The organism is Cohaesibacter sp. CAU 1516, assembly GCF_005771485.1.
Classification (GTDB): domain Bacteria; phylum Pseudomonadota; class Alphaproteobacteria; order Rhizobiales; family Cohaesibacteraceae; genus Cohaesibacter; species Cohaesibacter intestini.
On sequence record NZ_VANT01000010.1, the window covers coordinates 1 to 57,671 of the forward strand.

Annotated in this window: 52 protein-coding genes and 1 other RNA gene (1 of these 53 running past the window's edge); 29 read left to right on the forward strand and 24 right to left on the reverse strand. The window is 56.2% G+C overall.

Features of this window, described 5'->3' with window-relative positions:
* Nucleotides 1-256 precede the first annotated feature (256 nt).
* The gene (locus tag FDK21_RS18405; RefSeq protein WP_114010835.1) at nt 257-391 is read left to right on the forward strand and encodes an aa3-type cytochrome c oxidase subunit IV; all 135 of its coding nucleotides are present in this window, start codon (nt 257-259) and stop codon (nt 389-391) included.
* An 87-nt stretch (nt 392-478) separates the two neighbouring features.
* Here FDK21_RS18405 and FDK21_RS18410 read toward each other — a convergent pair whose 3' ends face one another.
* The 5 genes from FDK21_RS18410 to FDK21_RS18430 form a co-directional block, all read right to left on the reverse strand.
* A complete protein-coding gene (locus tag FDK21_RS18410; protein WP_138150395.1) occupies nt 479-1,321 on the reverse strand; it encodes a tetratricopeptide repeat protein in 843 nt (280 codons plus the stop codon).
* 456 nt (nt 1,322-1,777) lie between these two features.
* The gene (gene rpsU / locus FDK21_RS18415; protein ID WP_114010526.1) at nt 1,778-2,005 is read right to left on the reverse strand and encodes a 30S ribosomal protein S21; all 228 of its coding nucleotides are present in this window, start codon (nt 2,003-2,005) and stop codon (nt 1,778-1,780) included.
* Nucleotides 2,006-2,161: 156 nt separating this feature from the next.
* Nucleotides 2,162-3,244 (reverse strand): 5-(carboxyamino)imidazole ribonucleotide synthase, encoded by a 1,083-nt coding sequence (locus FDK21_RS18420; RefSeq protein WP_138150396.1) that lies wholly within the window; start codon nt 3,242-3,244, stop codon nt 2,162-2,164.
* 44 nt (nt 3,245-3,288) lie between these two features.
* Complete coding sequence (gene purE, locus FDK21_RS18425; RefSeq protein WP_114010528.1) at nt 3,289-3,801, reverse strand: 5-(carboxyamino)imidazole ribonucleotide mutase; 513 nt, start codon at nt 3,799-3,801, stop codon at nt 3,289-3,291.
* A 201-nt stretch (nt 3,802-4,002) separates the two neighbouring features.
* Nucleotides 4,003-4,209: a DUF465 domain-containing protein gene (locus FDK21_RS18430; protein WP_138150397.1), complete on the reverse strand. Its 207-nt coding sequence runs from the start codon at nt 4,207-4,209 to the stop codon at nt 4,003-4,005.
* Between the two features lie 215 nt (nt 4,210-4,424).
* On the opposite strand from FDK21_RS18430, the gene FDK21_RS18435 reads away from it, so the two are divergent.
* The gene (locus FDK21_RS18435; RefSeq protein WP_138150398.1) at nt 4,425-4,595 is read left to right on the forward strand and encodes a DUF465 domain-containing protein; all 171 of its coding nucleotides are present in this window, start codon (nt 4,425-4,427) and stop codon (nt 4,593-4,595) included.
* Nucleotides 4,596-4,715: 120 nt separating this feature from the next.
* On the opposite strand, the gene FDK21_RS18440 is transcribed toward FDK21_RS18435, so the two are convergent.
* Together FDK21_RS18440 and FDK21_RS18445 are read right to left on the reverse strand one after the other, a co-directional pair.
* Complete coding sequence (locus tag FDK21_RS18440; RefSeq protein WP_114010531.1) at nt 4,716-6,344, reverse strand: acyl-CoA synthetase; 1,629 nt, start codon at nt 6,342-6,344, stop codon at nt 4,716-4,718.
* Between the two features lie 250 nt (nt 6,345-6,594).
* Complete coding sequence (locus FDK21_RS18445; protein WP_138150399.1) at nt 6,595-7,350, reverse strand: sulfite exporter TauE/SafE family protein; 756 nt, start codon at nt 7,348-7,350, stop codon at nt 6,595-6,597.
* Between the two features lie 292 nt (nt 7,351-7,642).
* On the opposite strand from FDK21_RS18445, the gene FDK21_RS18450 reads away from it, so the two are divergent.
* A complete protein-coding gene (locus FDK21_RS18450) occupies nt 7,643-9,544 on the forward strand; it encodes a propionyl-CoA synthetase (protein WP_138150400.1) in 1,902 nt (633 codons plus the stop codon).
* A gap of 108 nt (nt 9,545-9,652) precedes the next feature.
* Here the strand turns inward: FDK21_RS18450 and FDK21_RS18455 are convergent, their stop codons facing one another.
* From FDK21_RS18455 to FDK21_RS18465, 3 genes are all read right to left on the reverse strand, one after another.
* Nucleotides 9,653-10,372: a cell cycle transcriptional regulator TrcR gene (locus FDK21_RS18455; RefSeq protein WP_114010534.1), complete on the reverse strand. Its 720-nt coding sequence runs from the start codon at nt 10,370-10,372 to the stop codon at nt 9,653-9,655.
* A 368-nt stretch (nt 10,373-10,740) separates the two neighbouring features.
* Complete coding sequence (locus FDK21_RS18460) at nt 10,741-12,279, reverse strand: VWA domain-containing protein (RefSeq protein WP_138150401.1); 1,539 nt, start codon at nt 12,277-12,279, stop codon at nt 10,741-10,743.
* A 337-nt stretch (nt 12,280-12,616) separates the two neighbouring features.
* The gene (locus FDK21_RS18465) at nt 12,617-13,621 is read right to left on the reverse strand and encodes an NAD(P)H-quinone oxidoreductase (protein ID WP_138150402.1); all 1,005 of its coding nucleotides are present in this window, start codon (nt 13,619-13,621) and stop codon (nt 12,617-12,619) included.
* Nucleotides 13,622-14,490: 869 nt separating this feature from the next.
* On the opposite strand from FDK21_RS18465, the gene FDK21_RS18470 reads away from it, so the two are divergent.
* Nucleotides 14,491-15,039 (forward strand): DUF1465 family protein, encoded by a 549-nt coding sequence (locus FDK21_RS18470; RefSeq protein ID WP_114010537.1) that lies wholly within the window; start codon nt 14,491-14,493, stop codon nt 15,037-15,039.
* Between the two features lie 294 nt (nt 15,040-15,333).
* Here the strand turns inward: FDK21_RS18470 and rpmE are convergent, their stop codons facing one another.
* Nucleotides 15,334-15,558 carry a 50S ribosomal protein L31 gene (gene rpmE / locus FDK21_RS18475; RefSeq protein WP_114010836.1) on the reverse strand — a complete coding sequence of 75 codons (225 nt, stop codon included), beginning with the start codon at nt 15,556-15,558 and terminating at the stop codon, nt 15,334-15,336.
* Nucleotides 15,559-15,805: 247 nt separating this feature from the next.
* Between rpmE and FDK21_RS18480 the strand changes: the two genes are divergently transcribed.
* Nucleotides 15,806-17,581, forward strand: coding sequence for an ABC transporter transmembrane domain-containing protein (locus FDK21_RS18480; RefSeq protein WP_138150403.1), 1,776 nt, complete (start codon nt 15,806-15,808; stop codon nt 17,579-17,581).
* A gap of 26 nt (nt 17,582-17,607) precedes the next feature.
* On the opposite strand, the gene FDK21_RS18485 is transcribed toward FDK21_RS18480, so the two are convergent.
* From FDK21_RS18485 to tkt, 9 genes are all read right to left on the reverse strand, one after another.
* Complete coding sequence (locus tag FDK21_RS18485) at nt 17,608-18,636, reverse strand: peptidoglycan -binding protein (RefSeq protein ID WP_114010539.1); 1,029 nt, start codon at nt 18,634-18,636, stop codon at nt 17,608-17,610.
* An 84-nt stretch (nt 18,637-18,720) separates the two neighbouring features.
* A complete protein-coding gene (locus tag FDK21_RS18490) occupies nt 18,721-19,746 on the reverse strand; it encodes a flagellar motor protein MotA (RefSeq protein WP_114010540.1) in 1,026 nt (341 codons plus the stop codon).
* Nucleotides 19,747-20,111: 365 nt separating this feature from the next.
* Entirely contained in the window at nt 20,112-20,915 is an 804-nt protein-coding gene (locus FDK21_RS18495) for an inositol monophosphatase family protein (RefSeq protein ID WP_114010837.1), read from the reverse strand.
* Nucleotides 20,916-21,084: 169 nt separating this feature from the next.
* Nucleotides 21,085-21,648 (reverse strand): elongation factor P, encoded by a 564-nt coding sequence (gene efp / locus FDK21_RS18500; RefSeq protein WP_114010541.1) that lies wholly within the window; start codon nt 21,646-21,648, stop codon nt 21,085-21,087.
* A 248-nt stretch (nt 21,649-21,896) separates the two neighbouring features.
* A complete protein-coding gene (locus FDK21_RS18505) occupies nt 21,897-23,051 on the reverse strand; it encodes a tetratricopeptide repeat protein (RefSeq protein ID WP_171022152.1) in 1,155 nt (384 codons plus the stop codon).
* Nucleotides 23,052-23,173: 122 nt separating this feature from the next.
* Entirely contained in the window at nt 23,174-23,812 is a 639-nt protein-coding gene (locus FDK21_RS18510) for a thiamine phosphate synthase (RefSeq protein ID WP_138150405.1), read from the reverse strand.
* Nucleotides 23,813-23,966: 154 nt separating this feature from the next.
* The gene (locus FDK21_RS18515; protein ID WP_138150406.1) at nt 23,967-25,166 is read right to left on the reverse strand and encodes a phosphoglycerate kinase; all 1,200 of its coding nucleotides are present in this window, start codon (nt 25,164-25,166) and stop codon (nt 23,967-23,969) included.
* A 185-nt stretch (nt 25,167-25,351) separates the two neighbouring features.
* A complete protein-coding gene (gene gap, locus FDK21_RS18520) occupies nt 25,352-26,359 on the reverse strand; it encodes a type I glyceraldehyde-3-phosphate dehydrogenase (protein WP_138150407.1) in 1,008 nt (335 codons plus the stop codon).
* 366 nt (nt 26,360-26,725) lie between these two features.
* Entirely contained in the window at nt 26,726-28,717 is a 1,992-nt protein-coding gene (tkt, locus tag FDK21_RS18525; RefSeq protein ID WP_138150408.1) for a transketolase, read from the reverse strand.
* A gap of 695 nt (nt 28,718-29,412) precedes the next feature.
* Here tkt and FDK21_RS18530 point away from each other — a divergent pair.
* From FDK21_RS18530 to FDK21_RS18555, 6 genes are all read left to right on the forward strand, one after another.
* Nucleotides 29,413-29,694 (forward strand): DUF4164 family protein, encoded by a 282-nt coding sequence (locus tag FDK21_RS18530; protein ID WP_114010546.1) that lies wholly within the window; start codon nt 29,413-29,415, stop codon nt 29,692-29,694.
* Between the two features lie 27 nt (nt 29,695-29,721).
* On the forward strand, nt 29,722-30,081 hold the full coding sequence (locus FDK21_RS18535) for a cell division protein ZapA (RefSeq protein ID WP_114010547.1): 360 nt from the start codon (nt 29,722-29,724) through the stop codon (nt 30,079-30,081).
* Between the two features lie 52 nt (nt 30,082-30,133).
* Nucleotides 30,134-30,294, forward strand: a non-coding RNA gene (ssrS, locus tag FDK21_RS18540) — 6S RNA.
* Nucleotides 30,295-30,472: 178 nt separating this feature from the next.
* A complete protein-coding gene (locus FDK21_RS18545) occupies nt 30,473-31,063 on the forward strand; it encodes a 5-formyltetrahydrofolate cyclo-ligase (RefSeq protein WP_246657622.1) in 591 nt (196 codons plus the stop codon).
* 133 nt (nt 31,064-31,196) lie between these two features.
* Entirely contained in the window at nt 31,197-32,024 is an 828-nt protein-coding gene (locus FDK21_RS18550; protein WP_138150410.1) for a TIGR00282 family metallophosphoesterase, read from the forward strand.
* A gap of 128 nt (nt 32,025-32,152) precedes the next feature.
* Nucleotides 32,153-32,902 (forward strand): YebC/PmpR family DNA-binding transcriptional regulator, encoded by a 750-nt coding sequence (locus FDK21_RS18555; RefSeq protein WP_138150411.1) that lies wholly within the window; start codon nt 32,153-32,155, stop codon nt 32,900-32,902.
* 82 nt (nt 32,903-32,984) lie between these two features.
* Here FDK21_RS18555 and FDK21_RS18560 read toward each other — a convergent pair whose 3' ends face one another.
* A complete protein-coding gene (locus FDK21_RS18560) occupies nt 32,985-33,617 on the reverse strand; it encodes a LysE family translocator (protein WP_138150412.1) in 633 nt (210 codons plus the stop codon).
* Nucleotides 33,618-33,762: 145 nt separating this feature from the next.
* Between FDK21_RS18560 and ruvC the strand changes: the two genes are divergently transcribed.
* From ruvC to glmM, 13 genes are all read left to right on the forward strand, one after another.
* Nucleotides 33,763-34,266: a crossover junction endodeoxyribonuclease RuvC gene (ruvC, locus tag FDK21_RS18565; RefSeq protein WP_114010551.1), complete on the forward strand. Its 504-nt coding sequence runs from the start codon at nt 33,763-33,765 to the stop codon at nt 34,264-34,266.
* Between the two features lie 35 nt (nt 34,267-34,301).
* Nucleotides 34,302-34,919 (forward strand): Holliday junction branch migration protein RuvA, encoded by a 618-nt coding sequence (gene ruvA, locus FDK21_RS18570; RefSeq protein WP_114010552.1) that lies wholly within the window; start codon nt 34,302-34,304, stop codon nt 34,917-34,919.
* Entirely contained in the window at nt 34,919-35,977 is a 1,059-nt protein-coding gene (gene ruvB, locus FDK21_RS18575; protein WP_114010840.1) for a Holliday junction branch migration DNA helicase RuvB, read from the forward strand. Before ruvA ends, ruvB begins: the two co-directional genes overlap by 1 nt.
* A complete protein-coding gene (ybgC, locus tag FDK21_RS18580) occupies nt 35,961-36,419 on the forward strand; it encodes a tol-pal system-associated acyl-CoA thioesterase (RefSeq protein ID WP_114010841.1) in 459 nt (152 codons plus the stop codon). Before ruvB ends, ybgC begins: the two co-directional genes overlap by 17 nt.
* A gap of 331 nt (nt 36,420-36,750) precedes the next feature.
* Nucleotides 36,751-37,461, forward strand: a complete 711-nt coding sequence (gene tolQ / locus FDK21_RS18585) for a protein TolQ (RefSeq protein WP_114010553.1) — start codon at nt 36,751-36,753, stop codon at nt 37,459-37,461.
* 3 nt (nt 37,462-37,464) lie between these two features.
* Nucleotides 37,465-37,917 carry a protein TolR gene (gene tolR / locus FDK21_RS18590; protein WP_114010554.1) on the forward strand — a complete coding sequence of 151 codons (453 nt, stop codon included), beginning with the start codon at nt 37,465-37,467 and terminating at the stop codon, nt 37,915-37,917.
* Entirely contained in the window at nt 37,918-38,853 is a 936-nt protein-coding gene (locus tag FDK21_RS18595) for a cell envelope biogenesis protein TolA (protein ID WP_138150413.1), read from the forward strand.
* Nucleotides 38,854-39,027: 174 nt separating this feature from the next.
* Complete coding sequence (tolB, locus tag FDK21_RS18600) at nt 39,028-40,320, forward strand: Tol-Pal system beta propeller repeat protein TolB (protein WP_138150432.1); 1,293 nt, start codon at nt 39,028-39,030, stop codon at nt 40,318-40,320.
* Between the two features lie 216 nt (nt 40,321-40,536).
* Nucleotides 40,537-41,016: a peptidoglycan-associated lipoprotein Pal gene (gene pal, locus FDK21_RS18605; protein WP_114010556.1), complete on the forward strand. Its 480-nt coding sequence runs from the start codon at nt 40,537-40,539 to the stop codon at nt 41,014-41,016.
* A gap of 272 nt (nt 41,017-41,288) precedes the next feature.
* Nucleotides 41,289-42,329 carry a tol-pal system protein YbgF gene (gene ybgF / locus FDK21_RS18610; protein ID WP_138150414.1) on the forward strand — a complete coding sequence of 347 codons (1,041 nt, stop codon included), beginning with the start codon at nt 41,289-41,291 and terminating at the stop codon, nt 42,327-42,329.
* On the forward strand, nt 42,316-43,653 hold the full coding sequence (gene tilS / locus FDK21_RS18615) for a tRNA lysidine(34) synthetase TilS (protein WP_171022153.1): 1,338 nt from the start codon (nt 42,316-42,318) through the stop codon (nt 43,651-43,653). The genes ybgF and tilS overlap by 14 nt, the downstream gene beginning before the upstream one ends.
* A 192-nt stretch (nt 43,654-43,845) precedes the next feature.
* The gene (ftsH, locus tag FDK21_RS18620; RefSeq protein ID WP_114010559.1) at nt 43,846-45,765 is read left to right on the forward strand and encodes an ATP-dependent zinc metalloprotease FtsH; all 1,920 of its coding nucleotides are present in this window, start codon (nt 43,846-43,848) and stop codon (nt 45,763-45,765) included.
* 282 nt (nt 45,766-46,047) lie between these two features.
* Nucleotides 46,048-47,397, forward strand: a complete 1,350-nt coding sequence (gene glmM / locus FDK21_RS18625; protein ID WP_138150416.1) for a phosphoglucosamine mutase — start codon at nt 46,048-46,050, stop codon at nt 47,395-47,397.
* Between the two features lie 79 nt (nt 47,398-47,476).
* Here glmM and FDK21_RS18630 read toward each other — a convergent pair whose 3' ends face one another.
* Nucleotides 47,477-48,397 (reverse strand): DMT family transporter, encoded by a 921-nt coding sequence (locus tag FDK21_RS18630; RefSeq protein ID WP_138150417.1) that lies wholly within the window; start codon nt 48,395-48,397, stop codon nt 47,477-47,479.
* 380 nt (nt 48,398-48,777) lie between these two features.
* Between FDK21_RS18630 and FDK21_RS18635 the strand changes: the two genes are divergently transcribed.
* The 5 genes from FDK21_RS18635 to FDK21_RS18655 all read left to right on the forward strand — a co-directional run bounded on the left by FDK21_RS18635 (nt 48,778) and on the right by FDK21_RS18655 (nt 56,354).
* Nucleotides 48,778-49,548: an outer membrane protein gene (locus tag FDK21_RS18635; protein ID WP_157967728.1), complete on the forward strand. Its 771-nt coding sequence runs from the start codon at nt 48,778-48,780 to the stop codon at nt 49,546-49,548.
* 377 nt (nt 49,549-49,925) lie between these two features.
* Nucleotides 49,926-51,089, forward strand: coding sequence for a phosphoserine transaminase (locus FDK21_RS18640; protein ID WP_114010574.1), 1,164 nt, complete (start codon nt 49,926-49,928; stop codon nt 51,087-51,089).
* Nucleotides 51,090-51,194: 105 nt separating this feature from the next.
* Nucleotides 51,195-52,781 (forward strand): phosphoglycerate dehydrogenase, encoded by a 1,587-nt coding sequence (gene serA / locus FDK21_RS18645; RefSeq protein ID WP_138150418.1) that lies wholly within the window; start codon nt 51,195-51,197, stop codon nt 52,779-52,781.
* Nucleotides 52,782-53,197: 416 nt separating this feature from the next.
* Entirely contained in the window at nt 53,198-54,493 is a 1,296-nt protein-coding gene (locus tag FDK21_RS18650) for an adenylosuccinate synthase (RefSeq protein ID WP_114010576.1), read from the forward strand.
* A 79-nt stretch (nt 54,494-54,572) separates the two neighbouring features.
* A complete protein-coding gene (locus FDK21_RS18655) occupies nt 54,573-56,354 on the forward strand; it encodes a hypothetical protein (protein WP_138150419.1) in 1,782 nt (593 codons plus the stop codon).
* A 167-nt stretch (nt 56,355-56,521) separates the two neighbouring features.
* On the opposite strand, the gene FDK21_RS18660 is transcribed toward FDK21_RS18655, so the two are convergent.
* A complete protein-coding gene (locus FDK21_RS18660; protein WP_138150420.1) occupies nt 56,522-57,157 on the reverse strand; it encodes a TetR/AcrR family transcriptional regulator in 636 nt (211 codons plus the stop codon).
* 157 nt (nt 57,158-57,314) lie between these two features.
* On the reverse strand, nt 57,315-57,671 hold the 3' end of the coding sequence (gene rpoH, locus FDK21_RS18665; protein WP_114010579.1) for an RNA polymerase sigma factor RpoH. It continues 546 nt past the right edge of the window; 357 of the gene's 903 nt are visible here — the last part of the coding sequence; its start codon lies beyond the right edge, outside the window — the gene reads right to left on this strand; its stop codon occupies nt 57,315-57,317.

Consider the following 57,671-nt stretch of genomic DNA (forward strand, 5'->3'; position numbering starts at 1 on the left):
CAACCAAAATCCCAAGCCATACAAATGGGTCAAATCAGCAAGCGAAATTCTCGAATCCGTAAAACGCTTCTGCCAAAAGACCCAGCGACAATTATGACAAGGACTTTCGATTCACATGACTAGCTTTGGCGCTGAGGCATGAGCCTTTCGACTTCTGGCGGGGATGGCGGGAGGACGGATTGCCATTCCTTTTCTGCTGCGCTATGTTGTCGCAGAGAAAATGCTTAGCCGCCCCGGGCGGTATGAGGAGGGACCCATGAGCAAAGAACTCAATCCGGTTATGGATTATGAAGAGCATGAAAAGACCTATGATCTGTTCATTGCCCTTTTCCAGTATGGCACCATTGGCTGTCTTCTGGTGGTCGCTTTTATGGCCATTTTCCTGCTGTAAGCCAGCAGGTTTTCAGTCAAGCCAAAACAAAAAGCGCGCCCGAAAGGCGCGCTTTTTTTGTCTCTGTTCTGTTTCCTGTCCGCGTGATCAAGCTTTGCTTTGGGACCGTAGCTTGCGGGTGCGATTCATGCCGTTGGTTGCCGGGCTGTAATTGGGATTGATGATCCGGGCACGGGAATAGGAATCAAACGCTTTGGAATAGTTGCCGACCTTTTCCAGCGCGATGCCCTGATTGGTCCAGGCGCGATAATTGTTCCGGTCGATCTTCACGGCATTCGAGAAATCCCCCAACGCGCCCTTGATGTCATTTTGCACCAGATAGGAAATGCCACGGGAGTTGAAGGCTTCCGGGTTGGAGGCATCCAGGCTGAGGGCAAAGGTAAAGTCTTCGATGGCCTGGGAATGGTTGCGCTGCTGCTGGAAGATCAGGCCGCGATGATAATAGGCACGCGGGTCACGGGTCTGGGCAGCGATTGCCTGATTGTAATCGGAAATCGAGCGGTTGGCGTCGCCATTCTGGCGATAGATATCACCGCGCCCAATGAGGGCCACGTCATAGGTCGGGACCAGTGCGATGGCGCGGTTATAGTCGGCCAGTGCAGAGGATAGATCGCCCATCTTCTTGTAGACCAGCGCACGGTTGGCATAGGCCTGATGGAAGTTGGGATTGAGCGAAATGGCACGACTGTAATCCTGCAAGGCCAAATCAAACTGACGCGAGCGTCCATAGGCGGTGCCGCGAATATTGTAGGCATTGGCGTCGGACGGATTTTCGGCAATCACCTGATTGAGGGAGGCGATGTTGTCGGCTGCCCCTGCATTGCGGTCAAAATCCTGACCCGTCTCCAAGCCGGTGGTCTGGCATGCTGCCAAACCCAATGAAAGACCTGCGATCAGGAAAAGCTGCTTGAAGTGGCAGATGCGAACCATATTGACAAACCCCGTCGGACGTTCCGGCGCGCCATTCGGGCGCTTTTGACTGTGAATTTCACCTTTTGACAGAATAAACTGGCCAAAATTTGTCAGCCGGATATGTGTGGCATGGTGCGACGCATAAATGCGTGCATATCCATTCCTATGTCAAACGGCTTCGCTTTCAATGCGGCCATTTGCACGGATGTGTCAAGACATAAGTGAACGCAAATGTTATCAGGCCCCGGATTCGGGACCTGACCAACATCAGCGAACTTTGACACAGAGTCACATTGTCTAGCCTTGGAGAAAGGCTGTCTCTGCGCCCGAGCCGACATGCATCGCTCAAAGCAATGCATCATCCCGAAGCGGGACGGAGTCGTGCTGTGAAGGGCGCAAAGTGGTATGGTCTAGCTATCGGAGGGTCAGCCTGTTACGGGCCGCATTTAAAGGCGGCCTGAGGCGACACGATCCTTAGCGACCACGGCCTTTGGAAGGAATCAGACCTTCGCGCTGAAGACGCTTGCGAGCCAGCTTACGGGCACGACGAATGGCTTCAGCCTTTTCTCTGGCCTTCTTCTCAGAAGGTTTTTCATAGAAGTTCCGCATTTTCATTTCACGGAACACGCCTTCGCGCTGGAGTTTCTTTTTCAGCGCCTTCAAGGCTTGATCAACATTGTTATCGCGGACGAGTACCTGCACGCGTCAATCCTTAAGTTCGTGATGTCTGGATTTTCGAAAAAAAATCGGCCACCGCCTTGGCAGCGACCGAAACTTTGGGGCGTTCTATCAGACCGGCAGTGGCTTGTCTATATCCAAGGGGTCGGTTTTGACGAAAAACTGCTAAAAAGTTGCCTTTCAAGCGGCATCAATCGGGGAAATCACGTTGATATGACCCATCTTGCGGCCATCCCGGGTCTCCGATTTGCCGTAGGAATGGAAGGCGGTCGAAGGTTCGGAAAGATGGCTTTGTTGTGCATGGATATCGTCACCAATCAGATTGGTCATGACGCAGTTGCTGTGGCGTTTGGTGGTGCCAAGAGGCCAGCCCGCAACGGCGCGGATATGCTGTTCAAACTGCGAAACAAGACAGGCACTTTCGGTCCAGTGGCCGGAATTGTGAACCCGTGGTGCCATTTCATTGGCGACGAGCCGCTGGTCATGCCCTTCAGGCAGCAAAAACAGCTCCACCGCTAGCACGCCAACATAATTCAGCTTGTCGGCAACCTTCTCACCAATGGCTCTGGCCTCAGCTGCGATAGAATCGCTGATGGCAGCTGGCACCGTGGTGGTGTGGAGGATCTGATTCTGATGGACATTCTCGGCAATATCGTAGGAGACAATCTGGCCCTGCTCATTGCGGGCGGCAATAACCGAGATTTCCCGCTCGAATGGCACGAAGGCTTCAAGAATCGCCGGTTGGTTGCCGATAATATCAAGAGCCGTTCTGACATCCTCTTCGCTCTTGAGGAAAACCTGTCCCTTGCCATCATAGCCGAAGCGGCGGGTTTTCAAGAGTGCTGGCAGGCCAAGGGCCTTTACGCCCGCTTCCAGATCCTGCTGGCTGGCCACATCGTGGTAACCGGCGGTCGGAATGCCTATGTCATTAAAGAAGGTTTTCTCAATCAAACGGTCTTGAGAGGTGCGCAGCACATTGTCGCCGGGCAGGACGGGGAGGCGGGACTTGAGGAACTCGACGGTCGGTGCCGGGATGTTTTCGAATTCGTAGGTCACCCGTTTGACCGACTTGGCGAAGGCCTCAAGGGCGGCTTCGTTCTCATAATCGGCACAGGTGTGAAAGGCAGTCACGTCAAAGGCCGGGCTGTTGGGGTCCGGGCAATAGATGTGGGTCTTGAGGCCAATTTTGCTGGCGGCAAGCGCCATCATGCGGCCAAGCTGACCGCCCCCCAGAATGCCGATTGTATCACCCGGTTGCAGCATATGTGCCTCTTATTGTTTATTGCCGTTTCGGTTTGGTTTGAATCTCATGCGTCTTCGTCGACAGGTTCCAGTGCGATGGCGTCGGACTGGGCCTGACGCCAGGCGTCAAGGCGCTCGGCCAGTGCATCGTCGGTGGTCGCCAGAATGGCGGCGGCCATCAGGCCCGCATTGACTGCGCCCGCCCGGCCAATGGCCAGCGTACCAACCGGAATGCCCGCTGGCATCTGAACGATGGAGAGCAGGGAATCCTGTCCGCTCAAAGCGCGAGACTGGACCGGTACGCCAAGGACTGGCAGGGGCGTCATGGACGCCGTCATGCCGGGCAAATGGGCTGCGCCACCAGCCCCTGCGATGATGACCTTGAAGCCGTCTTTCTTGGCTGACTTGGCAAAGTCGGCCATGCGGTCGGGCGTGCGGTGGGCCGAAATGATCTTGGCCTCATAGCCCACACCGAGGGCGTCGAGAATCTCAGCGGCGTTGCGCATAGTGGGCCAATCGGATTGACTGCCCATGATGATGGCGACAGGGGATGCGGCGTTGGTTCCGGCGTTCGACATGGTCAGATCCTTCTTGCAGACCTCAATAATGTGTCTGCCCGACTTCTGTGGGCCTTAGAAAGCGCGGAGTATAGCCAACTTGGCGTGTGGGACAAGCTGCAAGTTGTGCGCGATCAGGCTGGCATTGCTGCCGAAATGGCGTCACAGGGTATGGTTCTGGGTAGGGCTCTGGGCATCGTTCTGGACATGGTTGTGTCCGGATCAGGCGATAATATCGGGAAACAGCATATTCTCAAGGCGCTGGATGTCGTCCTTCAAAGACAGCTTTTTCTTTTTCATGCGCTGGATGGGCAGGGCGTTGCCGCCGGGGCGCTCCTCCAATGCCTGAATGGCAAGATCTAGATCGGAATGTTCTGTTTTCAGCAGCGCGAGCGTGGTGCGAATTTCTTGTTCTTTTTCAGGGGTCATAATAGTTGGGCCGATCTAATAAATGGTTGTAAATTCAATACATTATCGGGACCTTTTTTGCAAGGCCTTGATTCTGTTCAGAGTGTTTTAACTGTCCAATTGCAAGCCCTTCAAAAGATGCAAAAAGACAGCCTATTCAGACCCGATTTCAGTCGACAGGCTGTAACATCTATGTCACAATTACCATGTCTCAATCGAACCTATGGAGGACTTATATGTCGTTAGATGCACGTATCCAGGAGCTGCAACGCAAGCATGACGAACTGGATAAGGAAATTGAACAAGCATTTACCCATCCTTCCACTGACGACCTAGACCTCGCCGATATGAAGCGCAAAAAGCTGCAAATGCGCGATGAAATCGAACAGTTGAAAGCTGCTAGCTGACCCTGTCGCTCAGTTTGAATGTTGAAGCCGCGGAAAGTGCCCGCGGCTTTTTTGTTGCCTGATTTCCTTGCTGGCTGATTTCGGGGCAAAGCCCACAGATGTGGGCCATGCCATACCGCATCATAGATGTTTGGCCTTGCTGCGCAGGCGGAATTTCTGGATTTTACCGGTTGAGGTGCGCGGCAGTTCCTCGAAAATGATGGTTTTCGGCGCTTTGAAGTGGGCCAGATGTTCCCGACACCACTCGATCAACTCGCCCTCGCTCGCCTCATGCCCTTCGCTCAGCTCGACAAAGGCGCACGGCGTTTCGCCCCATTTGTCATCGGGACGAGCCACGACTGCGGCGGCTTCCACTGCGGGATGTTTATAGAGGGCATCTTCCACCTCGATGGATGAAATATTTTCGCCACCGGAAATGATGATGTCTTTGGAGCGGTCGCGCAGCTGGATATAGCCGTCCGGGTGCATCACTGCGAGATCGCCGGAATGGAACCAGTCATCATAGAAAGCCTGATTGGTGGCACCCTCATTCTTGAAATAGCCCTTCATGACGATGTTGCCGCGGAACATCACCTCACCGATGGTTTCGCCGTCCGAGGGGACAGGCTCCATCGTGTTGGGATTGAGGACCGCAAGGCCTTCTAGGGCCGGATAGCGCACCCCCTGTCGGGCTTTCTTTCTGGCCTGATCTGCCGGGTTCATATCGTCCCACTCCGGCTTCCATTCATTGACCACCGAAGGGCCGTAGGTTTCGGTCAGGCCGTAGACATGGGTGACCGCAAAGCCAGCCTCGGCCATGCCCGCCAGCACGGACTCCGGCGGTGGCGCAGCGGCTGTGATGAAGTCCACCTTGTGCGGCAGGTCGCGCTTTTCATGGGCCGGAGCGTTCAACAAAGTCGACATGACGATCGGCGCACCACACAGATGGGTGACGCCTTCCTCGGCGATGGCATCATAGATCGGTTTGGCGCGCACCGAGCGGAGGCAAATATGGGTGCCTGCAACCACTGAAATGGACCATGGGAAGCACCAGCCGTTGCAGTGGAACATCGGCAGGGTCCAGAGATAGACCGGATGTTTGGCGAGACCGGCGGAGATGATGTTGGCATAGCCCATCAGATAGGCGCCGCGATGGTGATAGACCACGCCCTTGGGGTCACCGGTGGTGCCAGAGGTGTAATTCAGTGCAATCGCGTCCCATTCATCCTGAACACCGGGCCATTTGAAATTGGGATTGCCTTCGGTGATCAGATTTTCATATTCCAACTCGCCCAGATAGAGGCCCTGCTGGGGATGCTGTGGATCTTCATATTGAACGATGATCGGGTCAACACCTGCCAGTTCAATCGCTTCCTTCATTACATCGGCAAATTCGGTGTCGATCACCACCACCTTGCTCTGGGCATGTTCGAGCTGGAAGGCGATGATGGCTGCATCAAGACGGGTGTTGATGGTGTGAATGACACCGCCAAACATCGGCACCGCATAATGCAGCTCGAGCATTGAGGGGACGTTGGGCAGCATGATTGAAACAACATCACCAGCGCGCAGACCACGGTGCATCAAGGCCGAACCGAGCTGGCGGCAGCGGCGATAAAAATCGGCATAATTTGTGCGGTCGCTGCCATAGACCCAGGCCGTATGATCGGGGTGGGTGGTTGCGGCGCGTTCGAGGAAGGTGATCGGGGAGAGCGGCACATAATTGGCAGGCATCTTGTCCAGATGCTGCGAGAATGGATTGTTGGTCATGATCGCCTCCCTGTTTGTCGTCCTGATATGCAGGCCAATGTGAGCTGCTATGTTTGTGACTGAACGCCGAACGGGTGGTGGACTTGGCCCTCCCATTGTCGCTTCAGTCGAACAGGGGTCGACTCCTGTCCTCGCATGTTACGTGCTTTCCTTTATCAAAGCGAAGGATACGGTTTTATTCAATTGGAAATTCGACTTGAAAGCGGGCCTGTTGATGGAATCGGGGCTTTGGCACAAGGGCGTCCGGCGCCTAGAACAGGGACAGGACCCCATCATAGCAAAGCTTGATCGAGACAAGCAGCATCGCGCCATAGGCCAGCTTGTAGAAGAGATTCTGATCGAGGGCGCGGACCAGCAGGACGCCGATTCCCACCCCGATAGGAGCCAGTGGCAGCAAGGTGAGTGTGGTCGTGAGATTTTCGCGGCTGAACTGACCAAGGGCGAAATAGGGGATCAGTTTGACCAGATTGGTGATGGCGAAAAAATAGACCATGGTCGCGGCGAACTGGATCGGCGGCAGACGCATCGGCAAGGCATAGATCTGATAGGGCGGATTGCCCGCATGGGCAATGAAACTGGTAAAGCCCGTCAGCGTGCCCCAAATGGCAGCGGACACAGTGCCGCCCGGTTTGCCGTCTTTCGGTCGGCGCGCCAAAAAGAAATAGTTCAGCACAAAGCCAAGAGCGACAAGCCCCAGTGCAAGGCGGATCACCTCTTCATTCATTTTGTCCGCCAGCAGCCAGCCAAGCCCGACACCGCAAATGGCAAAGGGCAGCATATGAGTCAGGATATGCCGGTTGGCCTTGCCACGATAAACCACCAATCCGATCAGATCCATGCTGACCAGAATCGGCAGCATGATCGCCGCTGCCGTCACCGGATCAATCACCAGAGCGGCGATCGGCACGCTGAGCATGCCAAGTGGGCTGCAAAAGCCCCCCTTGGCGATGCCGGTGATGAGAATGGCTGGCACGGCGAGATAATAGAAGGTTGGATCGGCAATCATTGCTTGGTTTCTTTGGTGTATAAGTGGTTGTACTTATTCGAAAAGAACAAGATGACGGAAAGTGCAGGGCGTGAGGGAGGCATGCATCGGCAGGCAGGTGGATTTGCGCTAAAGCTTTAGTCTAAATTTTCTGGTCTTATGGACCCTTTTTTCTTCGGAATACAGCGAAAATTTCAAGAAATCGCCCGAAAAGGTCAAGAAAAACAGACGCTATCCCTACTTTTGCCCGATAGACCGTCGCAAAGGCGGACGTTATTCATAGCGCCAAAGGTTCAATCGCTGGGAGGCTTTGATGAGCGTGAAATATAGCGACGTGTATAAAGGGTGGAAGCAGGACCCGGAAGGGTTCTGGGCCAAGGCTGCGGAGAAGATCGACTGGTTCAAGCCAGCGGAAAAGATCTTTGATCCCGACAGTGGTGTATATGGACGCTGGTTTGCCGGAGCGGAATGCAACACCTGCTACAATGCGGTGGATCGTCATGTGGAAGCCGGGCGCGGGGCGGACACTGCGATCATCTATGACAGCCCAATCACCGGCACCAAGGCAAGCTACAGCTTCGCCGAGGTCAAAGATCAGGTGCAGGCGCTGGCCGCCGTGCTGAAGGATCGCGGCGTTGCCAAAGGCGACCGGGTCATCATCTATATGCCAATGATCCCGCAAGCCGCGTTTGCCATGCTGGCCTGCGCCCGCATCGGGGCTATTCATTCGGTGGTGTTTGGCGGCTTTGCCGCTAATGAGCTGGCAACCCGCCTGAATGACGCCAAGCCCACGGCAATCATTTCAGCCTCTTGCGGCATTGAGCCGAACCGGACCATCGCCTATAAGCCTCTGCTTGATGAAGCGATTGAACTGGCCGAACATAAGCCTGATAGCGTCATTGTCTTCCAGCGTGAACAGTTGGTTTGTGATCTGATTGACGGGCGCGATGTGGATTATGCCAGTGCCGTGGCAGCTGCGATTGCAGCCGGGACAGAAGTGTCCTGCATGCCGGTGGCAGCGACCGATCCGCTTTATATTCTCTATACCTCCGGCACCACCGGCCAGCCGAAAGGCGTCGTACGCGACAATGGCGGTCATATGGTGGCCTTGGCCTGGAGCATGGAAAATCTCTATGGCATTAAGCCGGGTGAGGTTTATTGGGCCGCGTCGGATGTGGGCTGGGTCGTGGGCCATTCCTACATTGTCTATGGGCCGCTGGTTTATGGTGCGACCACTTTGCTGTTCGAAGGCAAGCCGGTTGGCACCCCTGATGCAGGCACCTTCTGGCGGGTGATTGAAGAGCATGATGTGGTGGCTCTCTTCACTGCGCCGACGGCTTTTCGGGCGATCAAGAAGGAAGATCCGAAGGGCGACTTCATCAAGAAATATGATCTTTCCAAGCTCCGCACCTTGTTCCTTGCCGGGGAGCGTGCCGATCCAGATACGGTGCAGTGGGCCGAGGATATGCTCAAGGTGCCGGTGATCGACCATTGGTGGCAGACCGAAACCGGTTGGGCGATTGCCGCCAATCCGGTTGGCATTGAGCTGCTGCCGGTGGTGCATGGATCTCCGACGGTTTCCATGCCGGGCTATGATGTGCAGATTGTCGGGGCTGACGGCCATCCGGTTGCGGCCAACGAGATGGGCAACATCGTCATCAAGCTACCGATGCCGCCGGGCAACCTGCCGGGGTTGTGGCAGAATGACACGCGGTTCCAGTCCAGCTACCTCGATGAATTTCCGGGCTACTATCAGACCGGGGATGCGGGCTATATGGACGACAATGGCTATCTCTATATCATGTCGCGCACCGATGACATTATCAACGTGGCCGGTCACCGTCTGTCGACCGGGGCAATGGAAGAAGTGTTGGCAGCCCATCCGGATGTCGCCGAATGTGCGGTGATTGGCATTGCCGACAAGCTGAAAGGCCAGTTGCCTGCAGGCTTCGTGGTGTTGAAGTCAGGTGTTGATCGCGCACCGATGGACATCGAGAAAGAGCTGATCGGGCTGGTGCGCGAGAAAATCGGCCCGGTTGCTGCCTTCAAGATCGCTGTCACCGTTGATCGTTTGCCCAAGACCCGTTCGGGCAAGATCCTGCGTGGCACCATGCGCGCCATTGCGGATCATGAAGAATATAAAATGCCTGCGACCATTGACGATCCCGCCATTCTGAACGAGATCGAGGCGGCGTTGCGTGAGCATGGCATTTAACCTCTGTGTGAGAGGTGAAACCAAAAAGGCCGGACTGATGTCCGGCCTTTTTTATATCTTGATGATGGTTGCCCCGGCGCATGGCGCTTGCCTCGGGCAGGCCATATCCTAGTAATCGTCGTCTTCGTCGTCCTTCTTCTCGGACGGCTGGAAATTGGCAAAGACGGAAGCAGCATCCGGGATCTTGTCTTCCTCTTCGGGCTTGCTTTCTGTTGCCTTGAAGTTGCCGAATGGATCGGCTGGATTGACCGTTTCCTCGGTGGACAACAGGGTCTGCTCTTCAAGGCTTTCCGGACGGGCTGGCGCATCAGCGGCGGACTTGCGCACTTCCATATCAAGGTCGAGCTGTTTGCAGATGCCCAAAGTGACCGGATCCATCGGAGTCAGCTGGGCGCTGTTCCAGTGGGTACGGCTGCGGATCGCCTCAATGGTTGGCTTGGTGGTGCCAACGAGACGAACGATCTGGGCGTCCTTGAGCTCAGGATGGTTGCGCACGAGCCAGAGAATGGCGTTCGGACGGTCCTGACGCTTGGAGACTGGTGTATAGCGTGGGCCACGGCGCTTTGGTTCTGGCACGACAACTTTTGGCGCGGCCAGTTTGATCCGGTAGGTCGGGTTGTTCTGGGCGCGCTCGATTTCTTCACGGGTCAGCTGGCCGGAAATTACCGGATCCATACCCTTGATGCCCTGTGCGGCTTCGCCATCGGCAATCGCTTTGACTTCCAGCGGGTGCAGCTTGCAGAAAGCAGCGATCTGATCGAAAGACAGGGCTGTGTTATCGACCAGCCAAACTGCGGTTGCTTTCGGCATCAGTGGTGCATTCGACATGGTACATCCTCATTGTTGCTGGACCTGAATTCTCTTCAGATCAGCCTCTCAAGATTCTTTGAAATTGACAGGGAATGGCGCGACTATACTTGGATTGTCCTCCCGGCGCAAACAAGAAAAGGTCCAGAGCAGGCTTTTGCGCTGGTTTTTCTTCGGAAATCGTCCCGATTCTCTCCCTGTAAGCGCCATTATAGCACCGATATGCGGCGGCGTTGAAGCCGATTGTGTTGGGGGGCAGGCACGGCAGATGAACGGTGGATGGATCAGATATGACAACGGCCGGATGTGGGGCAGTCCCACTCCGGCCATTTTTTGTTATCTTTTTGAAATCGTGACCGAAATTTATGTGTTTCGGTGCAGGGGTCCAATCAGTCGGTCAGACGGATGACGTTCAGAGCCGCTGCGATCTCCTTGAAGACGTTGATCATATCGGAGGTGCTTTGTGGCGTGAAGGCATTTTCCGGCAAGGTGGCGCAGTCGCGCAGCATCTTGGTTGTGGACGAGCCGATATTGCCATAGGCAATGGTATAGACAATGACCTCTTTGTCCTTGGCTGCGGTGCAGGCTTCCAGCGTCCGTTTGTTCATCTCGCTGGTGGTGCTGCCCGAGCCGGAAATACGCCCATCTGCTGCCCAGCCATAGGCCTGATAGCCACCGTAGGTGTTGGCCCCGTCCGACATGACGATCATGAATTTGACATTCTCGTCATCGTCATAGCTTTTGCCCTGAGTGTAAGGCGCTTGCTGGGACAGAAGGCGCAGACCCCAGATGGTGCCCAGATGGATGTTGGTGTTGCCGTTGGCGCTCAGGGAATTGATGTGAGAGCGCACGGTGTTCATGTTGGTTGTCAACGGCAGAATGCGCTGGACATAGCAGCTATAGTTGGGGCCACGGCCCTTGGAGAATTTTTGCTTGTAATACCAGCCATATTTTTTCTTCTCGGTCCATGTCATGCCGCTTGGATAGTCATTCTTTGGCAGATAGTCGTTATAGCTGTTGTCATAACGGTTGTTCGGCTCGCGGGTGTCTGGATAGAAGAAGGGCTGGAAAAAGGTTTCCGGATTGCCGCTTGAGGCTGCGGTGTCCTTGATGTCCTGCGGATGCTTGCGCGCTTCAACACAGCCTTCCCATTCTTCCGCTTTGTAGGTGTATGGGTCTTTGAGGATGCTAAACAGATCAAAGCGTTTCGATTTTGGCGGCAAGTTGTTGCGATGGATCGACGCCGAGGCGTCCTTGTCCAGCCAGCTGCGGCTGGTGTCGTTGGAATCCAGTCGCACGAGATGGTTGAACGGCACGATGCCAATGCTCAGATCTTCGCTATTCTGCTGATTTTCCTCAAGGATCGTGACCAATTCCTTGGCCGCATTCTTGAGTGCCCACAGGCGCGAACCACCCATCGAGCCCGAATTATCAAGCACGAGGGACACTTCGATGCTCTTGTCCGAGGCCACAGCGCTGCTGTCAGCCTTGAAATCGGCTTTTTCCACGTCCGCAAGCAGCATGAAGGTGGTTTTGGTCTCGCCGCTTGCCTGAACGCGCAAGGCATTGGGGTTGCGCTTGATCTCGACGACATCAATGTTGGTCTTGATGCTGTTTGGTGTGTTGGCGGCAACATAGGCGCCGATCATGCTGCGGATTTCGGAATCATTCAGGATCCCGACTTTTTTCACCGCCGCCAGCGTCGCCGCATCGAGGGCCGTCTGAACTTCGGATCGATCCAGAGCGATCCGGGAATAGTCAATCGCCACACCGATCAGCAACAGGATCGGGATGAGCGTCAGGGCAAAAATAATGGCAATGGCACCGCTTTCGTCTTTGGCGAAAGAGCGGCCGGTTTGAAACGGTGCAGAGCGCTGAAGGCGTCTGGCTTTGTTTCTGGCTAAGCGCAGCAAAGATGAAGCAAGCATGGTTCTGGCAGTCCCCTGTTCAAGCAGCAATGCGTGGCGTCTGATGTGCGGCGCTAGAGGAGCGGGCACAAAGGCGCGACAACGGCCAAGCGCCGGGCCCCTGCATCAGGTGGTCCGGACATTGGTCGTCTTTGGCCAATTGAACCGCGGCAGCGTTACCAATTCCTTTCACAAAGCCACTTGTGGTCGCAGAATAGGCCGCTTCCTGTCATTGAGGTGAACAGAGATTTAAGGGAAAGGACGAATAGTCGTCTATTTGCAATCCCGCCGCGGATGAACCTGAAAAATCGGGGCGCGGCGGGCGCATTTGTTTCTGGCTGTTAAGGATCAGCCGGGTCTATTCGCCGGACAGATCGAGCATGATTTTGCCGATATGGGCGGAGCTTTCCATCAGGTGATGGGCGGCTGCGGCTTCCTTCATCGGGAAGGTCTTGTAGATGACAGGCTTGATGTCGCCGCTTGCCAGCAAAGGCCAGACCTTGGCTTTCAACTCACTGACGATGGCAGCCTTAATGGCGTCGGAGCGGGCGCGCAGAGTGGAGCCGGTATGGGTCAGGCGCTTCATCATCAGGCGACGGAAGTCGGCCTCGGCGATGCCCCCTTGCAGGAAGGCGATGGAAACGATGCGTCCATCTTCTGCAGCAATGACATAGTTTTTCGAGATATAGTCACCGCCCACCATGTCGAGGATGACATTGACGCCTTTCTTCTCGGTCCAGTCCTTGATCTCTTTGACAAAGTCCTGATCACGGTAATTGATGGCGAAGTCAGCTCCCTGCTCCAGACAGGCGTCGCATTTTTCCTTGTTGCCGGCAGTCACGGCCACCTTGGCACCGAAAGCCTTGGCAAGCTGGATGGCGGTGATGCCGATGCCTGATGACCCGCCATGCACCAGAAGGCTTTCGCCAGGCTGTAGGTCGCCACGCTGGAACACATTGTGCCAGACCGTGATAAAGGTTTCCGGCAGGGCGGCTGCCTCAAGATAGCTCCAGCCTTCAGGCACAGGGAAGACGCTGCCTTGATGGGCGAGGCAATAGTCCGCATAGCCACCACCGGAGACCAGTGCTGTTACCTTGTCGCCAACGGACCATTCAGAGACATCCTTGCCAACGGCAACAATGTCGCCGGAAACTTCCAGCCCGAGAATGTCGGACGCCCCTTTGGGCGGCGGGTAATTGCCGGCGCGCTGGATGCAGTCGGGGCGGTTGACGCCTGCGGCTTTCACCTTGATCAGAACCTGATCATCCTTCGGGGTTGGGACGGGGCGTTGAACCATTTGCAGATTGTCAGGGCCACCGGGCTCTGGCGCATAGATGGCATTCATCTCGGATGGGTGTGGCATGGGTCACCTCTCTTGTCATGTCTGAACTGGTTCTAACGCAATTGACCGATCAGGGGAAATCCGATCAATGACCTATTGGGTGCAAAAACACAAAAAGAGCGAGCAGGTCTGGGTGAGAAAGGCGGGATTTGAATGGGGTGTGCTGTTTTGCTTGGGCTTCCGTCTGGTTGTTTTCGTTCTTTTGAGCAATTTTTAAGATACGATGTCGTGAAGTCTTGGGTTCATTGCTTTTGTACTGAAGTAATCAAATGAGTTCCTTTGCGTCATGTGTCGAATTTATTCGCATTTTGCTGCATATTAACGCGTTGTTAATCTATTTTTGAGTTAATAAAGGGTGTCCATACTATATGGATGACGAGTGGCTCCTGTCACTCTGTTTGACGCCTCCCTGTTAACTCCTGAGAGCCGCTATGCGGCTCTTTTTTTTGTCTTGGTGGTCTCAACTGGCCTGTTTCCCTCTCGCATCGGTCTGGCGCGGGGATGGGGCTGATTCGTCGCTGCTCGGCAATCAGGTGCCTTTGTCTGGACTGAAACTGTGTTGGTGAAGTTGTGGGATGTGCCAACGGGCAGGTCCGATAGCCACTTTGTTGCCCAATTTTTGCCCCTTATGGGGATACGGTTTTGCAATCACGGGGGTGAGGGGCAGGGTCGGGCAGGAAAAGTTAGGCCGCGCTCATCGTTTCTGCTAGACTGACGGCGGCTCCCGACATGCACCGGTTTCCCATCGCGATGCCCTGGTTTCTGTCAAGGACAAAAGCGGGTTTGGCACGGTTTGTGCTTTGTATTTACGCAAATCACATTCTGCTGCATTGCCTGTTTGAATATGACACAGCGATCATGCTAGGCAAGGCCAGACATTTGGAGGTCACATGAGCGACAAGCGTAGGCAACAAAAAAACACAAGCCCGGTCTCTTTCGGGGCCAAACTGGCGGATTCCGATAGCTTCAAAACCTTGTTCCGGGATGGCATGGCCCTTGTCGAAGAGGCCGCCGACTATCTCGATGGTGAAGGCCGCGCCGAGGCGAAAAGCCTGCCCCGCGTTGCATCGCTTGCCTATGCGACCGAATCCATGCGCCTGACCACCCGCCTGATGCAGATGGCCTCTTGGCTGTTGCTCCAGCGTGCTGTGAATGAAGGCGAAATGAGCGCCGAACAGGCCGGTCAGGAAAAGAATAAAGTGCGTCTGCACGGGCTGACTTCTGCCAAAGACGGTCCGGGCTGGGACGAATTACCGTCGCGTTTGCGTGATTTGATCGAACGCTCCCTGCATCTGCAAAAGCGCATCCGTCATCTCGATGATCTGATCTATTCCAAGAAGGCAGTCGAGCCGGAAGTGGATTCCGAACAGAGCAATCCGGTCGGTGACCAGATTGGCATGATTGCCAATGCCTTTGCGGCCCGGTCCATGGCGGACTGATCGCCACTGCCAGACCGCTCCAGTCGTTCGACCATCCAAAGCGAGTGTCCCGAATGTCGGGCCTCGCTTTTTTCTTGCGCGGGGTTTCTTGCTCGGTTTCTGGTCTGATCTGTGGCCAGACTCTCTGGTTCGTCACTGTCTCACAATCGGAATGGCCCGGTGTGATGGTTGGGAGGAAAGTGATCCAGATTGGAACAGATGGCCAAAGTGGACGACGTCGGTCGCTGGCGTCCGGGCAATAAAAAAACCCGGCGCCAGGCACCGGGTTTGAAAATCGTCCGTGACGACCGGGTCTTACGAGCCCAGGAAGCCGGAGAATTTGTCTTTGAAGCGAGACACGCGGCCGCCTTTGGTCAGCAGCTGGGTGTTGCCACCGGTCCATGCCGGATGCGTAGACGGATCAATGTCGAGATTGATCACAGCACCTTCGGAGCCGTAGGTGGAGCGGGTTTCGAACTCGGTGCCATCGGTCATGACAACCTTGATCATATGGTATTCTGGATGAATGTCTTTTTTCATTTTCAGCGTCCTTAGCCAGGGACCGCGATGGCGCCCGCTCTGAGGCTTGCCGATCTGCCAGATCCAATAAATTAGGCTGCGGGCAGGCGAGGCCACACAGCCGTCATGATATTTTGAAGCACCGTATAGCGTAGTGTGTTGCGATATACAAGCCTGTTGCTTATCTAGAGAGAGAAAAAGACACCTTTCAGGGCAATTTTTTCTTTCCAACCCGTTGCCCACAGCCTTTCCCCCGACAGGAGCAGTCATGGCCAGAGAAGACGTCGCGTCTAAACCCCGCTTGCAGCCGCTTACGCGCCTCTTGCCTTATGCCTTGCGGTACCGAAGCACGGTGCTGATGGCCATTCTGGCTTTGCTGGTCGCATCGCTTGCGACATTGTCGCTGCCGATTCTCGTGCGCGGGCTGGTGGATAAGGGATTGTCGCAGGACAATGTCTCCTCCGTCGATGGCTATACCGGCTGGCTGATTCTTGCGGTGCTGTTGTTGGCGCTGGCCAGTGCGAGCCGCTATTACTTCGTCATCATTCTCGGAGAGCGGGTGGTCAATGACCTCAGGCGGGATGTATTTGCCAAATTGACCCATTTGTCGCCAGCCTTCTTTGACCGGGTGCGCAGCGGCGAGATCGTGTCGCGGCTGACGGCGGATGCGACGCAGATCAAGTCGGCGGTCGGAGCCAGCGCCTCGATGGCCTTGCGCAATATGCTGCTGTTTCTCGGGGCTGCGGTGATGATGGTGGTGACCAGCCCGCATATGTCGCTCATCGTGTTGGGGGCAATCCCCTTTATCGTGTTGCCGATTGTTTTTCTGGGGCGCTGGGTGCGGCAGAAGCAGCGCTTTGCACAGGACAGGTTGGCCGACAGTTCGGCCTTTGCGACCGAGGCCATTGGTGCAATGCGTATCTTGCAGGCCTTTACACAAGAAGAGCGGGCCAATGCCTTCTTTGGCGATGCCATCGAGAAAGCCTTTGGTGCAGCGCGCCTGTCTGTGCGGGCGCGGGCGGTCCTGACCGCCTTTGCGATGTTCGTGATCTTTGCCTCGGTGGTCGGGGTGCTGTGGTATGCGGCACAGGATGTGACCGCCGGACGGATTTCTGCCGGGCTGTTGAGCCAGTTCCTGATCTATTCGATCATGGCTGCCGGTGGTCTGGGGGGCTTGAGCGAGGTGTGGGGTGAGATCTCACAGGCCTCCGGCTCGGCGGAGCGGCTGTTTGAACTGCTCGATGAGGAGGTTTCGATCCAGTCGGTCGCCATTCCGGCGGCTTTGGATGCGAAGGACGCACTGTCTGTCAGCTTCGATCAAGTGGGCTTCCATTACCCACAGGCCGACAAGAGCCCTGTTTTGCATGATCTGTCCTTCGCCATTGGCGAAGGGGAAACCGTGGCGATTGTCGGGCCATCCGGGGCGGGCAAAACCACGATTTTCCAGCTTTTGATGCGATTCTATGATCCGGAACAGGGACAGATCAGGCTTGGCTCAGCGCCAATTGACCAGCTTTCCTTGCAGGATTTGCGCAATCATATCGCTCTTGTGCCGCAGGAGCCGGTGATTTTCGCCATGTCAATTGCCGACAACATCGCCATGGGCCGCTCGGACGCCTCACCAGATCAGATTGTCGCTGCAGCCAAAGCAGCCCACGCCGATGACTTCATCGCCGCGCTGCCCGATGGCTATGAGACGCTGGTGGGGGAACGCGGGGTCACCCTGTCTGGCGGGCAGCGGCAGCGTTTGGCCATTGCCCGGGCGATCCTGAAGGATGCGCCGATCCTGCTGTTGGATGAAGCAACCAGCGCGCTTGATGCGGAAAGCGAGCGCTATGTGCAGGCGGCGCTTGATGGGATGATGGTCGACCGGACGACCATTGTCATTGCCCATCGACTGGCAACGGTCAAGAAAGCCGACCGGATCTTGGTGCTTGAGGATGGGCGTCTGGTTGAGCAGGGCGATCACGACAGCCTGATCCGCGAAGGCGGGCTGTATGCCCGTCTGGCGAAACTGCAGTTTGGTTCAGGGCGGGGCGATTAGTCCCGTCTGCGGCCGGTGGTGATCCGTTAGCGCTGGGTCAGCTTCAGCTCGATGCGGCGGTTTTTGCGCAGGGCTTCGTCATCATCCCCTTCTTCCAACGGCTGAAACTCGCCAAAACCTGCTGCGACAAGGCGGTTGGGTGGGACGCCCTTGGTGATCAGATATTTGACCACCGAGATGGCACGGGCGGCTGACAATTCCCAGTTGGAAGGGAAGCGGGCGCTGTTGATGGGGCGATTGTCGGTATGGCCATCGATGCGCAACACCCAGTCGATCTCCGGCGGGATGTCGGCGCTCAGCTCCAATATGGCCTCTGCCAAACGGTCCAGCTCCTGCTCGCCTTCGGTTTTCATCCGCTCGCCACCGGACGGAAACAGCACTTCGGACTGGAAGACAAAGCGGTCACCGACAACGCGAATGTCAGAGCGTTGGGACAGGATTTCACGCAGACGGCCAAAGAAGTCTGAGCGATAGCGGTTCAGCTCCTGCACCCGCTGGGCCAAGGCGACATTGAGGCGCTTGCCAAGGCTGGCAATCTTGGTCTGGCTTTCCCGATCACGCTTCTCTGAGGCTTCCAACGCGTCCTCCAGTGCGCCGATCTGGCGGCGCAGGGCAGAGATTTGCTGGTTGAGCAGTTCCACTTGGGCCAAGGCGCGCTGGGAGATGACTTTCTCGCCTTCCAGTTCCTTGGTCAGGGTGGCGATCTGGCCACCCGCCGTGTCTTTGTCACCAGCCTGATTTTCCAGTTGCAACAGCAACCGGTCACGGGAGGCCTCGGCGCTGGTCAGGCTGGCCTGCATGCTCAGCAAGGAGCTTTCAAGGTCGCGGGTGCCTGCACGCTCAAGGGCCAGCAGTTCCGTCAGTTCGGCAATCTGGCTGTTCAGCCGGTTCAAGACCGTGTCCTTGCCGGAAATCTCCTGACTGAGAAAGAATTGCGCCACCATGAAGACGGTGAGCAGGAAGATCAGCACCAGCAACAGGGTCGCCATGGCATCGACGAAGCCGGGCCAATAGTCGGCTCTTGTTTCGGTGCGGCGATTTCGGGACAAACCCATGTCAGTGCCTCATTGCTTGGCTTGCATTTGCTTGTTGCTGAATGGCCCGAAGCTCTGGGCCTTTCGCCTGTATCAGGCGCGGTGTTATGAGCTGGGCGGGGTCGACAGGACCGTGTTGAGCTTGGCCAGCAGCTGCTTGATTTCTTCTTGTTGGGTGGCTTGCTGATCAGCCCATTCACGCATCAGTTCCTGCTCGGACCGTAAATGGCCGACCAGACCCTGAATGCCTTCAGCCAGATTGGCCATGGCGCTGGTTGCGTTTCGATCTGACCCTGCGCTCGCTTCGCGTCCAACCTTGTCCATCTTGGCGGACAATTGCTCGAGCACGGACACCAACTGGGCGTTGTCGCCGTTATCAAGGGCGTCTGCATAGCCGTTTTCCAGATCCTCGATGCGAATGTCGGTGACCGTGGACAGCCAGTCTTCAAGATTGGTGAAGAAACGGGTCTGGGCCTGGCTGGCCTGAAGATCCAGAAAGCCGAGGACGAGGGAGCCTGAAAGACCGAACAGAGAGGAGGAGAAAGCGGTGCCCATGCCCTGCAACGGGGCTTCGAGGCCTGCTTTGAGATCTTCGAAAATAACACCGACATCGGACGAGGCAACCGAGAGAGAGCGAATGACATCGCCGACCGAGCTCACGGTTTGCAGCAGACCCCAGAAGGTGCCGAGCAGGCCGAGAAACACCAGAAGGCCGGTCAGATAGCGCGAAATGTCGCGGGCTTCATCCAGACGCATGCCAACGGAATCAAGGATGGATCGCATGGTCGAGGTGTTGATTGCCATTCGGCCAATGCGGTCGCCCAACAGGGTGGCCATCGGGGCCAGCAGGATTGGTGGGCGGGAGACCTCGAGCCCCGGATCGCCGAGGCGGAAATTATTCACCCATTTCACTTCGCGGAACAGGCGGACCACTTGTCGCAATGCTAGGAAAATCCCCACCGCCAACACCACAAAGATCATTGCGTTGAGAAGCGGGTTGCTCCAGAAGGCGTCCAGAATCTGCCGATAGAGAATCAGGGGTACAAAGGCGGCTGCGCCGATGAAGATGAGCATGCGCCACAAATAACGCTGTGGACTTGCGAGCTTGTAAGGATCCATTTCGCTGGTCATCATCCGTCTGTTCTGGTTGCACAAAGAATGGCCCGCAACGTCATGATGGGTCGACCAACTAGGACGGTTCAACTCTTCCCCAGAAACAGGCGCTCCCTGGAAATAGTCACGCTCCGCCATGCCGCTTGGCGCGAAACCCACTCTTCGCGAAACCACTTACCGCGAAACCATGTCGGAATGGTGATGAAGACCCGTTTCCTTCATGGTCCTTACGGACATTGCCCAATTTCACCGCCAAGGGGAAGGGCTTTTATGATTTATTTACCATGCGGGCGTGCAAAAGAAAGGGCGCGATGCATTTCGTTGCACCGCGCCCGGATCATCTGGTCAGTATGTTCGCAGCAGGTCCATAACCGGCTTTGGGGTCAGGCCTGGTCTTGACGGGGCTTGTCGAGCAGCTTTTTCAGGCGCTGACGGATCAATTCGTTGCCAGCCACCACCGAGCCATTTTCCAGCATGGCATCGCCGCCGTGAATGTCGGTGACAAAGCCACCTGCCTCACGGATCAGCAGGATGCCTGCGGCAATGTCCCAGGCGTTGAGATATTCTTCGAAATGGCCATCAAGGCGCCCAGCAGCCACATAGGCCAGCTGAAGGGCTGCAGACCCCATGCTGCGGACCCCTGACACTTCACCCATCACGGTTTCCATCTTGCCCAGATAGGCTCTGTGCTTGCCACGACCCAGATGAGGGATCCCGGTGCCAATGACGCAATCATGAATGTCATCGCGGGCCGCAACGCGCATGCGGCGGTCATTGTAGAAGGCGCCACGGCCGCGTTCGGCGGTGAACAGGTCATCGGTGGCCGGATTGTAGATTACGGCCGCAACGATGCGCCCTTCATGTTCCAGCGCAATGGAAATGGCAAAGAATGGAATGCTGTGCAGGAAGTTGGTGGTGCCATCGAGCGGATCGATGATCCAGCGGTGGCTCTTGTCAACGCCCTCGATGGTGCCGCCTTCTTCCATGAGGAAACCGAAATTCGGGCGCGCTTTCTGCAGTTCCATGCGAATGGTCTTCTCTGCCTGCATATCTGCGTTGGATACGAAATCACCCGGTCCTTTGCGGGAGACCTGCAGATTTTCCAGTTCGCCAAAGTCGCGGGCGAGGCGGCGGCCTGCCTTGAGGGCGGCCTGGGTCATGACATTGAGAAGGGCTGAGCGGGCCATGGGTCGTGTGTCCTGGGTGACTGGCATCCCGATATGGACCTTGCCTCGGTCTGGTCGGGTGCGGATAAAATGAAAGGACGTGCAGGTGATCTTTCGAACGCCAACACGTCGCTAAAGGCTGTCAGGCCGCCAGACAGGATGCCTGTGGCCAGAAAAGATCTGCGGCTGATCAGTCGGCGCGCTTGATGTAGGTGATTTCGTTGGTGTCGACCACAATCTTCTCGCCAATGGAGATGAAGGGAGGCACCATGCAGCGCACGCCATTGTCCATCATCGCAGGCTTGTAGGAAGAGGACTGGGTCTGGCCCTTGATATGCGGCTCGGTCTCGGTGACTTCGAGAACCACCTGATCGGGCAACTGAATGCCAATCGGGCGCTCTTCGTGCAACTCGACAACCACTGCCATGCCGTCCTGAAGGAATGCGGAGCGCTCGCCGACGAAATCCTTGTTCAGTTCAAGCTGCTCGTAGCTTTCGGTATCCATGAAGACCAGATTGTCGCCTTCTTCATAGAGGAACGTGAAGTCCTTTTGCTCAAGACGCACGCGCTCGATTGTTTCGGTGGCGCGGAAGCGTTCGTTGAGTTTGCGGCCATCAATCAGGTTTTTCAGTTCAACCTGCGCGAAGGCACCGCCTTTGCCGGGTTTCACGGCATTGATTTTAACTGCAACCCAGATCGTGCCCTGATGCTCGATCACATTGCCAGGACGGATTTCGTTACCATTGATCTTCATAACTAGCCATCTTGCTGACAGGATGCGGGCACAAATGGTTGCTGCGATCCTGTGTCATTTGAAAGGATGATAGGCGCCCGGCCAAGACGGAAAGATCTCAGCACGCGGACAGGTGCCTTCTAGGACCATATTCACGGGCGATTTGCAAGGCTTTTGGCAGATTTTTTGGCGTGAAACTGCCAGATTTCGGCTTTCTGACGTCTCGTCCATGGACTGGTCTTGCTTGCGAAAGGCTCTGGTAACCAGTCTCAGGGCTGCCGTTTGCCTGTCTGGGGTGCTGCCGGAGGTGCTGCCGGGGGTGCTGTCTGGGGTGCGGTCTTAGGGACTGACTGGGGTGACCAGAGGCCACTTTGCTGAATGGATTTCAGGGCCTGTTGCTTGTCGGCATTGGGCAGCTTCTGGAAGAAGTCTTCCAGCCAGTCATCATTCAGCCCGGCTCGTTTGGAAAGCAGATAATAGCGCGCGGCTTTGATCGGTTCCGGCGGGTTGTCAAAACCATGCGCGAGGATCCGCGCAAGTCGGTTCTGGGCGATGACATGGCCGGCGTTGGCCGCCTGTTCGATCCAAGCCTGGCCTGCACCATAATCCTTCTTCACGCCGCGGCCCTTGAACAGCATCAGTCCATATTCAAGTTGGGCATCGGTGAAACCATTTTGTGCCGCCTTGTGCATCCAATAGCTGGCCTGTTCCAGATTGGGGGTGGGAAACAGGTTTGATTGATAAAGGGTCGCCAGCGCATATTGGGAGTCGGCCAGTCCCTGCTTGGCGGATTTGGTGAAAAGATCGAGGGCGCGCGTCACATCGCGCCGCACTTGCTGGCCTTGCAAGGCCATATAGGCGAGGTTGAACTGGGCATTTTTCTGGCCGTTTTCTGCCGCCTTGGTGAAAAGCTCGACGGCCTTGTCGATATTTTTCTCGACGCCACGCCCGCGGGCATGGAGCAAGCCAAGAGAGAATTGCGCCTCCGGGTCGCCCTTGTCTGCGGCCAGTTGAAACCAGTTGGCCGCTTCCTTGACATCCTGCGGGACGCCTTGCCCATTGAGATACAGCTCGCCGAGCAGGGTCATCGCTGAGCGCTCGCCTCCTGCGGCCAGTTTGGTGGCCAGATCGAAGGCTGACAGGTAATAGCCCCGTTGATAGGCAGAAAAGGCAAGGCCGGGGGAAAGCTTCAGTTGCGGCAGGTTGAACGGATTGTCGCTGTTGGTCGGGGCAACAACGCGGCTGCCTGCGAAGGTTCCTGCATCAGCTTCCTCAACGCCTGTGGTTGCATTGCCGATTGACTTTTCCGGTGTCTGGGCGCTCGCACTGCTGACGCAGAGGGCGACAGCCAGCAAACGAACGGGGATCTTGAAAGCACTGTGCATCCGGATGTAGGCATTTGCACGGTCGAGTGTCACGGTCACACGAATCCTCAATGGTTCAGGCTGTCTGAAATGTGGGAAAGCCATTCTTCACAGAAGTTAGGCCATTCTGTGATGGGTGGGCCGGCATCAAATGCCGGTCCCGTTGCGCCCCATGCCAATGGTCAGTCCTCTTGTGGGGTGTGGGCCGCAATGATGGCGTTGGCTTTCTGAACCGCGACCTGTGGGCCGGCTTCATGGTCCCAGATGGCTTCGCGCAGGGCTACAAACTCGATGCCACGTTCTGCCACCTTGGCGCATTCCTGCAAGTCGGCCGCGCCAATGAGTACCGCAGGCACTTCGAACAGGCTGGACCACCAGTCGGCCATTTCCAGCGCCTTGTCGTGAATCTCCTCGGTTGCCGGGGCTTCCAAGCGTCCAAACATGATGTAATCGATGCCGGTTTCGGCAATTTCCATGGCTGTATGGCGTTTGTTGCTGCCTTGGGCACCGAGCATGAAGCGGCTGGAAAAATCCTCGACGGCCGCTTTGATCTCGGCCAGTTCGCCATCGATATGCAGACCGTCGCATTTGGCCCGTCCGGCAACGCGGGAATCGCCGCGCAGCATCACCGCGATGTCATGCTTCTGGGCAATCGGTACGACCGTCTGGGCAATCTGCTGCAGCTCGCTGTCATGCTGGGCATCGCAGTCGATCAACAGTGCAGCAATGTCACCACCGGCAATGGCGGCTTCGAGCTGGGCCGGGAAGGTCTCCAGATCGACATGTCTGGGTGTGACGAGATAAATCTGAGAGGCTTCCATGGTGCGACCTGCTGTTTTGGGGTGGTTGGATGCGCGGGTTTGACTGATATCTCGCAAAAGGCCAGCGCATGCAAGGCTTGGCGTCCCGATCAAAACGAAAAATGCGCCAACGGGCGTGTCGGCGCATCGGTTATCCTATGATTTCGTGCCTGTCTCAGGCTTTGAGCACTTCTACGCCCGGCAATTCCTTGCCTTCCATCCATTCAAGGAAAGCACCGCCTGCGGTGGAGATGTAGGAGAAATCGTCATAGACACCCGCATGGTTGAGGGCTGCAACCGTGTCACCACCGCCAGCAACCGAGGTCAGTTTGCCTGCCTTGGTTTCTTCCGCAGCGGCCTTGGCTGCCGCAACGGTTGCGGTGTCAAACGGGGCAATCTCGAAGGCACCCAGTGGGCCATTCCAGACAACGGTGTTGGCTTTCTTGATCCATGCAACAACGGCTTCGACGGATTTGGGACCCACATCGAGCATCATGCCATCAGCAGGCACGCTGTCGACATCGAGCACGTCGTGTGGGTCGTTGGCTGCAAATTCCTTGGCGACCAGAGCATCGGTTGGCAGGACGATTTCACAGCCGATTTCGTCGGCTTTTGCCATGATGCGCTTGGCGGTTTCAGCCAGATCATGTTCGCACAGGGACTTGCCGACATCCTTGCCTTGCGCGGCAAGGAAGGTGTTGGCCATACCACCACCAATGACGAGACCGTCCACTTTGGTGATCAGATTTTCCAAAAGGTCGATTTTGGTGGAAACCTTCGCGCCACCAACTACGGCCAGAACCGGACGGTTCGGGTTGCCAAGGGCGGCGTCGAGGGCTTCGAGTTCCTGCTGCATGGTGCGGCCGGCAACCGCTGGCATATGGTGGCAGAGACCTTCGGTGGAAACGTGGGCGCGGTGGGATACCGAGAAGGCATCGGCGACCAGCAGGTCGCCATTGGCGCCCAGAGCAGCGGCAAACTCGGGATCATTCTTCTCTTCACCCTTATAGTAGCGGGTATTTTCAAGAACCAGAATGTCGCCATTGTCCATATTGTCGATGGCTGCCTTGGCCACATCGCCGATGCAGTCTTCAGCAAAGGCCACTTCGCGTTCCATGGCGCGTGCCACGGCAGGGACCACTTGCTTGAGGGACATTTCAGGCACTTTCTCGCCCTTTGGACGGCCGAAATGCGCAAGGATAATGACCTTGCCGCCTTTCTCAGAGATTTCCGTCAGGGTTGGAACAATGCGGTCGATGCGGGTGGTGTCGGTGACTTTACCGTCTTTCATCGGCACATTGAGGTCAACACGCACCAGGACGCGTTTGCCGTGCAGTTCCACATCATCGAGGGTTTTGAATTTCGTTGCTGCCATGGGTCAATCCTGCTTCTTGTCGGCTCGCTGTTTCAGCGCGCGCCTTGCTCCGATTGGGGAGCCTGTCGTCAAATGAAAAAGGCGCTGTCCGGACCTAAAACCGTGGCCGGTTTCGTCTCAAACAGCGCCTTGATGTCTGGTCAGGCCCCGCCTGACTTGATCAGCCGGGGCTTGTCTCACCGTGATTAGATGAGCTTGGCCATAGCAACCGCGGTGTCAGCCATGCGGTTGGAGAAGCCCCATTCGTTGTCGTACCAGGTCAGGATGCGGACCATGCGGCCTTCCATGACTTTGGTCTGATCCATGTGGAAGATGGAAGAATGTGGATCATGGTTGAAGTCGCAAGATACGTTCGGCACTTCGGTGTAGCCCAAAACGCCAGCCAGTGCGCCATCAGCAGCTTCTTTGATTGCTGCGTTGATTTCTTCAACGGTGGTGTCTTTCTTGGCTTCGAAGACCAGATCCACAACCGAGACGTTCGGGGTTGGAACGCGGATGGCGACGCCGTCCAGCTTGCCTGCCAGTTCTGGCAGAACCAGACCAACAGCTTTCGCAGCACCGGTGGAGGTCGGGATCATGGACAGGGCTGCTGCGCGGGCGCGGTACAGATCCGAGTGCATGGTATCGAGGGTCGGCTGGTCACCAGTGTAGGAGTGAATGGTGGTCATGAAGCCTTTTTCGATGCCAACAGCTTTGTCCAGAACGTAAGCAACCGGAGACAGGCAGTTGGTGGTGCAGGATGCGTTGGAAACAACCAGATCATCAGCGGTCAGGGTGTCGTGGTTGACGCCGAAAACGATGGTTTTGTCAGCGCCAGCAGCCGGTGCGGACACCAGAACGCGCTTTGCACCAGCGGTCAGGTGCATGGACGCTTTTTCCTTGGCAGTGAAGATACCGGTGCATTCCATGGCAATGTCGATACCCAGCTCACCCCAAGGCAGTTCTTCAGGGTTGCGGATCGCGGTGACCTTGATTGGGCCGCGGCCGACATTGATGGTGTCGCCATCAACGGTGACTTCTGCAGGGAATTTACCATGAACAGAGTCAAAGCGGAGCAGATGGGCGTTGGTTTCAACTGGGCCCAGATCGTTGATCGCTACGACTTCGATGTCGGTGCGACCAGATTCGATGATAGCACGCAGTACATTTCGACCAATACGACCGAAACCATTGATCGCTACTTTTACAGTCATGACCTTCTCCTGAATTTTCTTGCCTGCCCCGAAATTTACCAACGAAAGGGGGTCGGACTTCCACTTGAGAGAGTTTTCTTGTCACCCTGAGGCTTCAAGGTGGCAGGATAACGCTTTGGTTCATTGGCTCGAGAATGGTCCGTGTTTCAACACAAATTTGCGTGAGTGTCGAAACAGGGATCTCCTCCAGATCATCCAATTATGCGCCACATATTCGCCTTTGAATATGACGCACTGATCAGTCTCAATTTAAATCGTTATCATACTTTTGTCGTATGACATTTTTGCATGGCTGCCAAGTCACTTGGCGGGACTTCAGCATTTTTTTGCGTATTTTCCCGCCAAATTGACATTTTGCTTCAAAAGTTATGACGTTTTAAGGCGCTCTGCAACCAGTGCGACGACATTCTCGGCGGTGATGCCGAACTTCTCATAAAGCTCTTTGTAAGGGCCGGAAGCACCAAACGAGTCCATGCCGACAAAAATGCCGTCAGAGCCGATGAAGCGATCCCACCCCATGCGGATGGCAGCTTCAATCGCAACATTGACCTTGGCGCTGCCCAGCGTCTCGCGCTGATAGTTTGCGGACTGCTTCTCGAACAGCTCGAAGCAAGGCACGGAGATCACCCGGGCCTGGATGTCCTGCTCGGCAAGGGCTTTCTGAGCTGCCATGGCGACTTCGATTTCAGAGCCGGAAGCAAAGATCGACACGTCGGCTTCCCCGTCGCAATCGGACAGAAGATAGGCGCCGCGTGCTGACAGATTGTCATCGGAATATTCGGTGCGAACCGGTTCCAGACCCTGACGGGTGAGAGACAGGACGCTCGGATTGTGCTCCGACTGAATGGCGACTTCCCAGCATTCTGCGGTTTCATACACGTCAGCAGGGCGGAAGACCTGCATGTTTGGAATGGCACGCAAAGAGGCAAGGGTCTCGACCGGCTGGTGGGTCGGACCGTCTTCGCCCAGACCGATGGAATCATGGGTCAGGACATAGACAACGCGCTGTTCCATCAGGGCGGAGAGGCGCATCGCACCGCGCATGTAATCCGCAAAGACCAGGAAGGTGCCGCCGTAAGGAATGACGCCGCCATGCAGGGCCATGCCGTTCATGGCAGAGGCCATCACATGCTCGCGGATACCCCAGTTCATGTAACGACCGGAGAAGTCGTCTGGCGTGATGGAGACGGTGTGCGAGGTTTTGGTGTTGTTCGACCCGGTCAGGTCAGCAGAGCCGCCGACGGTTTCCGGCAGGACACCGTTGATGACATTGAGGGCCATCTCGGAGGCTTTGCGGGTGGCAACATTTTTGGGCTCGGCTGCCAGCTCTTTCTTGTAGGCTGCCATGGCATCTTCGAAGCCGGATGGCAGGTCGCCACGCATGCGGCGTTCAAACTCGGCGGACAGCTCGGAATCGGCAGCTTCAAAGCGCTTCTGCCACTCTTTGTGGCCATGAGCGGCATTCAGGCCAGCAATGCGCCATGCGTCGCGAATGTCGGACGGAATGTCAAATGGCTCATTTTCCCAACCCAGCGCTTCGCGGGTAGCGGCAATTTCCGCTGCACCCAATGGAGCGCCGTGAACGGACGAGGTGCCGCCCTTGTTTGGCGCGCCAAAACCGATGGTGGTTTTACAAGCAATGATGGTTGGCTTGTCGCTCTTCTGAGCGGCAGCAATGGCTTTCTCGATGGCCGAGTGGTCATGGCCGTCGATGGCGTCGGTGTTCCAGCCAGAGGCCTTGAAGCGGTCCAACTGGTTGGTGGAATCAGACACGGACACGGCACCGTCGATGGTGACATTGTTGTCGTCCCACAAGAGGATCAGCTTGTTCAGCTTCAGATGACCTGCCAGAGACAGGGCTTCCTGAGAGATGCCCTCCATCAGACAGCCGTCACCAGCCAGCACGTAGGTGTAGTGATCAACCAGCTCGGAGCCGAACTGGGCTGCCAGTGCTTTCTCGGCAATTGCCATGCCAACCGCGTTGGCCAGACCCTGACCAAGTGGGCCAGTGGTGGTTTCGATGCCGCATGCATGACCAAATTCCGGGTGACCCGCGGTTTTCGCGCCGATCTGGCGGAAATTCTGAAGATCCTCAATCGACATGTCTTCATAGCCGAGAAGATGCAGCAGAGAATAAAGCAGCATTGAACCGTGACCGGCGGACAGGACGAAGCGGTCTCTGTCAGCCCATTTCGGGGCCGTCGGGTCAAACTTCATGAATTTGGTGAAAAGAACCGTCGCAATGTCGGCTGCACCCATTGGAAGACCAGGGTGACCTGATTTCGCTTTTTCAACGGCGTCCATTGAAAGAAAGCGGATCGCATGTGCCATGCGGGTTTGTTTATCCATGTTGCTCATGAACTCTGCTTTTGGGAATTATCAAATGTGACAGCAAGGGAAATCCCAACCTAGTGCCCCCTCCGCCAGTTGAGTGATCGTAGTCGATCATGCCATTCAGGACCTGCCCTGCCTCATTGTAGCCCGGCAGACAGAGGCTGAAACAAACGCTGAGACATTTATCACTCGTGGGCGAAGAGTCAATCTCAACTTGGCCCTAGACTTAGCAAAAAGGCTGATTTTTGCGCTCCAGACAATCCCCTGTGGACTGGAACTGTTGACGAAGAGGCGGCATTGACGGGACTGGCAGAAGTCACCTAGATTCAAATTTAGCCATATTTTTGGCCTGATTCACCGGGTTTGAATCGCTTTCCTGAACGGCATCGGGGGATGCCATGGTTGATCGTGCCTGTCGGGCTGGCCCCAAAATGCCCCATCGCGGATGCCAGAGGCAGAAACGACAACAGAGCCGGGACTTGGCGCAAGAAAGGCCCGATGAAAGATGTGCCCAAAACACATCAAAGCGATGTGGGATGGCTGGACGCTGGGGGTGCATTCCGCTAAAGCAGGCCAGAATGCCAGTCCGTTTGACCCTGCCTGACAAAGAGGGGGGGCACAATCGGGATTGGGCTGCGGACCCCTTGCTGTGGCGAGTGGCGGTGGCGAGTGGCAATGCAAGTGAGAGTTTTTCGTGTTGGGGGAAGGTTGGGGGAAGTATGTCTGAAAGACCAGCGGTTCAGGACGCCTTGGTGCGGCTTGAGCAGGCGATTGCGTCCCTCGAGCGGGCGGTTGACAAAAGGCAGGATAAGGCTTTGTCTCTCAATGCCTTGCAGGGCGATTTGAAGCGGATGAGCAAGGAGCGCGAAACTTTGACGCAATCTTTGAAATCCGCCCAATCGCGATCAGAGCGCCTTGAAGGTGCAAATGAAGAAGTGTCCCGACGACTGGTCTCCGCAATGGAATCAGTTCGGGCCGTTCTGGATCAGCATGGTGGCTGATCTGTGAAGGGATGACCGGAGAAGGCTATGGTTCAGGTCAGTGTCAGTATCAATGGTCGCGCCTATCGCATGGCGTGCGAAGACGGACAGGAAGACCATCTGCTGTCGCTGGCGCGCCGGTTTGACGAGTTGATTGATCAGTTGAAAGAGAATTTCGGCGAAATTGGTGATCAGCGCCTGACGGTGATGGCCGGGATCATGGCGATGGACCAACTGGCCGAGTTGGACGGCCGGGTCAAGCATCTGGATCAGGAGGTCTCGGCGCTGAGGGAAGCCCGGTCGGCTGTTCAGGTCAAGAATGAAGGCGATCAGGAGCAGTTGGCGCACCGAATCGACAAGGCCGCCGAGCAGTTGGAGCGCTTGTCACACTTATTGCTGGAAAGCTGAAAATCTTGTCGCAGTGGGCTGGAATTCCCACCGCCCTTCCTATATATTCCATTGCTTGCTGCACTTCACGTGAGAAGCTACTTTTCCTCGGGGCCTTAAAGATCCGAAAGGGAGCTGGCGCTGATAGGGACCGTGGTCCTCTTCAACTGGCCCCCACCTTAACATAAGGTGTCCCAGGATCAGAAAAGCTTTAACGGTCGCTGCGGCTTCCTATTGCAAGAGCGGCTCCTTGATGAAGGGAGCCGCTCTTTTGTTTTCTGTTCGCTTCCTGTTCGTTGGCTTTTCGTATGATGACTTGGGGAGCGTGTGAATCATTGAGGCAGCGCATTGTCGCGGGGCATTCGTCATGGGATGATCATGGTGAACTCGGGGAGGACGCGGCGTGAATGAAATGCGACTGATCGACAGAAAGACGCAGTTGCGTGCCACGGTGCGGGTGCTGCGCGATGCCATGCCCCATGCGGAGCGCGCGGTGCATAGTGAACAGGCAGCCCGTCTTCTGCTTGATCAACTGGATGATGTCAAAGGGGTCATGATAGGCCTTTTCTGGCCAATTGGTTCTGAAATCGATTGCCTTGCCCTGGTTGATCCGCTGCGGTCAGCCGGAGCGGATTTGGCCTTGCCTGCGACATTGGCAAATCGTGAGATGGTGTTTCGTCAATGGCTTCCCGATTGCCCGATGGTGGATGGAGGCTATGGCACCTTCGCACCGGACCCTTCGGCCCTGATTGTCGAGCCGCAGATCCTGATCGTGCCACTGTTGGCCTTTGATCATCGCGGCAATCGGCTTGGTTACGGGGCCGGATATTATGATCGGTATATTGCCGGGCTGATTGAGGCTGAGCAAAGGCCGCAATGTTTCGGACTGGCTTTTTCATTGCAAAAACTGGACAAGGTGCCGGTTGGTCTTTATGACCTGCCTCTGGATATGATCGTGACCGAGGCCGGTATCATTCACTCCCCTGCTACGGACCCATCCTGACGCTCAATGATGCGTCGTTTGATGGATCCTCAAACGTGATCGCATCATGTCTTCTCAGTTTGTAGAGCCGTGCAGCCTCCGGGGTGGTTGCTTGGCCAAAGAAGACAGCGCGACGCGCTGAAGGCAGGACGCGATGAGACTGTTATTCATTGGGGACATTGTCGGCCGGGCCGGTCGGACGATCGTGCAGGATAAACTGCCGGGGCTGGTTGAGGCCCATGGCATCGATTTCGTTGTCATCAATGGCGAGAATTCCGCCGCCGGATTCGGTATTACAGAGACCATTGTTCAGGATCTGCTGGATGCGGGTGGCGATGTTATCACCACCGGCAATCATGCCTGGGACCAGCGCGATGCGCTGGTTTTCTGCGAGCGGCAACCTGCTTTCCTCAGGCCGGTCAATTACCCCTCCGGCGTGCCCGGCAAGGGCGCCAATCTCTATACTGCCCGCAATGGCGCCAATATCCTGGTGATGAATGCCATGGGGCGGGTCTATATGGATGCGCTGGACTGTCCCTTTGCTGCTGTCGAGAAGGAGTTGGCAGCCTGCCCGATGGGCGAGTTTGCTGATGCGATCGTGGTCGACTTTCATGCCGAGGCGACCTCGGAAAAGCAGGCCATGGGACATTTTCTCGATGGGCGGGTCAGCTTGGTGGTGGGCACCCACACTCACGTGCCAACCTCGGACTATCGGGTTTTGCCTTCTGGCACGGCCTATATGTCGGATGCGGGCATGACTGGTGACTATGATTCTGTGCTTGGCATGGAGAAGGAAGAGCCGGTACAGCGCTTCCTGCGCAAGGTTCCATCTGCGCGCTTTACGCCAGCGCTTGGTGATCCGACCCTCTGCGGAGTGGCCGTCGATATTGAGGATGGAACCGGCCTTGCCCTTGCTGTCGAGCCGTTGCGGATTGGCGGGCATCTATCCCCGCATATTCCGTCCTTCTGGGAAAAATCCTAACGAAACAGCCAGTCTTTGAAGGCTCTGGCAACAGATCGCTTGATCTTTGCTGGTCTCTTGTGGCATCACCTGCAACAAATTTGATGCGCCTTGGGCGCGATGAGACAGAATTTACGGATTTAGGGATTATGGCAGGCCATTCAAAATTCAAGAATATCATGTATCGCAAGGGTGCACAGGATGCCAAGCGGTCCAAGCTGTTCTCCAAGCTCTCCAAGGAAATCACCGTCGCGGCCAAAATGGGTGGTGGCGATCCTGATGCCAACGCCCGTTTGCGTCTGGCCATCCAGAACGCCCGCGGCCAGTCCATGCCGAAAGACAATATCGACCGCGCCATTAAAAAGGCTGAGGCCGGTGACGAGGGCAACTTTGATGAAGTGCGCTATGAAGGCTACGGCCCTGGCGGCACCGCTGTTGTCGTCGAAGCGCTGACCGACAACCGCAACCGGACCGCTTCCAACGTGCGCGCTGCTTTTTCGAAAAATGGCGGGTCTCTGGGTGAAACCGGGTCTGTGGCCTTCATGTTCGATCGCGTGGGCGAGCTGGTTTATCCTGCGGATGTTGGCGATGCGGATACTGTTCTGGAAGCTGCCATTGAGGCGGGTGCCGATGATGTCGTCAGTGATGACGAAGGCCACACCATCTATACCGCTTTTGAAGATATGATCGAAGTGGGCAAGGCACTGGAAGAATCTTTCGGCAAGGAAGCGGAATCCCAGAAAGCCATCTGGAAGCCACAGAACGAGATCGACGTTGACGCCGAGAAAGCCGCCACCATCATGAAGCTGATGAATGCGCTGGAAGATGATGACGATGTGCAGAATGTCTATTCCAACTTCTCCATGAGCGACGAAGTGATGGCCTCTCTGGAAGGCTAAGCTTTTCTGCCGGACGACTTAAAGAAAACCCCGCTTGGTTGCCAAGCGGGGTTTTGTCTTTTGTGGCACATTGGCGTGCTATTCAGTGCCCAAAGGTGCTGGTCAGGATGCGGAGACTGGCAACACCGAACAGCATGGCAAAGACTGCATCAAGGGCGCGTCTTGTCTTGCGATAGCCACTGACGACCGGGCGGCTGGCAAATATCCATGCATAGAGCTGACAGACAAGAGCGCTTTGGCTGCCAAGCAGCAGGACAACACTCATCAGGTTGGTTGGGGTGGCCTCCGCTGGCAGGCCAAGGGCATAGATTGAGCCGATGAAGAGAATGGCCTTGGGATTGGTCAAGTGAATTGCCAGCCCTTTGAGGTAGCTTTTGCCCAGACTCAGTTCTGCCGTCTCGATCGCTGGTTGCTCCAGCCCTGTTGGCGTCATGGCGGAACGCGCAGACTTCAGGGCCAGAAACAACAGATAACCGGCCCCGAAATAACGCATCACTTCAAACAGCCAGACATTGGCAGCCATCACCGCGCCCATACCCAGAGCGGCGGCCAGAGACCAGAGGAAGGATCCGGTTGACACTCCGCTGGCCAGTGCCAGACCGTGTTTGCGGCCATGGGACATTGAGGTCGCTGCAATGGCAAGTGTTGCCGGGCCGGGGCTTGCCATGGCGAGCAGGGAGGCGCCCATGATCAGAGGCAGATTGATGTCGGTCATGAAAAGATGCTTTATTGCGTTGGCGAGAAGGGTGCAAAATCCTGAAGGTGAGCGCCATTTTCTCATGGTGCCTGCAATTGTCAAATCCTGTTTGAAGTGCGACTTTGTTCTGGTATTGTTCATATTTCCGGGCTAATGAAGAGCTATGAAAGAACATCCTGTCCGAATCGTTGGTTTTGATCCCGGGCTCCGCCGTACTGGCTGGGGTGCGATTGATGTTGTCTCCAATCGGCTGATTTTTGTTGGCTCAGGGCTGATCACCTCGAATAACAAGCTTGATCTGGCGTCGCGCTTGCTGGAGTTGCATACGGGTATTTGGGGCGTGTTGGAAACATACCAGCCGCAGGAAGTCTCCGTTGAGCAGACCTTTGTCAACAAGGATGCTGCCGCCACCCTGAAGCTGGGGCAGGCGCGGGCCATTGCACTGCTGGCACCCGCGCAAAGGGGGCTGGAAGTGGCTGAATATGCACCGAACGCGGTCAAGAAGACCGTGGTTGGCGTTGGCCATGCGGACAAGAAACAGGTTCAGGTGATGGTCAAAATGCTGTTGCCAAAAGCCCATTTCGACAGCGAAGATGCCGCCGATGCGCTGGCCATTGCCATTTGTCACGCCCATCAGCGCAAACAGAAAGCCCTGAAGATCGCCTGAAGGCCGGGCTGGGATAAGAAGCGGAGAGCCGAACCATGATAGGCAAGCTGAAAGGTCTGATCGACGAATATGCCGACGGCTATGTGATTGTCGATGTGGGTGGCGTCGGTTATGAGGTCCATTGTTCTGGCCAAACCCTGCAGGCCTTGCCTTCGGTTGGTGAGGCAGCGAGTGTGCTGATCGAGACCCATGTGCGGGAAGATCAAATCAAGCTGTTTGGCTTTGCCACCACGCTGGAGCGGGACTGGTTTCGCCTGCTGACCACAGTGCAGGGGGTGGGGCAGAAGGTGGCGCTTGCCATTCTCTCGACCCTGAAGATTTCCGAATTGACCTCGGCCATTGCCTTGCAGGACAAGGCGATGGTGGCGCGCACGCCCGGCGTCGGTCCCAAGGTGGCGCAGCGCATTGTCTCTGAGTTGAAAGACAAGACGCCGTCGCTGGCGGCAACCGATGGTGCGGTTGCCAATCTGCAGGCCGAAATGGACAGTGCAGCCGCGCCCAAAGCCATGGCGGAGGCCGTCTCGGCCCTGTCCAATCTGGGATATGGGCAGCTTCAGGCAAGCGCGGCGGTTGCCACCGTCATCAAACGGGAAGGGGATGATCTGGGCACCGCAGCGCTCATTCGCCTCGCCCTGAAGGAGCTTAGCCAATGATCGGGGATGATGACCGTCTGGTTTCGGCCCAAACAACCGAGGAAGATACCGACCGGACCTTGCGGCCGCAAATGCTCGATGATTTTGTCGGGCAGGCGCAGGCACGGGCCAATCTGTCGATCTTCATTGAAGCGGCTCGCACCCGCAAGGATGCGCTTGATCATGTGCTGTTTGTCGGCCCTCCGGGGCTTGGTAAAACGACGCTGGCGCAGATTGTCAGTCGCGAGCTTGGTGTGAATTTCAAATCCACCTCCGGTCCGGTGATTGCCAAGGCAGGTGATCTGGCGGCTCTGCTGACCAATCTGGAAGAGAATGATGTTCTCTTCATCGACGAGATCCATCGGCTCAACCCGGCGGTAGAAGAAATTCTCTATCCTGCAATGGAAGATTTTCAGCTCGATCTGATCATCGGTGAGGGGCCAGCGGCCCGTTCGGTGAAGATTGATCTGGCAAAATTCACCCTTGTGGCGGCGACCACCCGGCTGGGGCTTTTGACGACGCCATTGCGTGACCGGTTCGGTATTCCGGTGCGGCTCAATTTTTATACGGTCGATGAGCTGGAATATATCGTCACCCGTGGCGCGCGCCTGATGGGCGTTGGCATCACCAAGGATGGTGCGGTTGAGATTGCGCGTCGGTCGCGTGGCACCCCGCGCATCGCCGGACGCTTGCTGCGCCGGGTGCGTGATGTGGCCATCGTGCAGGCGGGTGGCGAGATCAGCCGCGAGGTCGCAGACCGTGCCTTGAAAATGCTGGAAGTTGACAATGAGGGCCTTGACGCCCTAGACAGACGCTACCTGATCCTGATTGCCACCTCATTTGGTGGTGGGCCGGTCGGTATAGAGACCATAGCCGCGGCGCTTTCGGAACCCCGGGACGCCATTGAAGAAATCATTGAGCCTTATTTGATCCAGCAGGGTTTTATCCAGCGCACCCCGCGCGGACGCCTGCTGGCGCCTAAGGCCTTTGCCCATTTGGGTCTGGCTGTGCCTCAAAAAGACACCCCTCCGCAAATGGGACTTTTTGCTGAAGGACTGGATGATGCCGGAGCATCATGAACAAGAAAACTGGCCAGATCTTGCTGGCCGTCTCACCGATTTTGGTCACCGTCAGGTGGTGCGGGTCTATTATGAAGACACCGACTTTTCCGGGATCGTTTATCACGCCTCCTATATCCGCTTTATAGAGCGAGGCCGCTCGGATTATATCCGCCTCTTGGGCATCGAGCATTCCAAGCTTGATTCCGATGAAAACGGAGAGCGGGTGGCGCTGGCCGTGCGGCATATGGATATCAATTATCTCAAGTCCGCCCATATCGACGATATGCTGACGATTGAAACGCGAGTCGAGGCGGTCAAAGGCGCGCGCATGATCCTTGATCAGAAGATTTTGCGCGACGATGAGGTGATCTTCACGGCCCGCGTCACAGTTGTGGTGATCAACCGGGAAGGGCGACCAAGACGCCTGCCGGACAGCATGCGCAAGATATTCGGGATTTAGCCCCATGCCATGACCCGCTGCGATTTGCAGGTCGCAAGAACAGAAAAATGAAGCGAGGCTCTGATGGGGTCTCGCTTTTTTCTATGGGGAAGTGCGTAAGTGGCATTCTGTCCCCATGCGGGCAAAGTTTGGCGGCCCCGATCTGTCCGTTCACGACTATTTAATCTTTCATTAACCATAATCATGCTGTCTCGGGAAGAGAATGCAACAGGGTGTAGAGGTCTGGCGTCCCTAGTTTTGACAAAATCTGCTGACAAGACCTGTCGCAGAATAGCAATCAAAGCGCCGGACTTGTGCGAAAGAGAAACCGGCAAAGAAAGGACAAGAGACAATGGCTGATGAGGTAGTGCAAGGCGCCCTTGCAGGGGTGACGGCTGACCTGTCGCTGATCTCGTTGTTTTTGCAAGCGCATATCGTGGTCAAGCTGGTGATGATTGGTCTGATGGCTGCCTCGATCTGGTCGTGGGCGATCATCATCGACAAGTCACTGCTCTATGCGCGGACAAAGAGACAGATGGACCGTTTTGAAAAGGTATTCTGGTCCGGTCAGTCTCTTGAAGAGCTTTATCAAACCCTTTCCGGACGCCCCAATCATGCGATGGCTGCCTTGTTCGTCGCAGCAATGCGGGAATGGAAACGGTCGTTTGAAGGGCATGCCCGGTCCTTTGCCGGGCTGCCGACCCGGATCGAAAAAGTGCTCGATGTGACGCTGGCCCGTGAGGTGGATCGCCTTGAGAAACGCTTGCTGTTTCTGGCGTCTGTCGGCTCGGCAGCGCCGTTTGTTGGTTTGTTCGGCACGGTTTGGGGCATCATGAATTCGTTCCAGGGCATTGCAGCTTCAAAAAACACCTCGCTTGCGGTCGTCGCGCCGGGTATCGCCGAGGCTCTGTTCGCCACAGCCATTGGCCTGCTCGCCGCTATTCCGGCGGTGGTTGCCTATAACAAGCTGGCGTCGATTGCATCCCAGCATGCGCTTCGTTTGGAAGGTTTTGCCGATGAGTTTTCCGCCATCCTGTCCCGTCTGATGGACGAAAGGGGCTAAGTGATGGGTATGGGCTCTATGGGATCACCGGGTGGATCGCGCAGGCGCGGCGCAAGACGCGCCATGCGACACAGACCGGTTGCCGAAATCAACGTCACCCCGCTGGTCGACGTCATGCTGGTGTTGTTGATCATCTTCATGGTGGCAGCCCCGATGATGACTGTGGGCGTGCCGCTGGATTTGCCGGAATCAAGCGCCAAGCCGCTTTCCAGCCAAACTGAGCCATTGACCCTGTCGATCCGCAAGGATGGCAGTCTCTTTTTGCAGGATCAGCCAGTTGAGTTTGCCAGTCTGGTGCAAACTCTGCTTGCTGTCGCTGAGAATGGCTATGAAGAACGCATTTTCGTGCGGGCCGACCGCGAGATCGATTATGGTTCCATCATGAAGGTGATGGGGGCGATGAACCGCGCCGGTTTCAAGAAAATCGGGTTGGTCAGCACCGAGGAGCAATCCTAATTGCGCAATGTCGGCTTCATAGCATCGAGCATCGGACATGTTGTTCTGCTTGGATGGGGGCTTTTCAGTCTGCCGTCAGCGGAGCCGCATGACATCACGGAGCTGGAGATCCTGCCCATCGAGCTGGTTTCAGTGTCTGACGTGACCGATGTGCGCAAGGGCGAGAAGGATGCCAAGCCTGCTGAACAAGTGCAGGAAAAGAAGGAAAAGGCCCCGGAGCCGAAAAAGCCGGAACCCAAAAAGCCAGAGCCGAAGCCTGCGCCAAAGGCTGAGCCAAAGCCGAAGGAACCGGCTCCGGCCAAACAGCCAGAGCCGACCCCTCCGATACCAGAGCCTGCGCCAAAGCCGGAGCCACCAAAAGAACCCGAAGTTGAGCCGGAACCAAAGCCTGAGCCGCCCAAAGAGCCTGAGGTGAAGGTGGAAGAGGCCAAGCCCGAGGCGCCAAAGCCGATTGCCGCCTTGCCCAAGGTGCGGCCGCGTCCGCCCAAGAAGACACCGCCGAAAAAGCAGCGCTCCTTTGATACCGACGCTCTGAAGGCGCTTGCCAACAAGGCTGATCAATCCGCGCCAAGCGAAGCGGCGACCAGCGATCAGGATGCGTCTTTTGGATCGCGCACTGGCAATCAGGCCGCCGCGATGACCCAGAGCGAGCTGGATGCCTTGCGGGCCCAGATTTCACCTTGCTGGTCACCTCCGGTTGGTGCCGCGGATGCGTCACAATTGCGTGTCAGGATCGAGTTTGGTCTGGATCGTCAAGGCAATGTGGTCAGTGGTCCGGAGCCGGTGGAGTTTCCGGCCAACCAGTTTGGTGTGGCAGCCGTGGAAAGCGCCATGCGAGCGGTACGCCGTTGCGGACCCTATTCTAGCTTGCCGCAAGACAAATATGATGCATGGAAGCGTGTGCGTATTACATTTGACCCGCGTGAGATGTTCTAGCACGATTGGAACCGAGCCTTTGGCCTTGGCCCCAGATGTGACGTGAGACAAGACAGGATGTACAAAGAGATGAAACAGGACCCGATTTCTGCGCCCGACCAATCCGCTCAGATCTTGCCCATGTCGATTGGTCACTCCATTCGCCGGGATCACTGGACCAAACGGGTTCTTTTGATGCTGCCGGTGTTGCTGCTGGCCCTCGTCTTTCAGGGGCTGAGTGTCAAACCCAGCCATGCCTTGATCGAGATTGACATCCGGCAAGGCAATATTCAGCCGATGCCAATTGCCATCACCAGTTTCTCCGGTGTGCCGCAGGGTCAGGATATCTCCAAGGTGGTCGAGGCTGACCTTGAACGCTCCGGGCTGTTCGCCCCGGTGGATCGCAATGCCTTCATTCAGCGTGATCTGACCTCCTCGAGTGTTCCATCCTTTGCCAACTGGACGGTGATCAATGCGCAGGCGCTGGTGACGGGCACCGTGACGCAGGAAGCCGATGGTCGACTGAAAGCGGAATTTCGCCTGTGGGACGTGTTTGCTGGCAAACAGATGACCGGCCAGCAATTTTTCACCTCGCCGAAAAACTGGCGTCGTGTGGCGCATATTATCGCCGATGCGATTTATGAACGCCTGACCGGTGAGAAGGGTTACTTCGACACGCGGATCGTCTTTGTCGATGAAAGCGGGCCAAAAGACAATCGCGTCAAACGTCTGGCCATCATGGATCAGGACGGGGCCAATGTGCGCTATCTGACCGATGGTCGCAATCTGGTTTTGACGCCGCGCTTTTCGCCGACCAAGCAGGAAATCACCTATATGGCGCTGGAAGATGGCCAGCCACGGGCCTATCTGCTCGATATTGAGACCGGTCGCCGGTCCAATGTCGGCCAGTTTCCCGGCATGAGCTTCTCCTCGCGCTTCTCGCCTGACGGGCAGAGCATTGTGCTCAGCCTGCAGCAGGGGGGCGATGCCAACATTTACCGGATGGATCTGCGCAACGGCAAGATCACCCGGTTGACCAACTCCGCTTCAATCGATACCAGTCCAAGTTTTTCGCCGGACGGACGCCAGATCGCCTTCGAAAGTGATCGTGGCGGGCGCCAGCAGATTTACGTGATGAATGCCGACGGGTCGAATGTTCAGCGTATCAGCTTTGGATCCGGTAGCTATTCCACCCCGGTCTGGTCGCCGCGCGGCGATCTGATTGCCTTCACCAAGCAGTATAAGGGGCAGTTCCAGATCGGCGTGATGCAGACCGACGGATCGCGTGAGCGTATTCTGGCGGATGGCTATCACAATGAGGGGCCAACCTGGGCGCCCAATGGTCGTGTGCTGATGTTCTTCCGGGAAAGCCCCGGAGCCAATGGTGGACCCAAGCTTTATTCCATCGACCTCACAGGCCGGAATGAATATGTGGTGCCAACACCAGCCTTCGGCTCTGATCCGGCCTGGTCGCCCCTTGTGAATTGATGCGGAAAAGCAGCAATATCCAACAAAAGCAGCCGGACTGGGGCCATTCGCCTCAGTCTGGCCATGTTTGCGACAGATGTCGGGATCTCACGCAATGTGAGGGATAAGTGCCAAGAAAGACTTTGTTAACCATCTTTGCAAACCCGCAGTTAACCTAAGTTTTTCATTATAGAAGGCCAGTAAATCCACTCCTTTGGGATATGAAGGACAAGACTAATGTCAACTCGCGCAAAATTCTCCATTCGTGCCGCATTCGGTATCGCCCTGATGACGGCGCTGGCGGCTTGTTCCTCGAGCCCCGACAAGCTTGCCAATCCGGGCCTGTCTGCTGCGACGCCTGGATCCGCTCAGGATTTTGTCGTCAATGTCGGTGATCGTGTCTTCTTTGATACGGACAGTTCCGATCTGAACACCTCGGCTCAGGCAACCCTCGACAAACAGGCCCTTTGGCTGCAGCAATATGGCAATTACCGCATTGCCATCGAAGGCCATGCCGATGAACGCGGCACCCGTGAATATAACATCGCGCTTGGTGCCCGCCGTGCCAACTCGGTGCGGACCTATCTGGTGTCCAAAGGCATCTCAGCGACCCGGATGTCGACCAAATCCTTCGGCAAGGAACGCCCGGTCGCCGTCTGTAACGATATTTCCTGCTGGTCGCAGAACCGACGTGCTGTGACCACTTTGGCCAACTAGAATTGGCCAATCGGGCAATGGTTGGCCCGGTGGATATTTGAAAGAGGATCGGTCGACAGGCCGGTCCTTTTTCTGTTTCAAGGCAAGATATGTGGATGCGTGCGCTGGAAAGCATACGCAGAGCAGGGCTTTTCTGCGGTGTCGGCAAGGGGCTTCATATTTTTGCCGCGAAATTGGCTCAAAAGGCTTAACAGAGGACGAGAATCCGATAGTCTGACGATGTATCGGTGACCCTTTCGCCTTGTTTTGACACATGATCCCAGGGGACATTCATGATCAGGTTCTTATTCGCCGTGTTGGCGATGGTTTGGGGCAGTGCCACTTTTGCTGCCAATCAGGAGCCGCTGGATGCGTTGGCCAAACGCGTCGAGGGCCTTGAGCAGCAGGCACGCAATCAGGGGCTGTTGCTGCCGCCTCAGCCCATTCCCAACAATGATGGCCGTATCGTGGTTGCGCAGTCCGCTGCCGACCTTGCGGTGCGGGTGGAGCGTCTTGAAAATCAGATGCGCCAATATACCGGACAGATGGAAGAAATGAATTTCCGTCTGCGGCAGTTGCAGGAACAACTGCGTCGCTTTCAGGAAGACAGCGAGTTTCGCTTTCAGGATCTGGAGCGGGGCAAGTCGCCACGCAAAAGCTCCAGCAACAGTCAGCCCCGGCAGCCGGCCGAGCAACGCACCCAGCAACCCCAGCAGTTTGAACAGCTGGGGGAGCCGCCGCGCAATCTGGGTAGCTTGCCTGCCGACCCGCTGACCTCTGCGCCTCTGGCACAGAACAACCAGCCGGTGGCCGGAAACCAATTGGGCACGCAACCGGGCACGCAACCAGGCACGCAACCAGGAACTGGGCCGATCGATCTGTCTTCCATGCTTGGCGGGGCAACGACGGAGCCTTCTAACGGGGCCGTGGACCAGATGACCGCCCTGACCGGCGATCCGGCAACCGATTATGACGCGGCTTACGGACAGGTGCTGCAAGGCAATTATCCCGCTGCCGAAGTGGCCTTCCGCCAGTTTGTTCAGGCCTATGGCAATGACCGTCTGGCCCCCAATGCCCATTACTGGATTGGCGAAAGCCTTTATCAACAGGGGGATTTTCGTGGGGCGATTCAGGTCTTCCTCGATGCCTATTCCCAATATCCAACCGCTCAGAAGGCTCCGGAAATCCTGCTGAAGACCGGTATGTCCCTGCGTAAGATCAATGAGCGTGACGCGGCTTGCGCGACCTTTGAGGAATTGCTTGCCAAATTCCCGAATGCCTCGTCCGGTGTGCGTCAGAAAGTGCGGGCCGAGATTAAAAGTGCCCAATGCTAGACAGTCCGGTGACGCGACCGCGCCGCCGCCTTCTCCCCTGACACTTGAAGAGTTGGATGCGTTGTTTGCGCCGCTGTTGCGGCTCAAATCGGTTCTGCTTGCTGTCTCCGGGGGTGCTGATTCTCTTTCTCTCATGTTTTTGTGTCATCATTGGCAACAAGCGCGCGCGGTGCCGCTGTCGCTGCATGTCGCCAGTGTCGATCATGGATTGCGGGCTGAAGCGACCGCCGAATGCGCCTTCGTGGCGGATGAGGCCGCGGCGCTTGGCCTGTCCCATTTCACCCTTGTCTGGACGCCGCCTTTGGACCTGAGCAATCTACAGGCTAAGGCCCGTGTGGCCCGCTACCAATTGCTGGCAGATCAGGCACGAAGGCTGGGTTGTTCGCACATTATACTGGCCCATCATCTGGATGATCAGGCCGAAACGCTGATCATGCGGTTGCTGCGTGGCAGTGGCGTCACCGGTCTTGGCGCGATGCGCCCGGAACAAAAACTCGATGAACTGACGCTGTTGCGTCCCTTTCTGAGCGTGCCCAAAACACGATTGCGTGCGTCTTTGGAGGCCATGGACAAGCGCTGGGTGGACGATCCAAGCAACCATCAGGATGCCTACCAGCGTGTCCGGGTGCGGCAATGGATGCCGATGCTCGCCGCTGAAGGGTGCGATGCAGAAAGACTGGCTGCCACAGCGCGTCGGATGCAGAGGGCGGATGCTGCGCTCGAAGCAATGAGCGAGCAAAGTTTTCACTCAGACGTTGAAGTGAAGCCGGGGCGGTCCTTGCGTCTGTCGCTGGATGGTCTCTCAAGTCACCTCGAAGAGGTGCGGTTGCGGATCTGGCGGCGGTGTATTGACTATGTGGCGGGGGCAGCCTATCCGCCGCGTGAGGAAAAGTTGCTGGCGCTTGATCTGGCTTATGTGAGGTGCAACAGCGAGCGAGACGGGAAGCGTACCTTTGGCGGTTGCTGTTTCGAGCCGGATGGACATGATCTATGGATCTATCGTGAGTTGGGACGCGATCCCTTCACCCGGTCCTTCCGGGCGGGTGATCCAATTGACTGGCCGGGGCTGTATAAGACGGTATCCGTGTCCGGTATGCCGCCACACGCAGAAGGCGCTCTGAAACCATTGGGGCGGCACGGTGTCTGCCTGATGGAGCAGGAAGGGCAATTTCTTGCCTCTTTCCGCGCCTATCATGGCGATCTGCCGATGGGGTTGATTGAGGCTCTGCCGTCAGTCTGGTTTATGGACAAGCCCGTCTTCGTTAAAGATTGGACAGACTTGAGTGAACTTTCGGGGATAAGGGTTGAATTCCAAGAAAAATAAACGAAATGTTTCCCCAGAGAGACCGAAAACTAAACTATGGGTCTAATTTGGGGTAGAAAGCGGGGCTCTTGCCTTGGCAAGACCGCTTTGAACACCTAAATTCAACAAGAAAATTTGTCGAACTGCCCGCCAAAGGCCTTCTGTGTCTTGCGACAGGCATTCGACCTCCCCCCGGGAACCAAGGGAAAACATATGAACGCGAATTTCCGCAGTCTGGCTTTGTGGGTAATTATCGGCCTCTTGCTTGTGGCCTTGTTCCAGCTGTTCCAGAGCCCGACGCAGCGTACCAATTCTCAGGAGATTCCTTTCTCCCAGTTTGTGGCTGATGTGGAGCAAGGACAAGTCAAGGAAGTGACGATTGTCGGTCAGCAAGTCAGCGGCAAGATGTCCGATAGCAGCGACTTCCAGACCTATCTGCCTGCCAACGATACCACGCTTATTCCGCTTCTGAAGGAAAATGGCGTTGCAATCACTGCCAAGCCGCAGACCGAGAGCTTCTCGCTTCTGGGGGCGCTGGTGTCTTGGTTCCCGATGATCCTCATTCTCGCGGTCTGGATTTTTTTCATGCGCCAGATGCAGGGCGGTGGCAAGGCGATGGGCTTTGGCAAATCTAAGGCCAAGCTGTTGACCGAAGCGCAAGGGCGCGTCGTGTTTGAAGATGTGGCTGGCGTCGATGAAGCCAAGGAAGACTTGCAGGAAATTGTCGAGTTTCTGCGTGACCCGCAGAAGTTCCAGCGTCTTGGTGGTCGTATTCCGCGCGGTGTTTTGCTGGTGGGCCCTCCGGGTACTGGTAAAACTCTGCTGGGTAAAGCGATTGCAGGCGAGGCCAATGTGCCTTTCTTCTCGATCTCCGGTTCCGATTTTGTCGAAATGTTTGTCGGTGTGGGTGCGTCCCGTGTCCGTGACATGTTCGAACAGGCCAAGAAAAACGCCCCTTGCATCATCTTCATCGATGAGATCGACGCTGTGGGTCGTCACCGTGGTGCCGGTCTTGGCGGCGGCAACGATGAGCGCGAACAGACTCTTAACCAGTTGCTGGTCGAGATGGATGGCTTTGAAGCCAATGAAGGCGTGATCCTTGTGGCTGCGACCAACCGTCCTGACGTGCTGGACCCTGCCCTGATGCGTCCGGGCCGTTTTGACCGTCAGATCGTTGTGCCGAACCCGGATATCACCGGCCGTGAAAAGATCCTCAAGGTGCATGTGCGCAACGTGCCGCTGGCGCCCGATGTGGACCTCAAGACCCTTGCGCGCGGCACCCCTGGCTTCTCCGGTGCGGACCTGATGAACCTCGTCAACGAAGCGGCCTTGCTGGCTGCCCGCCGGGATCGTCGTCTGGTCTCCATGCATGAATTCGAGGATGCCAAGGACAAGGTCATGATGGGTGCGGAACGCCGTACCTTGGTGATGAGCGAAGAGGAAAAGAAACTCACCGCCTATCACGAAGCTGGTCATGCGCTCGTTGCGCTGCATATGGAAGCCTCTGATCCGATCCACAAAGCCACCATCATTCCGCGTGGTCGTGCGCTTGGTATGGTGATGCGTCTGCCGGAAAAAGATCAGGTGTCACTGACCCGTGCCAAATGCCATGCCGACCTTGCTGTCGCCATGGGTGGCCGCGTGGCCGAAGAACTGATCTTTGGTCATGAGAAGGTCACGTCCGGTGCCTCTGGCGACATCCAGATGGCAACCCGTCTGGCCCGCGCCATGGCAACCCAGTTTGGCATGTCCGACGAGCTCGGCCCGCTGCTTTACTCGGAAAATGAGGAAGAAGTCTTCCTTGGCCATTCTGTGGCACGTCAGCAGCATGTGTCTGATGATACCCAGAGACTGGTGGATGCTGAAGTCAAGCGTTTCGTCAATGAAGGCTATGAGAAGGCCGATCAGATCCTGAATGAGCACAAGGATCAGTTGATCGCGATTGCCGAGGGACTTCTGGAATATGAAACCCTGTCCGGCGACGAGATTCGCGGTCTGCTCGATGGCAAGCCTCCGGTGCGCGAAGATGATGACACGCCGGTGACCTCTAAAGGCTCTGCCGTGCCAAAGGCCGGTTCGGTCAAAAAGGGCGGTGAGCCGGATGGTGGCATGGAGCCTCAGCCGCAGCCGTAAGACTGCCAAGGCCCCATTATGAATGAAACAGGAAAAAGCACCCTTCGGGGTGCTTTTTTGCGTTTGCAGGCAGGGTTTGTGTAACAACAGGAAACAATTATTGACGGGCAAAGCGGTGCTTTGTTGAACAAATAGTCAGAATTTTGCGCTAAGCCTTGCTGCAAATGCCTGCGCGGGGTGGTGGCCCCATGCCGCGCGGACTGTTTGCTTGAAAAGATATGGCGCGTGTCGGTGGGATCACGGTTCTTCTGGGATGTGTTGCTGAAAGGGTGATGAAAGCGTATGGGGAAATATTTCGGAACCGATGGCATTCGTGGATATGCCAACCAGTCGCCAATGACACCGGAGATTGCCATGAAAGTAGGCATGGCGGCGGGCAAGGTGTTTCGGCGTGGGGACTTTCGTCATCGGGTGGTGATTGGCAAGGATACGCGTCTGTCCGGTTACATGCTGGAACCTGCCATGACCGCTGGTCTGACCGCGATGGGCATGGATGTCTTTCTGCTTGGGCCGGTGCCGACACCGGGCGTGGCGATGTTGACCCGTTCGTTGCGTGCGGATCTGGGGGTCATGATTTCCGCTTCACACAACCCCTATCATGACAACGGCATCAAGCTTTTTGGTCCGGACGGTTACAAGCTGTCGGATGAAATCGAAGCCGAAATCGAGAGAATGATCGATACGGACATGACCGCCAAGCTGGCCAGCGCTCGTTATCTGGGGCGGACCAAGCGGATCGAGAGTGTCTATGACCGCTATATCGAATTTGCCAAGCGAACCATGCCAAAGGATCTGTCCCTTGAAGGGCTGCGGGTGGTGATCGATTGTGCCAATGGGGCTGCTTATCGTGTGGCCCCTGATGCCTTGTGGGAGCTGGGTGCCGAGGTGGTCAAAATCGGCGTTGATCCGGATGGTTTCAACATCAATGACAATTGTGGCTCCACCTCCGTTGGTGCGCTGATCAACAAGGTCAAGGAAGTGCGTGCCGATATCGGTATTGCGCTTGATGGCGATGCGGACCGGGTGATCATTGTCGATGAAAAGGGCAATGAGGTTGATGGGGATCAGCTGATGGCCGTGGTGGCCGAAAGCTGGTCAAAAGATGGCTTGCTGACGGCGCCGGGGATCGTGGCGACCGTGATGTCCAATCTGGGGCTTGAGCGCTTCCTTAAGGGCTTGAAGCTGTCATTGGCCCGGACCAAGGTTGGCGACCGTCATGTGGTCGAGCATATGCGCAAGCACAATTACAATGTTGGTGGTGAGCAGTCCGGCCATCTGGTGCTCAGTGACTATTGCACCACCGGCGACGGCCTGATTGCCGCTTTGCAGATTCTGGCTGTGGTCAAGAAACTCGACAAACCGGTCAGCGAGGTTTGCAACCGGTTTGAACCGGTGCCGCAACTGTTGAAAAATGTCCGTTATTCTGGCGGTAAGCCGCTTGAGGCGGAGAATGTCAAAAAGGCGATTGCTGCGGGTGAGGCAAAGTTCGGAAAGAATGGCCGTCTGGTCATCCGGGCGTCAGGCACCGAACCGCTGATCCGGGTGATGGCAGAAGGTGACAATTCCGATCTGGTTACTCAGGTCGTTGACGCCATTTGCGAGGAGGTCACCAAGGCCAGTCTTGATGGCTAGTCAGGTGTCATATGGACGCACTTCAAAAGCCGGGTCATCTGATCCGGCTTTTTTGTTTGAGGGCTTTGGTCCGGCAACGTTACTCGGCGGGTTCAACCTGCTGTCTGGCCTTGCCCTTGCGCTGACTGAGCAGCAATCCAAGCAGGATGATGGCAAAGCCGATCAGGGTGATGAGGGCGAGACTTTCGCCCAGAAAAAACATGCCGCCCAAGGCTGTGACGATCGGGATCATATAGTTCGAGGTGGCGACAAAGCCGGCGCTGGTTTGGGACAGCAAAACAAACAGAACAAGAGTGGCCAGAGCGGTCGGAACAATACCCAGATAAAGCAGGATCAGCCATTTTTCCATCGGTGCGCGGTCAAGACCGGTGAAGGGCTCGAACAGCAGACAGAGTGCGATCAGGATCAGTGATGCGGTGATCAGAACCGCCGTTGCCTTGTCTATATTGTCGGCAGGTGGCATGCGGCGGGTCGAGACACTGTTCAGCGCATAGCAGAAGCTGGCGATGAAAATGGCAATCTGACCGATCAGCTCGCTGTTACCATCCAAGGAGAGGCTTCCGGCGGTGGGGTTGATGATCAGGACCACGCCGATGAAGCCGATCAGAAAGCCGATCGCCTTGTTGCGAGTCAGTTTTTCATCGGGCAGTAGGATGTGGGCCAGCCCCAGCACCGAGAGCGGGATGGTGCCCATCAGGATCCCGGCGATGGCGGCGCTGGTATATTGGGTGCCCCAGGCAATCAGCAGGAAGGGCAGGGCGGAGCTGAGTAGCGCCAGCCAGAGAAGCCATGGCAGATGGTGCCAGCCAAGGGAGAAAGGTTTGCGGACAAAGATCAGCCGATAGGCAAGCAGGGTTGCTGCTCCGGTCGTCACACGTCCAGCAGTGACCCACAGGGGTGGCAGGTCATTGACCGCGACACGGGTAAGAAGGATCGCCGATCCCCAAGACAGAATGAGAATGGCGAGCATGAGCCAATGGCGCAGTGTGGGGGATTGCATGTCATATCCGTCGGGTTTTGGGTGCGGGCGGGACGGACAGACTATGCGAGTGAAAAAGATAAAGCAAATGACTTTCCCCGCCCGGTTGCAGCTTGTTTTTTTTGGGGGGGCGATGGCTTTCGGCCCGACATTGTGCCGTCTGGATTGTGGATTGTTGTGTCTGGATTTTTGGCAACTTGGGGTGTTGGTAACAGTTTGTTAAGTTTGATTTTTGCAATTTGAATTATTTTATTTACAAATAGTTACGAAGTTGCCGGTTTTGATAGAAATCATGCTTAATATTCGTGGTTAATCCAGTATTAAGAATATTCTGAGATCGTTTCCTCAAGTGTAATTCTAAGTTTTTCGTGTTCAGACACTTGCATCGAGAGGAAATCATGATGAGCAGCCTCAAAAGAAATCTGTTTTTGAGCGTGTTCGGGGCCGCTATGTCCGCGACTGTTGCACTGGCAGCAGATCTGCCTGCGCCCCCGGTTATCGAATATGAACCAGAAACACCGGTTGAAATTGGTTCCAGTTGGTATTTGCGTGGCGATCTCGGATTCGCCGTTTATCAGGGCGGTCACGCATCCTGGACCGACCCGACCAATACCAACCTGATCGGCTTCCATCACGAGAATATCGCCAATGGTTGGGTTGCTGGTATCGGTGCCGGTTACTATTTCAATAAGCATTTTCGTGCGGACGTGATCCTCGACTATCGTCACAAGGTCAAATATGACAGCACCTCTACCTGTACCCCGGTTAGCCCTCCTGCAGGCTGTACCCCGGGTGACTCGTATGAGAAGCTGAATTTCAGCGCCTGGACGCTGATGGCCAACGGCTATGTTGATCTTGGAACCTACTACAGCATCAATCCTTATGTGGGCGGTGGTGTCGGTGTGGCCTGGCTGAAAGCCAGCAATCACAAGACCGTTGGTACCGGGTCTCCGTTCAAGAACAAGACCAGGACCAACTTCGCTTGGAACCTGACGACTGGTGCTACCTTCGATCTTGCTGAAAATGTCAAGCTTGACGCCAACTATCGGTTCGTATCGCTTGGTAAAGCGCGTACGGGTGGTCGACGTGACAACTCTTCCACTGAGCCGGTTCGGTTCGAAAATCTGTATGCCCACGACTTCCGTGTGGGTCTGCGCTACGACCTGAACTAGGGTAGCATTGACCTAAGGCGGGTATCGGGTGCGGTGCCAAGCTCATCAATGCCGCATGAAGTGCAAATGATGCGCTGACGATGCCCCTCGTGGGACAAAAATTCAGGATGAAAATCCTCTCGAGAAAGGCGACTGTCATGAGACGGTCGCCTTTTTTGGTTGAAAAGGGGCGGCGGCTCATTGGGGGGGCGGGATGCTTCAACGCCCTTGAAATCCATGAGGATTGTGCTGTTTGCCGTGCTATTCTTGCTTACCCAACGGCACATCCCTTGGGCCAAGGTCGCCACTTTCCGTTTGACGCTTCTGAGGATATCGGTTATGCCCGTCTGTGGGACACCTCTCCCCAACGAGAGGCAACTATCTGTGAGGGTAGATACATGACAGATATGACGAAGCCGGCTCAACAGCCGAATAATCCCCTTTTCTCTTCTGGCCCATGCTCGAAGCGTCCGGGTTGGTCCCTCGATGGACTGACTGACGCGCCGCTGGGTCGTTCCCACCGCGCAAAAATTGGCAAGGCAAAGCTGCAGGAAGCCATCGATCTGACCCGTGAGGTGCTCAATGTGCCTGCGGATTACCGGATCGGTATTGTCCCTGCGTCTGACACGGGTGCTGTCGAGATGGCTCTGTGGTCGCTGCTTGGTGCGCGTGGCGCTGATATTCTCGTATGGGAAAGCTTTGGTGCTGGCTGGGCAACCGACGTTACCAAACAGCTCAAGCTGGATGATGTGCGCGTGCTCAAGTCTGGCTATGGCGAGCTGCCGGATCTGTCGCAGGTTGATTTCTCCCGCGATGTCGTCTTCACCTGGAATGGCACCACCTCCGGTGTACGCGTGCCCAATGGTGACTGGATCGACGCGGACCGCGAAGGCCTGACCATTTGTGATGCCACCTCCGCTGCCTTTGCGCAGGATCTGGCATGGGACAAGCTCGATGTGGTCACTTATAGCTGGCAGAAAGTGCTTGGCGGAGAAGCGGCTCACGGCATGCTGATCCTCAGCCCCCGCGCCGTTGAGCGTCTGGAAAGCTACACACCTGCCTGGCCCTTGCCAAAAATCTTCCGCCTGACCAAAGGCGGCAAGCTGATCGAAGGTATCTTCAAGGGCGAGACCATCAACACCCCTTCGATGCTCTGCGTTGAGGATTATCTCGATGCCCTGAAATGGGGCAAGGATCTGGGTGGTCTGTCGGGCCTGATCGCACGGGCCGACAAGAATCTTGCCGTGCTGGAAGCCTGGGTTGCCAAGACCCCTTGGGTTGACTTCCTTGCCAAGGACGAGGCCATTCGCTCTAACACGTCCGTTTGCCTGACGATCGTTGATGAGGCGGTTCAGGCGCTCGAAGCGGATGCTCAGGCGAAATTTGCCAAGGCACTTGTTGCGCGTCTCGATGCTGAAGGCGCTGCCTTCGATATCGGAGCCTATCGCGATGCCCCATCCGGGCTGCGCATCTGGGCTGGTGCCACCATCGAGGCAAGTGATCTGGATATGCTGACCGCTTGGCTCGATTGGGCCTTTGCTGAAGAAAAGGCGGCTCTGTAATCAGAGCCCCCTCCAATTCCCTGAATTCAATTTGATTTCCTGTGACAGACGCACCGGTTTCGCTGTTGCGCGTGCGCTGTCCGCAAAGAGCATGAGGAGCATCCCATGGCCAAGGTTCTGATTTCTGACAAACTGTCTCCAACCGCCGTTCAGGTCTTCAAGGACAAAGGCGTTGAAGTTGACTATCTGCCTGATCTGGGCAAGGACAAGGACAAGCTGATCGAGATCATCGGTCAGTATGACGGGCTGGCGATCCGGTCTGCCACCAAGGCGACCGAAAAAGTCATTGCTGCCGCAGACAATCTCAAGGTCATCGGTCGCGCCGGTATCGGCGTTGACAATGTGGACATCGAGAAAGCCACCCAGCGCGGCATCATCGTGATGAATACCCCGTTCGGCAACTCCATCACCACGGCCGAGCATGCCATTGCCATGATGTTTGCCGTTGCTCGCCAGATCCCGGCGGCTGATGCGTCTACGCAGGCTGGCAAATGGGAAAAATCCAAATTCATGGGTGTCGAAATCACCGGCAAGACCCTTGGCATCATTGGTTGCGGCAATATCGGTGGCATCGTGGCGACCCGCGGCGTTGGCCTGAAAATGAAGGTCATCGCTTTTGATCCGTTCCTGTCGCCAGAGCGTGCAATGGATCTGGGGGTTGAGAAGGTCGAACTGGAAGACCTGTTCAAGCGCGCTGACTTCATCTCGCTGCACACCCCTCTGACTGAAAAGACACGCAATGTTGTCTCCGCAGAAGCCATTGCTTCCATGAAAGACGGTGTTCGCATCATCAACTGCGCCCGGGGTGGTCTGGTTGACGAGGAAGCACTGGCGGAAGCCATCAAAAGCGGCAAGGTTGCTGGCGCGGCCTTTGACGTCTTCACCGAAGAGCCGGCCAAGGAAAATGTGCTGTTCGGTCTGCCGAACGTGGTCTGCACGCCGCATCTGGGGGCTTCTACCTCGGAAGCGCAGGAAAATGTGGCCATTCAGGTGGCAGAACAGATGGCTGATTATCTGGTCAATGGCGCTGTTTCCAATGCACTCAACATGCCATCCATCACTGCTGAGGAAGCGCCTCGCCTGACGCCATTCGTCAAACTGGCTGACCAGCTTGGTTCCTTTGCCGGTCAGTTGACCGAGACCAGCCTGCAGGGCATTCGCATCGAATATGAAGGCGATGTGGCCGAGATGAACACCCGTGCGCTAACGTCCGTGGTTCTCTCTGGCGTGTTGAAGCCGCTGCTGCAGACCGTCAATATGGTCTCTGCTCCGGCTGTTGCCAAAGAGCGTGGCATTCACATTGAGGAAACCCGTCGCGAGCAGCAGGGCGCCTATGAGAATTACATCCGCGTCACCCTGATCACCGAACGTCAGGAACGCAGCGTAGCCGGCACCGTGTTTGGCGATGCCAAGCCGCGCATCATCCAGATCAAGGGCATCAATATGGAAGCCGAGCTGGGCGAGAATATGCTCTATATCACCAACAAGGATAAGCCGGGCTTTATTGGTCGTTTGGGGACGTTGCTTGGCACCCATGGCCTCAATATTGCGACCTTCAATCTGGGCCGCAAGGAAGCCGGTCAGGACGCCATCGCGCTGATCGAAATTGATGGCAAGATCTCTGATGAAGTGATCGCGGAAATTGCGGCATTGGAAGGTGTCGTTCAGACCAAGGCTCTGCATTTCGCCTGAGGTCTTGCCCTCAGGGGCGCCGAGAATCGCCTGAATGATCCAAATTTGAAAACCCGCTCCGGTGTTCTGGGGCGGGTTTTTGCGTTGTTGGTGGCAGATCCTGTGCCCAAAGCGCGGATCAACCACGGGATGTTGCGGGATTTTTGCAGATTTCACTGAATCGAGAAGGCTCAGCGCTTGGTTTCATGGGCACTTCCCTCTATAGAATTGTCTGTAACGGAAAGATGTGCCGCCCGGTTGCCTAAGCAAGGTTTGGTGGTGCAACAGGCGGACGCCCGGAAGGGCTATTTCTTTGAAGGGACGCGGTTGAAGCGATCTGACGCTCAGTTTTGCTGTTGTTGCTCGACCCCAGCGTGGTCGAAATCCGAACCGTACCCGTCCCCTTCTCAACCATCAGATTAAAGGAGCTCGCATCGATGGCAAATGTTGTGGTCGTCGGGTCGCAGTGGGGCGACGAGGGTAAAGGCAAGATCGTGGACTGGCTGTCGGAACGGGCAGACATCGTCGTCCGGTTTCAGGGCGGTCACAATGCCGGGCATACGCTTGTCATTGATGGGGTCAGCTACAAGCTGAGCCTGTTGCCATCGGGCGTCGTGCGTGAAGGCACGCTCAGCGTGATCGGCAACGGCGTGGTGATTGATCCGCATGCGCTTGTTGCCGAGATTGCCCGCCTTGGAGAACAGGGCGTCAAGGTATCCCGCGACAATCTGCGGATTGCCGAGAATGCCTCCCTGATCCTGTCGCTGCACCGCGAGTTGGATGCGATGCGCGAAGAAGCCGCTGCTGCCGGTACCAAGATCGGCACCACCAAGCGCGGCATTGGCCCAGCTTATGAGGACAAGGTCGGCCGTCGTGCGATCCGCGTGCTGGATCTGGCCAATATCGAGACCCTGCCTGCCAAGATCGACCGTCTGCTGGCTCATCACAATCCGCTGCGTCGCGGTTTGGGCGTGCCTGAAATCAAGGCCGAGGACCTGTATGAAGAGCTGACCAGCGTGGCTGATCAGGTGCTGCCTTTCGTGGACCAGAGCTGGCGTTTGCTGGACAAGGCCAAGCGCGATGGAAAGCGGATCCTGTTTGAAGGCGCGCAAGGGGCTCTGCTCGATGTGGATCATGGCACCTATCCGTTCGTGACCTCATCCCACACCTCTGCCGGTCAGGCCGCTGCCGGGTCGGGCATTGGGCCATCGGCACTGAATTATGTGCTTGGCATCACCAAAGCCTATACCACCCGCGTCGGTGAAGGGCCTTTCCCAACTGAGCTGCATGACGAAGTCGGTCAGTTCCTTGGCGAAAAGGGCAAGGAATTTGGCGTTGTCACCGGGCGCAAGCGCCGCTGTGGTTGGTTTGATGCAGTTCTGGTGCGTCAGACGGTTTGCACGTCTGGCATCACCGGCATCGCGCTGACCAAGCTTGATGTGCTTGATGGCCTCAAAGAAATCAAGATCTGCGTCGGCTATATGCTGGACGGCGAGCGGATCGACTATCTGCCAGCCTCGCAAGGCGCGCAGGCGCGCGTCGAACCGATCTATGAGACCCTTGAAGGCTGGACTGGCTCGACTGCCGGTGCCCGGACATGGAACGACCTGCCAGCGCAGGCCGTCAAATATGTCCGCCACGTTGAAGAGTTGATCGGTGCGCCGGTTGCAATTCTCTCGACCAGCCCGGAACGAGACGATACCATTCTTGTTCAGGATCCGTATCAGGACTAAGATGGGGTTCCAAATGGCTTTTTCGGATCGATTCTCATACTGGAGTCGATCCGGAATGGCTCATTAAGTGGATTGGAAGATGGCGGACTATTTTACGATTTTGAAGCGTGCTGTGGATGCCGCCCCGGATGCCGGGCGCGAGCAGCGTCAGGCAATTTATGACAAGGCTCGCAAGGCGCTGTTGGCGCAGCTTCAGAATATGGACCCGCCATTGGCTGCGTCTGATATTTCCAAACAACGCATGGCTTTGGAAGAAGCTGTGCGGGCGGTCGAGCGTGAGCTGGATCTTGAAAAACAGGCGCGCGATGCCAAGGAAACTGCTGGAGATGAGACCGCAGAGGCTCCGTCTGCACCGCAGGTTTCTGTGACGCCATCGGATGTATCGACACAGGCATCAGAGGCTGCTGGCAAATCTCAAGAGGGTGAAAAACCTGCCTCGAAGGCCGTGGCTGTTGCTAAGGATCCGGGCAAAGGGCCTGCCGTGTCTGTGCCTGCCGTGTCTGTGCCTGCCGTGTCTGTGTCTGACAGCAATGATGAAGCGAATGACGAGGACCAGACCTCTGATCCGGTTGTCAAGCGGGCCGGGCCTGATGTGCTCAAGCATGCGGTGCGGGACGCCAATGCGCTCGGGGCTGCCACCAATGCGGCTGTGAAGTCCGCACAGGACGCTGCTGATGCGGTAGGCGATGGGCGCGACGAGAAAAAGAAGTCTGAAAAACCGGCAAAAAAAGCCAGTCAGGACCGTATTGAGCCGACCATGACTGTTCCGGTTGCCCGTCCCGGTGCTCCATCAAAGCCCGACAGTAAGACGGCCATCAAAGGTGAGGTGAAACGGGACCCACTCGACAAGCCTCTCCCGATCGCCAAGAGCGATGACTTCAAGGATGGTCTTGAAGACGAGAGTGAGAGCGGTTCGCGGTTTGGTGTGATGGTTGGTGGTGTTTTGCTCGCCGGTCTGTTGGGCGGTAGTGGCTACCTTCTATACCAGAATCGTGACGCCTTTATGGGTGATCAGGGCGGTGCGGAACAGGTTGTTTCAAAGCCACCGTCTCAGCGTGAACCGGATCAGGGCAGCGCAGCCAAGCCAGCGGATGAGGCGGAAATTCCGGCTAAATCTGTCCGGACGGTTGATATCACTGCGCCATCGCAGACGGAAGCACCGCAGAATGACAACCAGTCAACCCCGTCGCAACCTGAGGACCAGAGTGAGCCTGCAACACCGTCTCAGGATCAGAGCGAGACACCTGCAGTTCCTGATGCCATTCCTTCAAGTGGCGAGCAGGTGACGGGTGCCAGCAATGATGATGCGACCAGTGCGCCCGGACAAGAAATGGTGGTTGCCCAACGCTCTATTCTCTATGAAGAAGAAGGCCCGAATGGCGAGCCGGGTTCGGCAAATGCCGGAGAGGTTGTCTGGGAGCTTGATGGCAAGGGCGACAATGCCGAAATTCTGATTTCCGCAACCATCCCCAACCAGAATGTGACCTTCTCGATCAAAATGGCCAAGAATCAGGATGCTGAATTGCCTGCTTCTCATCTGATCGAGATTTCAGCCGAGCGTCCAACCCCGGACGAAGCGCGCGCCATTGTCAAAATACCGGGACTGATCCTCAAGCCGACCGAACAAAGCCGTGGCGAAGGCCTGGTTGGTGCGGCGATCAAGATCGCTGACGATTTGCACTGGATTGCCCTGACCGCCGGGGAAAAGGAAGAACGCTATAATCTCGAGCTTCTGACCCTGCGCAGCTGGATCGATATTCCGATCCAGTATAATTCGGGGGTGCGGGCCATTCTGACCCTTGAGAAAGGGGCTGCAGGGGAGCGTGTGATCGCGGATGCCATCAAGGCTTGGGGTGAATAAAGACGGTTTGGTAGATCTTGCAGGATGGCACGCTTGAATGAGCCATGTCTCAGCGCAATAATCTCAAAGAGAAAGCCGGTGGCGGATGCCAACCGGCTTTTGTTTTGGTGTGATCAAGCAGCATATGTCGATCTGGATCAACCAGTGGGCCGTTGGGTGGAGCGGTTTCAGTGCCGATAGCCTGTGACAGACCCTGTTGATACGGCGGATGGCATGCAGGCCGGTATGTGGGCTTCAAGATTGGCGCGGATCAATTTGGTAACCCATTGTGTGTCGACGCCTTTTCTGGCCATCACGCGAATGGCAAGCAATGTGCCCATCAGGCACAGACCGGCGGTTTCCGCATCCACTGACGGGGCAATGGAGCCATCCTCGATGCCGCGTGCGACGGTGCTGATCAGGGTACGCTGTGTTCTCTCCATGCCATGGTCGACCAGCCCTTTCATGGCTGTATCCGTGGCGCATTGTTCGGTCGCGGTGTTGACCAGCAAGCAGCCCGCAGTCGACTGGTTCTCCAGAGTCACGCAGAGCACATTGTTGAAATAGGCAAGCAATGCCTCGCGTCCATTGGACCCGCCTTCCAGAAAGGACAAGCTGTGCGTTTGCTTCTTGTCGATATAATAGGAGAGGACGGATTTGAAGAGATCTTCCTTGGTCCCGAAGGCATTGTAGATGCTGGCTTTGGCCAATCCCGTTGCTTCGACCAGGTCTCGCATGGATGTGCCTTTATAACCTTGTCGCCAGAATAGCCGTGTGGCCCTTTCCAGTACGTCTTGATCATCAAACGAACGTGCGCGACCCATTGGGTGATCTGCCTCCTGAATGCGAAAAATTTAGTAGACGACTTTATGCGAAATATTTTTGCTCGACAAGCTGGTCACATCTTTGTGATCAGCCTCGCGCTATTGTGGCTTTCGCCGAATTCGGGGGGGCGCAGCGTCGTCTTGCAAAAGAAAAACGTTATTGATCAACCGCACTGTCAGCCAGCGCCTTGGCTGCGGCTGCCTGTACTTCCTTCTGGACCTTTTCGAAAGCACGAACCTCGATCTGACGAATGCGTTCGCGGCTGACGTCAAATTCCTCGGACAATTCTTCGAGCGTGATCGGTTTCTCTTCAAGGCGGCGAGCCTCGAAAATGCGTCGCTCGCGATCATTGAGGATGTCCAGAGCATCGGTGAGCAGGGACATGCGATGGTTATGTTCTTCTTTATCGGCCAGAACGGATTCCTGACTTTCGGAATCGTCCACAAGCCAATCCTGCCATTGGCCGCTTTCGCCATCGGCCTTCAAAGGCGCGTTCAGCGAGGCGTCGCCCGA

Excerpts from the sequence above, each read along its gene's own strand:
- FDK21_RS18515 (WP_138150406.1), bottom strand. The coding sequence starts at position 25,166 with ATGGCAGCAACGAAATTCAAAACCCTCGATGATGTGGAACTGCACGGC.
- FDK21_RS18635 (WP_157967728.1), top strand. The coding sequence starts at position 48,778 with ATGAGCAGCCTCAAAAGAAATCTGTTTTTGAGCGTGTTCGGGGCCGCT.
- ruvA (WP_114010552.1), top strand. The coding sequence starts at position 34,302 with ATGATAGGCAAGCTGAAAGGTCTGATCGACGAATATGCCGACGGCTAT.
- FDK21_RS18510 (WP_138150405.1), bottom strand. The coding sequence starts at position 23,812 with ATGGAAGCCTCTCAGATTTATCTCGTCACACCCAGACATGTCGATCTG.
- FDK21_RS18410 (WP_138150395.1), bottom strand. The coding sequence starts at position 1,321 with ATGGTTCGCATCTGCCACTTCAAGCAGCTTTTCCTGATCGCAGGTCTT.
- FDK21_RS18640 (WP_114010574.1), top strand. The coding sequence starts at position 49,926 with ATGACAGATATGACGAAGCCGGCTCAACAGCCGAATAATCCCCTTTTC.
- ftsH (WP_114010559.1), top strand. The coding sequence starts at position 43,846 with ATGAACGCGAATTTCCGCAGTCTGGCTTTGTGGGTAATTATCGGCCTC.
- FDK21_RS18435 (WP_138150398.1), top strand. The coding sequence starts at position 4,425 with ATGTCGTTAGATGCACGTATCCAGGAGCTGCAACGCAAGCATGACGAA.
- ybgF (WP_138150414.1), top strand. The coding sequence starts at position 41,289 with ATGATCAGGTTCTTATTCGCCGTGTTGGCGATGGTTTGGGGCAGTGCC.
- FDK21_RS18430 (WP_138150397.1), bottom strand. The coding sequence starts at position 4,209 with ATGACCCCTGAAAAAGAACAAGAAATTCGCACCACGCTCGCGCTGCTG.
- FDK21_RS18460 (WP_138150401.1), bottom strand. The coding sequence starts at position 12,279 with ATGCTTGCTTCATCTTTGCTGCGCTTAGCCAGAAACAAAGCCAGACGC.
- FDK21_RS18655 (WP_138150419.1), top strand. The coding sequence starts at position 54,573 with ATGGCGGACTATTTTACGATTTTGAAGCGTGCTGTGGATGCCGCCCCG.
- ybgC (WP_114010841.1), top strand. The coding sequence starts at position 35,961 with ATGCCGGAGCATCATGAACAAGAAAACTGGCCAGATCTTGCTGGCCGT.
- FDK21_RS18455 (WP_114010534.1), bottom strand. The coding sequence starts at position 10,372 with ATGTCGAATGCACCACTGATGCCGAAAGCAACCGCAGTTTGGCTGGTC.
- FDK21_RS18630 (WP_138150417.1), bottom strand. The coding sequence starts at position 48,397 with ATGCAATCCCCCACACTGCGCCATTGGCTCATGCTCGCCATTCTCATT.
- ruvC (WP_114010551.1), top strand. The coding sequence starts at position 33,763 with ATGAAAGAACATCCTGTCCGAATCGTTGGTTTTGATCCCGGGCTCCGC.
- FDK21_RS18660 (WP_138150420.1), bottom strand. The coding sequence starts at position 57,157 with ATGGGTCGCGCACGTTCGTTTGATGATCAAGACGTACTGGAAAGGGCC.
- FDK21_RS18545 (WP_246657622.1), top strand. The coding sequence starts at position 30,473 with ATGCGACTGATCGACAGAAAGACGCAGTTGCGTGCCACGGTGCGGGTG.
- serA (WP_138150418.1), top strand. The coding sequence starts at position 51,195 with ATGGCCAAGGTTCTGATTTCTGACAAACTGTCTCCAACCGCCGTTCAG.
- purE (WP_114010528.1), bottom strand. The coding sequence starts at position 3,801 with ATGTCGAACGCCGGAACCAACGCCGCATCCCCTGTCGCCATCATCATG.
- tolB (WP_138150432.1), top strand. The coding sequence starts at position 39,028 with ATGCTGCCGGTGTTGCTGCTGGCCCTCGTCTTTCAGGGGCTGAGTGTC.
- FDK21_RS18560 (WP_138150412.1), bottom strand. The coding sequence starts at position 33,617 with ATGACCGACATCAATCTGCCTCTGATCATGGGCGCCTCCCTGCTCGCC.
- FDK21_RS18650 (WP_114010576.1), top strand. The coding sequence starts at position 53,198 with ATGGCAAATGTTGTGGTCGTCGGGTCGCAGTGGGGCGACGAGGGTAAA.
- FDK21_RS18490 (WP_114010540.1), bottom strand. The coding sequence starts at position 19,746 with ATGACCAGCGAAATGGATCCTTACAAGCTCGCAAGTCCACAGCGTTAT.
- FDK21_RS18495 (WP_114010837.1), bottom strand. The coding sequence starts at position 20,915 with ATGGCCCGCTCAGCCCTTCTCAATGTCATGACCCAGGCCGCCCTCAAG.
- FDK21_RS18445 (WP_138150399.1), bottom strand. The coding sequence starts at position 7,350 with ATGATTGCCGATCCAACCTTCTATTATCTCGCCGTGCCAGCCATTCTC.
- FDK21_RS18465 (WP_138150402.1), bottom strand. The coding sequence starts at position 13,621 with ATGCCACACCCATCCGAGATGAATGCCATCTATGCGCCAGAGCCCGGT.
- FDK21_RS18535 (WP_114010547.1), top strand. The coding sequence starts at position 29,722 with ATGGTTCAGGTCAGTGTCAGTATCAATGGTCGCGCCTATCGCATGGCG.
- glmM (WP_138150416.1), top strand. The coding sequence starts at position 46,048 with ATGGGGAAATATTTCGGAACCGATGGCATTCGTGGATATGCCAACCAG.
- gap (WP_138150407.1), bottom strand. The coding sequence starts at position 26,359 with ATGACTGTAAAAGTAGCGATCAATGGTTTCGGTCGTATTGGTCGAAAT.
- efp (WP_114010541.1), bottom strand. The coding sequence starts at position 21,648 with ATGAAGATCAATGGTAACGAAATCCGTCCTGGCAATGTGATCGAGCAT.
- FDK21_RS18485 (WP_114010539.1), bottom strand. The coding sequence starts at position 18,636 with ATGGGTTTGTCCCGAAATCGCCGCACCGAAACAAGAGCCGACTATTGG.
- FDK21_RS18480 (WP_138150403.1), top strand. The coding sequence starts at position 15,806 with ATGGCCAGAGAAGACGTCGCGTCTAAACCCCGCTTGCAGCCGCTTACG.
- tkt (WP_138150408.1), bottom strand. The coding sequence starts at position 28,717 with ATGAGCAACATGGATAAACAAACCCGCATGGCACATGCGATCCGCTTT.
- FDK21_RS18450 (WP_138150400.1), top strand. The coding sequence starts at position 7,643 with ATGAGCGTGAAATATAGCGACGTGTATAAAGGGTGGAAGCAGGACCCG.
- FDK21_RS18420 (WP_138150396.1), bottom strand. The coding sequence starts at position 3,244 with ATGCTGCAACCGGGTGATACAATCGGCATTCTGGGGGGCGGTCAGCTT.
- rpmE (WP_114010836.1), bottom strand. The coding sequence starts at position 15,558 with ATGAAAAAAGACATTCATCCAGAATACCATATGATCAAGGTTGTCATG.
- FDK21_RS18440 (WP_114010531.1), bottom strand. The coding sequence starts at position 6,344 with ATGACCAACAATCCATTCTCGCAGCATCTGGACAAGATGCCTGCCAAT.
- FDK21_RS18530 (WP_114010546.1), top strand. The coding sequence starts at position 29,413 with ATGTCTGAAAGACCAGCGGTTCAGGACGCCTTGGTGCGGCTTGAGCAG.
- FDK21_RS18470 (WP_114010537.1), top strand. The coding sequence starts at position 14,491 with ATGAGCGACAAGCGTAGGCAACAAAAAAACACAAGCCCGGTCTCTTTC.
- FDK21_RS18405 (WP_114010835.1), top strand. The coding sequence starts at position 257 with ATGAGCAAAGAACTCAATCCGGTTATGGATTATGAAGAGCATGAAAAG.
- FDK21_RS18550 (WP_138150410.1), top strand. The coding sequence starts at position 31,197 with ATGAGACTGTTATTCATTGGGGACATTGTCGGCCGGGCCGGTCGGACG.
- tolQ (WP_114010553.1), top strand. The coding sequence starts at position 36,751 with ATGGCTGATGAGGTAGTGCAAGGCGCCCTTGCAGGGGTGACGGCTGAC.
- tolR (WP_114010554.1), top strand. The coding sequence starts at position 37,465 with ATGGGTATGGGCTCTATGGGATCACCGGGTGGATCGCGCAGGCGCGGC.
- FDK21_RS18555 (WP_138150411.1), top strand. The coding sequence starts at position 32,153 with ATGGCAGGCCATTCAAAATTCAAGAATATCATGTATCGCAAGGGTGCA.
- pal (WP_114010556.1), top strand. The coding sequence starts at position 40,537 with ATGTCAACTCGCGCAAAATTCTCCATTCGTGCCGCATTCGGTATCGCC.